Origin of the sequence: Sphaerochaeta halotolerans (genome assembly GCF_003429665.1) — a bacterium.
GTDB classification, from domain to species: Bacteria; Spirochaetota; Spirochaetia; order Sphaerochaetales; family Sphaerochaetaceae; genus Sphaerochaeta; species Sphaerochaeta halotolerans.
Window position 1 is genome coordinate 115,343 of sequence record NZ_QUWK01000008.1, and the last position, 57,671, is coordinate 173,013.

Genomic DNA, 57,671 nt, shown 5'->3' on the forward strand with positions numbered 1-57,671 from the left:
CTATGGTACGGAGAGAAGTGCAGGTGCTGATCTTTCAGCCTGCCTAGAGGAGGACTTTCTCCTAAAGGCAGGGTCCTATGCAAAGATTTCCACCGGGTTGAGCATTCAGGTCCCTCCTGGGTACGAGGCACAGGTCAGGCCAAGAAGCGGGCTTGCTGCCAAGCATGGGATTACGGTCCTCAACAGTCCAGGAACCATTGATAGTGATTATCGTGGTGAAGTGGCTGTCCTCTTGATAAATCATGGGGAAGAGGACTTTCTCATCCATTGTGGAGACCGTATCGCACAGATGGTTATCGCGCGGTGTGAACAAGCCTCCTTTTTGCCGACTATGGAGCTTGATGCTACAGAACGCGGAATTGGAGGCTTTGGTTCAACGGGAGTATAACGTTGAAGCAAGGTGCACGATTCAATTTAGTATATCGCCACATAGGAAGGGAGTACCTCCTTTCCTTTATTGTGGCATTCTTTTTTTTCTTTTTCATCTTTTTCATCAACCAGATCCTGCTTATCGCACAACGAATACTTCTCAAACAGGTGGATTATTTCTCTGTATTTCAACTGGTGTTGCTCTCTATCCCCCAATTTCTGTTATACACCTTTCCGTTTTCCAGCCTCACCGCATCAAGCATGGTAATCGGGGATCTATCGGACAACAATGAAATACTTGCTATTCGGAGTAGTGGAATATCACTCAAACATGTTTTCCTTCCTATTATTCTGATTTCACTCATCTTTTCACTCATGACCTTCCTCACTGCAGACAAGGCACTTCCTTGGAGCACCAAGAAGTATCGCGAACTGTATAGTGGTCTCATGAGAGAGCTTCCTACATTGGAACTTGCCAGCAACACAACGAATACAATTGGAAACAAGGTATTGGTCAATAAAGAAGTAGTAGGAAATACTGTACATGACATTGTGTTGTTTGAGACCTCCAACGATCGAAGCGGTCAAATTATTAGTGCACCAACAGCAGAAGTAACACTCTATGATCTGAATGCATTCATTTACCAGCTTGATCTGGAAAATCCATTGATGCTAAGAAATGATGGTGATAGTCAGTGGGCACTCTCCAAGGCAGACAGCGCAAGGTTCTTTCTCAATTTTTCAGGACAAATTGCCAGTCTTGCATCAGCACTCCCTTCCCAGCTGTCTATAAAAGAGTTGCAGGAAAATATCGCAATACATCGATCTGCCCTGGAAAAGGAAACGGCACGCTACGAAGAGAAACTCCAGAAAGCAAGACTGAATCTTGCTACACTCACACAACAAGAGATGGTCTCTCCTGAACGTGTGGAGGAGGCAGCACAAGAGGTAAGCAATCTTGAGAAGAAAAAACCGATCAACTTCTACTACCAGTATTATAGGGCGGAGCTCCACAAGAAATTTGCACTCAGTGCGGCTTGTTTTATGTTGGTGTTTCTGACCTTCTCGTTTTCATTCTTCAAGGTAAAGCATGGACGGCTTATTGGATTTGGAATGTCCATGCTGGTGGCAGTACTCTATTGGTATCTTCTGTTTTTTTCACAAATGCAGATTTTCAAGTTTCCTATTCATCCTGGTCTACTTATCTGGATTCCCAATGTTCTCATGTTCCTCAGTGGTGTCTTGATCATGCTGTTTGCGAGGCGTCTATGAAACTGCATGACCGATATGTCACTCGTTCTGTTACCATCGTAGCACTCCTCACCCTTGTACTGTGTACGCTTATGCTACTCAGTGTTGATTTATTCAGCAATCTTGATGCCTATCTCACCAATGAGGTCAGCCCCTTCACAATATTGAGTTTGACGTTGCTGTATATACCCCAGGCAGTGCTCTTCGCGCTCGGACCATCGCTCCTGTTCTCTGCTGCATATTTTCTCTCTCAACTACAGGCTAATAATGAATACATCTGTTTGTTGGGAAGTGGACTGAGTTATCGTCGCATTGTCACCCCAATCCTGATTTTGGGTATACTCTTCAGTCTTCTGGAATTTGGTTTTGGCGAATATGTGTTCATACCTGCTCAAAGGACTCGAGAGATAAAGCAAGATGAACTCTTCGGATTACGCAGTACCTATGATAATAGAAACATTACCTTACGAGATCCAGAAGGTGGATATGTGGTGCATGCAAAGCAGTATAGTGATGACCAGAAACGGCTTGCCCAAGTGCTCCTGGTCCTGCTTGATGAAGAAGGGGCAATGCGGGGAAGGGTCGATGCCGCCTGGGCGTACTGGGAAGATGACCGTGAAGATTGGAGAATGGAGCGGGTACGATTGCAGGAAATTGATAGAGATGGCTTGGTTGTCTCCTCCCGGGAAATACCGGAATTACGTTTGGATGAGTTTACACTTGCTCCTTCTTACTTTAGGAATCTGAGCAATGACATTACCACCATGGAGCTCGGGACAGCAACCGATTACCTCAGGCGGATGGAAGTGCTTGATCCTTCCCGGTATCCTGAGCTTGCCACTGATTTCACCAAACGTTTGCTTGATCACCTCAATCCACTCATCCTGTTATTCATTGCCTGCACCATCAGTTATAAGTACAAGAAAAATGTGCTGCTCTTTAGTATCATCACCAGCCTCTCCATCGCAGTGATCTACTATGTAGTACAAATGGTTACCACCATCATGGCAAAACAAGGGGTTATCGCCCCGATTTGGGGTATGGTAATCCCGATGATTGTGATAGTATGCATTGCACTGTCAGAAAGAGCAGTGTTACGGTAGGGGAATTGTATGGCACTATTTCGAACAATCCATCAGGATACCAGCAGCAATGCCCGACTGGGTATCCTTTCGCTTGGTCATGGGGAAGTGGAAACACCGGTATTCATGCCGGTAGGCACCAAGGGAACGGTAAAAGCAATGTTCCATGAGGATGTAAAAAAAATCGGGTACAAGCTTATCCTTGGAAACACCTATCATCTCTATCTAAAACCTGGGCTTGAGGTTCTCTCACAGTTTGGAGGATTGCATAATTTTTCACATTGGGATGGGAATTTACTGACAGACAGTGGTGGTTTCCAGGTATTCAGCCTCTCTGGTCTTCGCAAAATCGGAGAGAAGGGAGTGACCTTCCAGAGTCATATTGATGGGTCTAAGCATATATTCACCCCTGAGAATGTAGTGGATACCCAAAACGTGATAGGCAGTGATATTGCGATGTGCCTCGATGTATGTACCCCTCCTGATATCGATTACCGTGCTGCCACTGAGGCGATGCAGATTACCCACGCATGGGCACAACGGGCGATTGAACATCGACAACACCTGGGTGAATCGTTCAAAGGCAACTTGTTTGGTATAGTCCAGGGCAACTTCTATGAAGATCTCCGTAAACAGAGTGCTGAATTCTTCAATGAGATGGATTTCCCTGGGATTGCCATTGGGGGTCTTTCAGTAGGAGAGAGCAGGGAACAATTCTCTCATTTCCTTGGATATACTGCAGAATTGGTAACAAAGGAAAAACCCAGGTACGTCATGGGTATTGGAAGCCCTGACTACATCCTTGAAGCGGTAGAAAATGGTATTGATATGTTCGATTGCGTCCTAGCAACCCGTATGGGACGCAATGGTGGTATTTTTACTGATGACGGGATTATCACACTCAAGAAGGCAATCCATACATTTGATCATGGTCCGCTTGAAGAGGGTTGTACCTGCAGGGCTTGTACCCAGTACAGCCGTGCATATATGCATCATCTCATCAAGACGGGAGAAATGCTCGGAGGCATGTTGGCAACGGAACATAACCTGACCTATTTCTATCGACTGATGGAACGTGTCCGTCAGGCTATTAGGGAGAATCGCTTTGCCTCCTTTAAAAGGGAATACCTTGCAAGATTCTACGCAAAGTAGCAAGACAGCCAAAAGCAGTATCGCCATCATGCTCTCTACCATTGCAAGCAGATTGTTGGGGATTGTGAAAGCTCGGGTACTCTCATCTGTTTTTGGTGCGAGTGGGGTAGCGGATGTAATCAACTTCACATTCAATATTCCCAACAACTTCCGTAAGCTTTTTGCAGAAGGTGCTGTCAATTCAGCACTCATACCTGCTTTTTCCAGTCTCCTCGGGTTGGGAAAGAAGCGAAGCTCCCTCCATCTCTTCAGTCTGCTCTGCACGTATCAGGCAATCCTCTTGATACCCCTGGTACTGCTCTCCTATTTTTTCGGTGGGCAGTTCATCTCCCTGATCAGTGATTTTGACAGTGCCCAGGTTGCTTTGGGTGCCAAACTACTTCCTTTCTTCATGATCTACTTGGCAGCGATCAGCATGGGGGCCATCTTCAATGGTGTACTACAATCCCATCACAACTTTCTCCATGCCTATCTTTCCCCTCTGCTTTTTTCGCTTTCTGTGATTTTTGGGGTACAATACCTCACACCGTATCTTGGAGCCATGAGCATGGCCTGGGCGACATTGGTAGGAGGATTGCTGCAAGGTTCCTATTCCTACCTTATGCTTAGGCGATACGGATACCGATTGAAGCCTGCTTTTAAACAGGGTGATACTCCTCTGAAGCCAGTTATCGGAGCATGGTCATTGGTCGTCTTGGGTATGGGAATGCAGGTGGTCACGCAGTTGGTAACATATCATTTCGCATCCACCTTGAGTGAAGGAAGTGTAACAGCCTTCGCGAATGCGACTATTTTCTACCAGACTCCCTACGGAGTTTTCTTTAATGCCATCAGTGCTGTAAGCCTTCCCCTGCTCAGTCGTGCTTTCGCACTAGGGCAGTCGAAGGAAATGCAAAGGCATACCCGCTCTAGCATTATCCAACTGACGAGCTTGCTCCTCCCTAGTGGAATTATCCTCTTCTTTCTGAGCCAAGAGAGTGTCAGTGTTGTACTGCAGACTGGTAATTACACACTGGCAGATGCCCAGCTTACTGCATTGGCTCTCCGCCCATTTTTGCTGTTCATGGTAACCACCAGCTGGTATGCAATGCTGATTCGCCTTGGCTATAGTGCAAACCGCTATGCATTGATGACCAAGATTACCTTCATACAGAATGGAATAGACATACTTTTGATGTGGATCTTCATCAAGCTGGGGTGGGGGATCATCTCACTTCCTCTTGCCAATGGCATAAGCTATGTTGTACTGCTTGGATTCTTGTCATATACGCTGAGGGATCTCTACAATCCGCTGAAGGACAAACTGCTGAAGCGAGGATTGTTGCGAGTACTGGTTGCAAACATCCCTATTCTTGTCTGTTGCCTCTTCTATGCCTCATTCCATATGACATGGTATCAATCTGGATCAAATTTGAGAAACTTTCTGATACTTTGTCTAATTGCCCTCGGTTCTTTGGTGGTATGGCTGCTTTCATATACAGTGTTCAAGGTAGAACTACTCAACCCCTTCCGTTCCAAGAAGCATGACAGCAACTTGTAAGGCGATTCCTTTTCTCTCGCTCCGTTGGGGAATCAAATGAGTAGAGAAAGAAGCTGTGTTTTGCAGTATACACGATCTCAAACAGAACCGCTGGTTACTCATGTATCTCTTTATTATATCAACAGTGTTGGGTTATATCAGGGGTGAGGAAGAGTTTTTAATAGGTTCTGATTTCGAAGCGTATTGGATTGCTACCCACCGCCTGAGAATGGTAATAGTGTCGTATGAAATGCTTCCTGATATGTGGAGCACTGTCCATCTTGCCCAATAACAAAGTTTTGAGCCTCAAAACCATTTCAAACGAGGTATTTCGTGGAGACACCCCTGAATGCAGCAAGCAAGCCCTTCAAATTGCTATGCAGGTTGTACCGAACCCTGTCTCTGGAACAATGCTTGCAATTTTGGCATATCGACGGCTATTCCCATGTCTTCCGTTGAATGCTCAACCAAATTGATGGTCCGCTGATAATTCTCTTTGGAAAATTTCACAGTATGTCGGCTAATGCTTCGAGACTGATGGCTTCTTGTTTGTTGCTTGACATATATTACGTACATATCAAGCTTTCCGGCTCTTCAAAACATACTACTATAGAGAAAAAGAGCCCTCAGCAACTATCTGCCGAGGGCTTGGTGGTTTTTAGAAATCTACGACCGAAATCGATTTGACTGTAAAGTCATAATTCTGATCGTTGAGGGTGAAGGTGAACCGCTCCCCAACCTTATGGTTGAGCAACGCTCTCCCAAAAGGTGCTAGAAGATTGATGACATTCTCATTGGGATTGGATTCCCATGGTCCCATGATGGTGAACGTCACTTCTTCGGCATTGATATTGTCCATCATGACAACTTTGGTACCAAACCCAATCTTGGAAGAATCAACCTTATCCTTGGTGATGACCGTGGCACGGTCGACCTCTTCAGAAAGTCTGCGTAAGGTGTTGTTTAAGAGATTCTGCTTCTCCTTGCCATACTTGTACTCGCTGTTCTCTCGCAGATCACCAAGCTCTCTTGCCTCACCAATCTCCTTGGCAACCTCAGGCAGTTCCACATGTTGGATGTGATCAATTTCCTTCTTCTTTGCAGCAAGACTGCTAGGAGTACAGAACAGACCTGTAGGAAACACGCTCTGTTTGTTGATCGGCTCCACTTCATCGAAAAACTTGAATGAGGGGAACTTTTCACTGATGGCATGCTTAATCTCAATTTTCTTTCCGCCGGGAAGATTGAACACATTTGCAACTAGACTGTAAATCTTCTGTGCCCGTTCCTCCTGACCCTCTGCAATAAAGTTCAGAACAGCATGCTCATCAAAGAGAATTCCCATAAGAGTTTTTGCATTCTTGCGGTTTTCCTGCACTTCCTTTCGGTTGTCGATACAACGATTGGTGTAGTCAAGCAACTGCAACTCAGTATATAACAGCTGTTCAGCTGAAACACCGGCTTTCTCCCAGTACTTTTTTTCTCCATTCTTGAGCAGATAGATCAGTGTATTTCCTTTTTCCTTGAAGTTTTCCACTGCATCGTTGTAAATACCTGCAAGTGCACTGTACTTTTTTTTCTGCTTATAGATATCGGGGATGTACCCAGTAAGGTAGGAGTCAAACAGAACTGCAAGGATTTTCTCCCAACCAGGAATTTCTTCGACTACATGGTCAATGAATGCTTTCTTCAATTCTGGGTCCTTGATTGCCGCAAAAGTAGCCTCAACATTGTCACAACGCTCATAAAGCATGCTGAACGTCAATGCGTCAGGGTAGTTGATAAAGTTCATATGTTGATGTTTCACCAGATCTTCCAGCAGGAGGTAGCAGCTGAACGTAATATCGTTGGATACTACAATCGGCTTGAAAGCCCCATTCTCCTCGAAGAAAAGGTCACTGAAGTACCTTACCATTTCAAAGAAGAAGTCACTCTCAACATCACCCTTTGCTGCAATGAAATCCTTTAGGCTCTTGATCTTGTCATAGATATTCTTTTCATTCCTGAAGACCTGGAGTTGCTTCTCCTCGTAGCTCACAGGAGTGGAGCGCAAGATATAGGTATCCACATCATTGCCGGAAAGATCAAAGAGTGGATTGGTCATCAATTCCTTCTTGGCCTGGTTGAGCCAAGGAGTCCACTCCTTGACATCAAGGATGGAGGGTACCAATTCATTCTTTATCTCTTTCAGGTTGATTTTTCCCCCATTGCTGGCCATCAACGTCTTCAGTGTCCATGGTATATCTTCCTGGACTTTCTTGCTGAGTTTTTCTCTAGGAAGTGCACTCTTAAGTACCCAGATATGATTCTTGGGGAGTGCCTGCAAACTTTTGAAAGCCATCGATGTGGACATTCTGCTTCCATCTTTATTCGGTTGCCCTGCAAAATCCACGATGACGTCACTTTCATCGATTGATCGTATTCTTCCAATGCGGTTGGTACTGTTCTGGAAAACAAAGGTACCTTTGTCAAACGCAATGTTTGTTTCGAAATCTTCAATACTGTGGAGAATGTCACGATTGATATTGCTTGTCAGAGCACTGGACTCGAGGCAGCTCTTGAGTCTGGAATGATTCTTGTATTTGGTCTTGTAGCTCTTGATCAGATTTTCTCTGGCAAAGGTATCTTCTCGGTCAAGGGCAAGCATTTTCTTCTGGCACTCAATTTGATGATCGATATCATCCTTGCTTGCATTCTCCAGATCACGCAACAATGCGACAGCAGTACTTCTGCTTACAGCCGACACTTGGTCTGCTATGGATATAAAGTAACCGAAGTTATCCTCTTCCAATTCAAGAAGGGCAGTAAACATTGCTCTCACTGAAGAGACATCCTTTTTCTTGATGAGCCGATGAATGCCTTTTTTATAGAATGAGATAGCCTTGTCTTTGTTTCCTTTCTGCTTTGCATGTGTTGCCAGCTGGCGGATAATTTCAACTTCCTCATAGTCCACCTTAACCAAACGTTCCCAAAGCTGGAATTTCTCTTCTTCTTTCCCCATCTGCTCATATGAGTCGGCCAGTAGGCGAAGGGCATGCTTGTTCTCATTACGGCTGAGGATCTTCTGGGAGAGATATTCAACAATATTCCACTTTTTGGCTTCCATGAACATTTCGATGAGGTTGAGCAACTGCAGATAATCATCAGCTCCTCTGCGTTCCAGCTGGATGGACCCGCTGATGTACATGGCAATGATACTGTTTCGTTCCTTCTCATTAAGGTGCTTGTCGCACAAGCTCTTTACTTCAGTTTTCTGTTCCTCGTCCATCTCCGAGATGTGCTTGTCCAGTTTCTGGAAGCTGCTTGTTGTATAGGTAGTTACGGTGCTTCTAGTCCATTGCTCTTCTTTCAGCAAGTTTTCGATCTCTTGGAATCCCATGGTTTCCTCCAAACATATTTGTCCAAATCTAAGACGTAAAAGAAACCGGGCAGACCGGGACATAGCCTGCTCGGGTTTTGCATATATAGTTTCTTTTTAATAATATAGCACGATTTGGGAAAACTAGCAATTGATTTACAGAAAGTGCATTAATCATATTAACAAATATATAGTATTTCTGAGAACCAATCGTTGCAAAACCTTTCTCTACCTGTTATAAAAGGAGTATGGAAACAGCTTCACTACTAATCGCACCAAGCATGCTGTCTGCTGACTTTTCGCACACTGCTGAAGAAGTACAGAGCATCAATACAAGCAACGCAGATTGGGTACATTTGGATGTTATGGATGGTATGTTCGTCCCGAATATCACCTTTGGCCCCAAGTTCATCCATGATCTCAGGCCACACTCAGACTTGGTCTTCGATGTGCATCTCATGATTGATCAACCTGAGCGGTATATCTCTTTGTTCGCAGAGAGCGGATGTGACTATATTACAGTACATGGAGAAGCATCTGTGCATCTTCATCGTACCTTGCAGATGATCAAGAGTAGTGGTTGCAAGGCTGGGGTTTCCCTTATACCTTCCACTCCGGTTAGCGTGATTGAACCCATCCTCGATATGGTCGATTTGATGCTCATCATGACTGTGAATCCTGGTTTCGGTGGTCAGAGTCTTATTCCTGCCATGCTCCAGAAAGTTGAAAGGCTCGCTGAGCTGAGAGACAAACATGGTTACAACTACCTAATCAGTGTAGATGGTGGGGTGAATTTGGACACAGTAGGTGAGATTGCAAAGAAAAAAGCCGATGTGGCTGTATGTGGAAGCGCCTTCTTTGGAGCACCCGACAGGGCTGCATTCATACAGGCGATGAAGGAACGTGCACAGGTATGAAAGCAGTCATCCAACGTGTCCAGGATGCAACCGTTTCCGTAGAGGGAACAATTACAGGTCAGATCGACCATGGCTTGTTGGTCTATTTGGGAATCGGACATGATGACACAGAACAACAACTTACATGGTTATGCGAGAAGATTGTGAAGCTTCGTGTTTTTACAGATGAGCAGGGGAAGATGAACAGAAGCTTGGCTGATGTCAGTGGGTCCATTCTGGTTGTCAGCCAATTTACGTTGCTGGCGAATCTACGCAAGGGAAACAGGCCTTCCTACAATGATGCAGCACCACCTCAAAAGGCTGAGGCATTGTATGAACAATCCCTCAAGCAGTTTGCACAGTTGGGATTCCCTGTCGCTTCAGGTCAGTTTGGAGCACATATGAAGGTGTCTTATACCAATGACGGTCCGGTCACCCTCCTGCTTGAAGCAGAATGAATAGAGTTAGCACTTTTATAATAAGGTTTAAGAGGATTCAAGGAGCATAGCATGGCAAAGAACAGTAAAGATACGACATTTCCCACTGACCAGAAGCAGAAGCGGGAGGCATTGGAAGCAGCAAGGGTCCAGATTGACAAACAGTTTGGCAAAGGCTCCTTGATGAAGTTTGGCGACAACAAGGAAAATCGTAATATTGAAAGCATCTCTTCTGGGTCATTGCTTCTCGATGAAGCACTTGGCATTGGTGGATATCCGAAGGGCAGGGTCATTGAAATCTACGGACCTGAAAGCAGTGGTAAAACCACGCTTGCTCTGCACGCTATTGCTGAGAGCCAGAAAGCTGGAGGGATTGCAGCATTCATTGATGCTGAACATGCCATGGATCCCAGCTATGCAAAGAAGCTGGGTGTAAATATAGAAGAACTTTGGATCAGCCAACCGGATAGCGGAGAACAAGCGCTAGAAATCGTAGAGTCCTTGGTGCGGAGTGGGGCAGTGGACATTATTGTTGTGGACTCTGTTGCAGCCCTTACTCCCCAAGCTGAAATTGATGGTGATATGGGTGATAGCCACATGGGTCTTCAGGCACGCTTGATGAGCCAAGCTCTTCGAAAGCTCACCGGTCTACTTTCCAAAAGCCACACCACCATCATATTCATCAACCAGATCCGTATGAAGATTGGTATCATGTTTGGTAATCCTGAGACTACTACCGGCGGAAATGCCTTGAAGTTCTACTCCTCAGTACGTTTGGAAGTGCGAAAGATAGAATCTATCAGCAGAAGTGCTGACGATATCATCGGCAACCGTGTTCGCATCAAAGTGGTGAAGAACAAGGTTTCTCCTCCTTTCAAGAAAGTTGAACTGGATTTGTTGTTTGGAGAAGGTATCAGCTACATTGCGAGCATCCTTGATGCCGCACTCAAGTATGATATGCTGGAAAAGAGTGGTTCTTGGTATTCTTACAATGGAGAGAAGATTGGACAGGGAAGGGAACGTACCTTGGATTTCCTCAAGGACAACCCGGATATTGCCATGGATCTTGATAAACGCCTCAGGGCAAAGATGTTTCCCAAAGGTGACGCTAGTGAGGAAGTAGAAGCTACTTCTGAAACCACATAATTCCTATTGCACCACACGATGATTTAGAGGCGGACCTTCCGCCTCTGTGTTGTCATCGAAGCAGGTGTTGGGTATACTCGTTGGAGAGGGGAACACTGTGCAAGAACAAACTGTACAAGAGAAACAAGTACCGCAGGGGACTACTTTCCACACTCCCACATTCGACGGTCCTTTGGACCTGTTGTTGTTCCTAATCCAAAAGTCTGAGGTCAATATCTATGACATACCCATCTCGCTCATTACCGAACAGTTTTTGGGGTACCTCAAAGATGAGAAGGTGACTGAACTTGGTGATCTGACACAGTTCTACAAGATGGCAGCAGACCTCCTCTATATAAAAAGCAGGATGTTGCTTCCAGTTGAACTCGAATTTGATGAAGAATACCAGGACCCCAGGCAGGAGCTGGTAGATCGTCTCCTTGAGTACCAGAAATTTAGGAAATATACTGAATTGCTTACTGGTACCAATACCAGTGCAGAGTTGTTCATATCTCGAAAGAGTAGTCAGTTCCGCCTTCCCTTTGGAGATGAGGAACTTTTTCGGGATGTTTCCTTACAGGATTTGCTCAAGACCTTTTCCCGGCTGATGACTACCATCACACCGAACAAGGTGTTCAACGTCTATGAATCTGTAACTGTCAATGAGAAGATTGCCTTGATGCAAGAGTTATTTGAGACACAAGACTATATTACCCTGGAACAACTCATTGTCCATAATGACCAACTCCTGCATATCATTTGCAGCTTCATGGCAATTCTTGATGCCTGCAAACTGAGAATGATCACCTTGGTGCAGAGCGGACCATACGCTCCTATCCTCATCCGCAAGATTGATGAGGCTTTTGAACAGGATTTTGAAAATATGTATGATGATGACTTCGAGGAAATCGAGGAAGAAATCATCCCGTCTCCCATCTCAGAGATGGAGGAAGCACGTTTTTTTGAGGAAGATGCAGATAATCTCCGCACAATTGCTGACGATGGTCGCGTTTTTCTGTATGATGAGAAGTGTGAGGATGAACAGATCATTCTCGATGAGGACTGATAGGAGCATTAGTGGTGGATAGGAAGAGGCAAGTGGGCAAGGCTGAGATGCAGCAAAGCCCCCTCTTGAGTACCGAGGCCCGGTTGGTGGAAGTTATTCTCTTTTTGGAGAATGAACCGGTTAGTTTGGAACGATTGAGCAAGATGACCTCCCTTTCGGAGGAAACAACAAGAAATGCCATTACGGAACTGCAGGAACATTACCGTGAGAACCTGCATGGTCTGGACCTTGCTGAGAGCCAAGGTGCCTTCCAGTTCCTTCCTTCCTCGGACTTGCACGATAAGCTTCGTTCCTGCTACGGCAGACGTGTCGATAGACGACTCAGCCGTGCAGCTCTGGAAACACTATCCATTGTAGCATACAGCCAACCGATTACGCGTAGGGAGATTGACAACATCCGTGGGGTCAGCAGTGACACCATCATCCGTCTGTTGCGAGACCGTGAATATATCAAGGTGATAGGGAGAAAAGATGTTCCTGGGCATCCCTGTCTGTACGGCACCTCGAGGAAATTCCTTTTTGAGTTCAATCTTGCAAGTATCAGCGCACTACCCAAGCTCTCCGATATCGACCGACTTCGATTTGAAGCAGAACCAACACAGGAGAAAAAAGAAGAAGCATGAAATTAGAATATCCGCTTAGATTACAGGTTTATTTGGCAAAGAGTGGCTGTGGGTCGCGCAGATCCTGCGAGTCTCTCATTTCCAGTGGCCGGGTAACAGTCAATACCAAGCGAGTTACAGAACTCGGCACAAAGGTCAGCCAAGAAGATGTTGTCATGGTTGATGACCAGTTGGTGGAACCGAGTGAGAAAACCTACTACTTTGCCTTGCATAAGCCTAAAGGATTTGTTTGTACAAACTGGGATCCGAACGAGAAGAACTATGCACGTGATCTGATTGATATTCCTGACAAGAATCTTCTATTCCATATTGGACGCTTGGACAAGGATTCCAGTGGCTTGATCCTGTTTACCAATGATGGGGATGTAGCACAGAAGATCATGCATCCGTCTGAAGAGATTGAGAAAGAGTACTTGGTCAGTTGTAGTACGAGGGTGCGTAGGGAAGACTTGGAGGAAGCCCGTAAGGGAGTCCTGATTGATATGCCACAGCCCTATACGATCAAGCGTTTTGAAATTATCAGCAAGAAATGGACAAGGATTATTCTCACTGAGGGAAAGAATCGGGAAATTCGTAAGATTCTCAGTTACTTTGGGTATGAAGTGAATCAGTTGGTGAGGATGCGTATTGGTTGCATTGAACTAGGTGATCTCAAACCAGGACAATATCGTGCAGTGACCTCTTCCGAGATCAAGTCCTTGCTTCGTGGAGAGAATGATATTCTACGAAAGAGTTCGGGAAGTGGCTGGTAATGGTTGTTGCCATAGATGGACCGGCTGGAGTCGGGAAAAGCTCAATTGCTCAGATGATTGCAAAGACTTGCAATTTCTACTATCTCAATTCCGGTTCGTTCTACCGAGCCTACACCTACCTGCATGTACAGGAGGGTAGGGATCCCATGAATTATCCATCGGTTTTGGAAACAGCAAAACAGTATGTACTGTCCATTGAAGATGGCCATATTTGCGTTAATGGGAGTGATATTGAAGATAAGCTCCATACCCCTGAAGTTGACGCAGTAGTAGCACAGGTATCTTCCTATCCTCCGCTGAGGAATTATGTTAATGAACAACTCAGAAGGATTTCAAAAGATATGAATGTTGTCGTAGAGGGGAGAGATATTACTACTGTGGTCTTCCCAGACGCGGACTTAAAATGCTACTTTGATGCTAAGCCTGAAGTTCGTGCAGAACGTCGGCTTCAGCAGCACCCAGATGGTCAGGATTATGCGACCGTGTTACGACAAATAAAGATGCGGGACGAAATTGATAAGGGCAAGGAAGTTGGCGCACTACGTGTTGCTGAGGATGCCCTGTACATAGATACCTCGTACTTGACTATAGGACAAGTTTGTGAGAAAGTGTTATCTGCTATTTTTACGCTTAAGGGCGATGTAAATAGGTAAATTTAGGATCAGGAGAAATCAAGTGGCTGAAGAACAAGAAATGGAAGAAAAGAAGACCAGAATGCAGGATTTACTGCAGGAGGAGTATCTTAAATCTCTTGATGGAATCGAAGACGGTCAGCTCGTGACCGGTACTGTTGTCCAGGTAAACAACGAGTATGTATTCGTGGATGTCGGTTACAAGAGTGAGGGTCGTATCTCTCGTGAAGAATTCGCATCGGTTCCTGAGGTTGGTGACGAGGTAAAAGTTGTCATTATTGCAAAGGAAGGGAAGGGCGGTCAAATCGTCGTTTCCAAGAAGCGTGCCGACTTCAAAGAACGCACAGATGAACTGAAGGCTGCTTCCGAAAGCAGATCTCCCGTTTTGGGCAAATTTGAAAAAGTAATTAAGGGTGGATTCGAGGTTGACCTCGGAGGTGAGTATAAGGGTTTCTGTCCCCTCTCCAAGGCTGATGTCCAGAGAGTCGAGGATCCTGAAACCATGATCGGTATCACTGATTACTTCATTATTGACAAGTTCCACGGTGGCACGAAACTGAAGAGTGTCGTGAACAGACGTGAGTATCTTGATCAGAAAATCAAAGAGAATAAAGAGAAATTCTTCTCCACCGTCCAGATTGGCGATGTGGTTGAGGGTGTCGTGAAGTCATTCACCTCCTTTGGCGCATTCATCGATCTTGGTGGATTTGATGGACTTTTGCATATCAACGATATGAGCTGGGGCCATGTCACTCGTCCAAAGGATTTTGTAAAGAAAGGACAAGTGGTACAACTCAGACTCATTAACATCGACCCGGAGACCCAGAAGATCAACCTGAGCTTGAAGCACATGCAGGAAGATCCATGGACCACCTTCGAACAGAAATATAATGTCGGGGATACCATCAAGGCTCCGGTAACCAAGATTACCACCTTTGGTGCATTCATTGAGATTGAGCCTGGAATCGAGGGACTTGCACACATCAGTGAGCTGTCCTGGACCAAGCGCATCAACAACCCCAAGGAAGTCCTTGATGTAGGTGATGTTGTAGAAGCAAAGATTCTTGGCTATGACTTAGATAAGAAGCGCGTTTCTCTTGGACTCAAGCAGCTTGAGGAAAATCCTTGGGACACCATTTCTGAGCGCTATCCAATCGGTATGACTCTTTCCAAGCCAGTGGTTAAGATTACCAACAGTGGTGCATTTATCAACTTAGAAGAAGGTATTGATGGATTTCTCCATATTGATGACATTTCCTGGACCAAGAAAGTCAAGAACATGGCATCCTTCTGCAGTGAAGGTGATGTAATCGATGTTGTGGTCATTCGCGTTGAACCTGAAAATCGTCGTATTCGCCTTGGGGTCAAGCAACTCGAGGGCAATCCTTGGCAGACCTTGCGTCACGACTATCCTAAGTTCAGCACAATCAGTGGTGTCATTACCAATGTCACAGACTTCGGCGTATTCGTGAAAGTCATGGGAGACATCGAGGGATTGATCAGCAAGTATAACTTGGTTGGTCCAGATGAGGAGTTCACCGACGAAGTATTGAAGAAGTACAAAGTTGGCGAACCTATCACAGCGATGGTTGTAGAATGCAATCCTTCGACCCAGAAGCTCTCTCTCTCTGTTAAGGAGATGGTAAGGCGCTCTCAGCAGTCGGAAATTGCTAAATATATCCATAGTGATAATGAGAATGATACCTACTCTTTGGCTGAAATGATGCGTTACAAGGATGAGGACAAGGAGAAGGGAGACAACTAACGTTGTGTTCCAAATCACAGGTGGCAGACTTGCCGCCTGTGTCATATACCCTTGATAACGGAGATGAGCCATGAGTAAAAATTCTAAGGATACAGCTGGGCTAACCTTGGCTGAACGAATCGAAGGATCTTTGAACGGCTTCTTTGGTAGAAACAAGAAGACGTTAATTGTAGTTGCTTTAATTGTAGTAGTTGGACTGGCAACACTTGGCATTGTGCTTTCAGTGAGTCAGAATAATCTGCAGGAACAGTTTAACGAGATCGATCAGTTGGAAGCTTCATATGTTGAGCTTCAGGCAATGGGAAGTGATAATGAAGCGTACCAGGAAACGTATGATGAACTGGTTGCTAGCTTGACAGATCTTGCAGGCAAAGGTAGCAAATACCCGAGTCAGAAGGCGGAGTACTTGTTGGGCATGATAGCATTCCAGGATGAAGCGTACCAGAAGGCAATTGACAGCTTCCTTTCCGTTTACTCTAACGCAGATGGTAGTTATCTTGGCTCTCTGGCACTTGCCAATGCTGCAGCTGCAGCTGAAGAGCTTGGAAATGATTCTCTGGCACTCGAATACTACACCAAGATTATTGATGAGTTCGGGTTTACCGCAGCTGAGTCTCCGAAGGCTCTTTTCGGGCAGGCTCGTCTGCAAGAGAAATCAGGAAACACTGAGCTGGCAAAGGCAACGTTCCAGCAACTTGCTGACCAGTTTCCAACTTCCGAGTTCGCAAAGCTTGCAATAAACAGAGTTGCACTCCTGTGAGCAAACAGGGTAGGGTAGGCTAACGACCCACACCAAAGGAGGCAGATGCATGAAGAGAAGAACAACCATTCTTTCTACTGCATCTGTCTTTTTTATTGTCCTGACTCTATTCTCATCATGTGGTATAGGCATACCGTTTAATATAGAAAGCAGCATTGATGATATTACCAGCGAATCTGAAGATGCGGTATCAGCGAACTATAACGTTTCATCTGATAATAGTACAATCGAAAATCTGGAACTTATAAAAGATGGGACGGGGCCTTCTTTGATGCTGTTTTATACTATCACTGACTCAGAAGGTCGCATAGACTTTAAAACTGCATTTGACGCAAAATATAGAATAAATCATAATGGCATAAATATTTCATCTGATGAGGTATTAACTGTTGATGGCATAACGCTCTATCGCTTTTCTGATGATCAAAAAAACCATTTTCAGGCTCCGTATTATATTGCTACTGCAAATTCTCGAACATCTCCTGAATTTACCTGTACTATTACAAATACAAAGACTCCATCCATCGATAATGAAGAAGCTATGGTTGATATGATCCTTTCTTTTGTATCCGGATCTTATACGATTTATTATAGTCCTATTCTTAGAAGATTTACAGGTGACGCGTTTGAAACAAACCCTGCAAAAATAAGAGATAATTCTTCCTTTCCTGACTATCATATCGGCATTTATCAATTAGATATGTTCATCCACATCTACGCAGCAGTAAATGTATCTGAAGGAAATTTCTATAACACCTATTGGACTGAACTAGCATATCTCGGTCATATCAAACTCAATGTAGATAAAACTTGAAAGAGGGTTATCCAACAAGAATTCAAGAAGATTACAAAAAATGAATTCATATATTTTCGCGAATAATGTATATTCTGTTAACTAGAAACTATTTTCAAACTATTGTAATCCTATTTCATTATTTTCAACCAACATACATCTATATTATATAATGAGAGTGCCACGAACCATTCCATTCCATGTCCACATGGCACCGCTTTGTTTAGGCTTCTTTCGGTTTCTTCGGCATGACCAGTCCTACAGCAAACACCACAATACCCACAATGATCAGGACAATTGCACTCTTGTTCATCTGTGAGAACGTATACTTCACAATTCCTTCAAGCATAGAAGTCGGGACCGGAAGAGATCCAAAATCAATACCTGCAAGGCTCCCGATTCTCTCCAGACTCGAATATATAGATTTAACGATCAGGAATAAAGCTCCACTTAATGCGATAGTTATTCCTGCCCATTGCATGCCGCTGCTTCTCTGTAGAAGAAGTATTGCTAGAATCAAGAATACCAAGAGCACGAGTATCAGAATCAAGATACTAAGCCAGGTATTCATGAGAGAAAGATAACCACGGACCATGGAAATGGTTCCTGGAGCCATGACGTTCACCAAATCACCAATCACCAGAGATTCCGGTAACCCAAGCTGACCTACAATCTGTTCAGCAATTACCGGGATATACGCTTTGGGAGCCCCGAACATAGCCATCAATTCAGCATCAGAGTACTGTTCCAATCCCTTGGCAATATTCTGTTCAATTGCATCTAGCTTCGGTGTTATATCGATAACTGCAGTCAATTCTCCTGTTTCACCAGTCAGGCTGTTCACCACATCGTCAGTGACCATTACAGCCTGATCTCCAATCCATTCTTCATCCAGGGCATCGATGATTGCGCCACTGATAAGATCCACCTGTGCATCGAGTCCTGCTTTCTGTGCAGGATCAGTGATTGCTTTTCCACCGGTCAGACCATCTCGAACAATATCAGGAATCATTTTGGCAATCTCACCATGCACCAAGGCTGGTATTTCATTGTCACTCACAACCGTATGGTAATACGTCTGGTTGAGCACTGTATTGTGTATACCGCGATACATCATGAATGCCATACCGTATGCGATGACAACCACCGACAGCAGTACCAATACAATAATCTTAAGCGCTTTCACGTTTACCGCCTCCTTACTGGAATAGTTTGAACTTATTCCAGTTCATATAATCCATTACATGGTGAGGCATGAAAAAGTACAAGTCAAGAAACCCGTAGGACAATACCGTAATTCTTTGGAATTATCGCTTACTCCACCGTAACAGACTTTGCCAGATTCCTTGGTTTATCTGGGTCATTTCCCTTCTGAACCGAACAGTAATATGCATACAGTTGGCTCACCATTACCGTCAGGATTGGGCTGAACAGAGGATGCGTCTGCGGAATGCGGAAAATCATATCAGCGGTCTCATCGAAGGTATGAACTTGTTCAAAGGTAATAACAAGAGCTGTTGCTCCCCTCGCCTTCACTTCCTTGATATTTGAATCCATCTTTGCAAACAATGATGGTTGGGTACAGAGAGCCACCACCAAGGTGGACGTATCGACAAGAGCAATCGGCCCGTGTTTGAGTTCCCCGGCAGCAAATGCTTCACTATGGGTGTAGCTTATCTCTTTCAGTTTCAAGGCACTCTCCAGGCTGATGGCATAATCGACCAGCCTTCCCATGAAGAACACCTTGGTCTTGTTGAACTGGTTTGCAGCAAACCTCTGGATATCCTCCTGCCGGTCGAGCAAGCGTTGTGCTTGGCTGGGCAGTTGTTGAAGAGCTTCCAGCAATACCAACTGTTCCGCTTTCGCCAACAGGGTGGCCAAGGCAAACAGACTGAGCAACTGCGTTGTGAAGGCCTTGGTCGACGCAACGGCGATCTCGGGCCCAGCATTGGTATACATCACCTTATCAGCCTCACGGCTGAGAGTACAACCGACCACATTGGTAATGGCAAACGTCGGTATTCCAAGATTTTTCAGCATTCTAAGTGCTGCAATTGTATCGGCAGTCTCTCCACTTTGACTGATCAAGATACAAACTTCCCCTTCCTTACGGATGTGGTGTTTGTAGCGGAGTTCACTGGCAATCACCACCTCGACAGGAATGGAAGCTACCTGCTCAATGACATAGGAAGCCACCATTGCAGCGTGATAAGCAGTTCCACAACCAGTGATCAGAAGATGACTGGCTCCCTTGATCAGAGATTCTATATCAGGAGGGAATACCAGCTTCCCCTGCTTGTCCAGCTTTGGCCTGAGCGTATCGCCAAGTGCCTTGGGTTGCTCGCATATCTCCTTGAGCATGAAGTGTTCGTAGCCGCACTTCTCTGCTGCTTCCATATCCCAATCAATGGTTTCACATGGGCGGGAAAGTTCTTCGCCTTCAAGATTGTAGATATGTACCGAATCCTTGGAAAGAACGGCAACCTCCAAATCATTGAGATACTGTACTTCCCTGGTGTGGGAAAGAAGCGGAGGGACATCACTGGCGATCAATGTGGCACCCTCAGCTCTGCCGATAACCAGAGGACTGTCCTTTCTTGCAACTACCAAGATGTCCGGTTGGTCTTTACAGACCACAGCTATTGCATAGGAGCCTTCCAGACGTGCCACAGACTCCCTCACTGCAAGCAGGAGGTCTCCGTTGTAGTGGAAGTCAATCAAGTGGGCAATGACCTCGCTATCGGTCTGGCTTGCAAATGATACCTGGTGCTTTTCAAGCCAGGTACGCAGCTGACCATGGTTTTCAATGATCCCATTGTGCACCACGGCAATACTCTGGGAAACATCAGTATGGGGATGGCTGTTCAGATCACTTGGCTCGCCATGGGTTGCCCACCGGGTGTGGCCGATTCCACAACTTCCTTCTACAGGATTCTGCTCAACCAATAACTCAAGATTGGACAATCTTCCCTTGATCTTCCTGACTTGCAGGTTCTTTTCCTTGGAAATGACTGCAATACCTGCAGAATCATAGCCTCTGTATTCAAGTCTTCTCAAAGCATCAAGCAAGATTGGTGAAGAAACTTCATTACCGATATATCCAACAATTCCACACATGGCAGCCTTCCTTATGCTTTGTAGTACCATATGTCCTCTGGTTTCTTCTACCTTTTCATGGTCAAATTTCGATAAATTCTTTTCGTTTTAAAATACCGAGAGAGATAAAGTAACTGACAACCAGGAGAGCAACCACCAATATCACCATGAAAACAGAAACTAATGAATTGTTCTGGAACCCTGTTTGGGAAGCGATGCTGGAGAGTGCAGAACCTGCCCCCACGATGAGGAACGTGACCAAGATATACCACACCCTGCTCTTCTCAAATCCGAATTTAAGAATAAGGGGATAGTTCAATGAAAGGAAAAATATTCCGATCGAAATCTGTAGCTGTAGAGCATTCAGTAATACGTCAACCTGGAATCCTCTAAAAACCAATGAGAAAACCAACACCAGAACAACAGAAACGAGAACGGTGAGTAATCCAAACAGATACTTGCTCTGCACAACTGCTTTCCTTGAAACAGGGAGTGCTGACACATAGGCTTCCCAACCATCACTCTGGTCATATGCAAACGTGGTAATGGTGAGCATCACCATCATCATGGTACACATTGCTGTATAGAGGAATCCACCCTGCAATCCTGCAAACACTGCAAAGAATACAATCAGGAAAAGTGTGAGCCCAGACTTGCTTTTTAATACATACCAATCTTTCAACATCAATGTAATTATGGTATTCATGACCAGTCCCCTCCAACGGAAAGCATGATGATGATTTGCTCCAAGGTAACACGTTGAGCCTCCCCAAAAGGTGGAACTTCCTCCGTTCTCATCAAGAACTCACTTTGGAACTGACCATCACGCCTACCCTTTATCGTATTGGGTTCAACATCAGCAATCCTTGTGGAAGGAATCTGTATCAGGCGATAGCGCTCAAGAAGTTCATCCTTCTCACTTGAGAGTCGTATCTTCCCATCTTCCAGGAATGTCACATAATCACAAAGCTTTTCCAAATCACTAGTGATATGGCTACTGATGAGAATCGTATGATTCTCATCTTCACTGTAGCGGGAAAGCAATGTTATGATTTCATCCCTGCTCACCGGATCCAATCCACTCGTTGGCTCATCGAGAATTAACAGCTTTGCGTTATGGCTCAACGCGAGCGCAAGCTGTATCTTCACCTTCATACCTCTTGAACACTTCCTGTAAGGTTTCTTGGCATCGAGATGAAATTGCATCAGGAGTTGTTGGTAATAGGAAGCATCCCAATAGGTATAGAGACTCTGAAACAATCTGCCCAGCTCAATCGGGTTCAGCATGCTTGGAATACCTGCACCATCCACCATGAAACCGATGGAATTCCTCGCTTGGTCATCCACTCCAATATTCGTACTGCCAAGTACTGAAACATCTCCTGCATCCTGGCGTAATAATCCAAGCAGAAGCTTGAGCGTTGTGGTCTTGCCACTCCCATTTGCCCCTATGAGACCATGAACCGTCCCCTCTGCTACAGTGAATACAGGATAATCGAGCGTGAAATTTCCTAGTTGTTTTTTCAAACCCTTGCATATGATAGCCTGTCCCATCTTATTCATCTCCCCGCTTCAATAACTCATACATCATTCCGAGCTCCTCTTCCTTCAGCTCCAAGAAGTTCGCCAGCAACATGATTGCACGCATATGTTCCTCAATTTTCCTCAGGTACTCTTCCTTGATCTGTTCATGATTACGGGAAGCTACATAACTACCCTTAGCAGCAATGGTTTGAATGTACCCTTCCTTTTCCAACTCATCATATGCACGTTTTGTCGTGATGACACTGATGCGCAGTTCCTTTGCCAACACCCTAATTGAGGGAAGCAACGTACCTTCCTTCAATACTCCCCCAACAATCTGTGAACGTATTTGATCAGCAATTTGTGCATAGATAGGATCTGGATTTGCATTCGACAGAATGATGTCCAATGTCGTACCTCCTTACTGTTTATATACAGTATATACAGTATGTACTACATGTCAACCCTTTTTGGTCTATCGGTTCTCAAAATTGGCAGGAACCGTTATACTGATGTATATGATTGATTTCACCTTTGAAAAGAAAGCATCACTTCAAGATGCCTTGATGCAGTTGCATACCATAGTCACCTTACTCAGAAGCAAGAACGGTTGTCCCTGGGACAGGGAACAAACATCCAAAAGTGTTGCTGAGAATTTGCTTGATGAAACATATGAGTATATCGATGAGGTTATCAAACATGATCAATATGGACAGAGGGAAGAACTGGGTGATGTGCTGCTCAATACAATGATGTTGCTTGAAATTCATGAAGAGCAGGATGGCTTTTCAGTCGTTGAGTCGCTCAATGACGTATGCGAAAAGCTCATCAGAAGGCATCCCCATGTGTTCTCCACAGCTGAAGTTTCCTCCTCCGGTGAAGTCATAGATCTCTGGAACACCATCAAGACAAAAGTAGAAGGGAAACAGAACACCGATGATGATTTTTTCAGCAGGGTACCCACTTCTCTTCCCCCACTTGAAATGGCCAATGAGATCCAAAAGAAAATCCGCAAAGTAGGTTTCGACTGGCCGAATGTTGATGGTGTGGTAGAAAAAGTCGAGGAAGAACTCAGCGAAGTACTGCAGGCAAAAGATCATCAAAGTGATGAGACCGAAGACCTGGAAATGGAACTGGGAGATCTTCTCTTTGCAGTGGTCAACCTAACCAGGTTCCTCGGCTATAATCCGTCAGTTGCCTTGCATCGCTCAAATCAGAAAATGCGAAACCGGTTCAATGCACTGTACCAGATTGCAAAACAAAAGGACATATCATTGAATAAAGAACACCTTGAAGAGATGGATCAACTTTGGCAGGAGGTTAAAAGCGAGGAAACCCGCTCGAAGGAATAACGTATGGATAGTGCACCAGATAGAAGCACTCGTGCAAAACGAGAACAAAAAAAAGAAGGAGGAGCAATCTACGAGCGTATCGCCTATGATATAGCGAAAAGAATTGCCAACCACGAAATCGATGAGGGAACACGTCTCTCCGGCCGTTCATTGATGTCCAGTGAGTATGGGGTTTCCCCTGAGACCATCAGAAGAGCCTTCTCTCTCCTTGAGGAATTGGAAGTGGTCCATGTCATGCACAACAGTGGTGTACGTGTTTTAAGCACCGAGAAAGCAAAAACCTATATTAAGAAACATCAAAAACATGATGAAGGCCGTTCCCTGCTGCAAAGGATGAGAGAAATCCTGGACGAACAGGAAACACTGAACCGTGAACTGTATTCAACGGCAAAACAGCTTTTCACCATGAACAATCGATTCAAGGAATCCAACCCCTTTCCCTTATACGAGTATACGATAGCTGAAGAGAGCAACGCAATCGGGAAGAATCTGGGAGAGTTGCGCTTCTGGCAGGAGACCGGTGCCACCATCGTGGCTATCCGTCGAGACGGGGTTATCAATCTCTCCCCGGGACCGCTGGAACGGTTGGCTCACGGGGATATCCTGATGATGGTGGGACCGCATGACTGCCTGAGACGAACCGAGCAACTATTCGATTAAACGCAAATACTCTACATACCCAGTGTCCCAGTTCCCTGCAAAGAGTTTCTCCCGCTTGATCGTAAGTTTACTTGCAATCAAGAACTTGTCAACATCAGCTCCGAAGAGCAATTTGATCAAATTACGTTCTCCGGTAATGCGAACCAGATACTGGTTGGCCGTATCCGCTTTGGTTACTTCCAGGGATGCATCTGCTTCATGAACTCGTGCATCCAATATTTCCGTATAGGGTTCCTCCCCTTTTGTGTCGATACGGTACAGGCTGCCTTTCAGGTGTTTTGCAAGTGTCTGTTTCTTAGGCCCCCTTAGGAATACTACATCCAGGATCGTGTACCCTTCATTAAGCGTACGTTGCAACTCGCTTTTCACCTTCTCTTCATTTAGTGTACCATCATCAACTAATTCTGCGAGCATGACTTCTTGGTCACCGGCAATACCAATGGAAAGTGGGTTTACAAACTCAAGCTTAGGCTTGGGGTTGAAACCCTGGGTAAACTGCACCACAAGCGCTGAACGTTGGAAAGCCATCTCAAAGTTTCTCATCGCATTGATATGGCTGATATAGAGCGCAGAACCAGATCGTGAATAGACAATCACGGTCTGAACTGTACTATCTGGTAGAGGGAGCGCAACCGCTGCTGCTGTGGATTTTTCATTTTTCTTCTGCTCAAGGATGGAATCCTTGTTGGTTACATCAGTTACCGTATGGGAAGCGGAACATGAACCGCACTGATGTTCACACACTTCGTAGCAACGATCGGTGAGGAGCAGGTTTTTCGCCCTATCCCACTCCTCCTTTAGGAATTTCTTTCCTACCCGCAGGGAAACAGAATCCCAGGGCAAATCCCCCTCGATGTCGTAATCCTTGAAGATGGCTTCCTCTGGGTTGTAGGAAGCCTCAGCAATTGCTTCTTTCCAGAGATCATACTGGAGGTATTCATTCCAAGCATCAAGCCGGCACCCTTTCTGATAGGCTTTTTCAATTACGTCAGCGTATCGGGCATCTCCCCTGCTGATCAAACCCTCAAGATAACTGACACTCGGTTCATGGTAGCTTACCTTACACCCCTTGATCCTATCATTGATCATTTTCTTCAACTGGCTTAACTGCTGGTAGGATTGTTCAGGTGTTAGCTGTGCACACCACTGGAATGGAGTGTGTGGCTTGGGGATGAATGTACCGATATTGATATTCATCCGTATGTGTGTCTCATCCCAGATTGCACCAAGGTAGTCTACAATCGCCTGGTTCTCTTCTTCTCGATCAACCAAAGGAAGGCCGATCATGAAGTAGAATTTAGCAAGTTTCCAACCTCTACTCTTTGCTTCCTTGGCAATACCGATGACCTGTTCAAGTGGGACTGGCTTGTTCATCGCAAGCTGCCAGGACTCCTTCGGGGTCTCGATGGCGAAGGTCAGTCCGCTTTTACGTACTTCGCTCAATTGCTCAAGAATTCCCAGGGAGAACGAGTTAACCTTCAGGCTAGGCAGGGCAAACGAGATATGTTTTGGGGAAAACTCCGCATTGAGTGTCTCAATTATCTCCTTGATGTACGGATGGTCGCCACTAGAGAGGGAACTGAGCGTCACCTCCCGGTAACCTAATGTATCAACATAATGGCTTACCTCTTCCTTGATGGTCTCATAGAGTTTCTGCCGATACGGTTTGTAATATTGTCCCGCATGACAGAACCTACATCCATTGGGGCATCCCCTCATGATCTCCACAACGCCATTGTCCTGAGCAACCTTGAATGAGGGAACCACATAATACTGGTATCGTGCATCACGCTTGATGCCAAAGGAGTCGTCGATGAATCGGAGGGCTCGCTTCTTCTCTGGAGACCAAAGGAACGGTAATTCCTCGAGCTTCTTGATGATCTCCTTCCTCCCTTGGCCCAACGCTTTGGCTTTCCTGATTGCCTCAACAACCTGCTCAAAACCACCTTCTGCTTCGCCTATATAGACAAAATCCACAAATGGGGAGAACGGCAACGGATTGGTTACCGCAGGCCCTCCCATAAGGACAATAGGATGTTCATCCCCACGATCCTTACTCCTCAAGGGAATATGGCCAAGCTCAAGCACCTGAAGTACATTGGTAGCACAGAGTTCATACCCCAATGAAATACCCAGTAGATCCAGTTCATGCAATGGCTTATGTAGGTCTAAGGTGTACAAGGGAATCTGTTTCTTTTTCAGCAGTTCCTCAAAATCGGGAGCAACGGAAAATACCCTATCGCAATGTACGTGATCCATCCGGTTCAGAAGATCATAGAGAATTCTCACTGCATTGTTACTCATCCCTATCTCGTAGAGATCGGGGAAACAGATTGCTGCATGGAAATCCACAGCTTTCATGTCCTTGTTTCCATAGTGAAACTCTCCACCGGTGTATCGGCTTGGTTGCGCCACCAGTACCAGATCGTCGGCTAATACCTCAAGTATATTCATTCTCAATCCTTTCTATACGTATTCATTCTTGCGACAAGGTCTGGTACTTGTTCGCCAGAACCCTAAAATCGGCTTGTGTACAAAGTGTAGCCAAAGAAGCATACAGCACTTGTCTTTCTTGAGGAGTCAGCTCAACCTGTTCATACTCCTGGGCAAGGCTTACTAACGTCTGTGCCCACGTTGATGAAGGCTGTCTGGATGCAACGGTGGCAAAAAGTGACACTACCTCCCCATTTTCCAACTCACCAAGCGCATCTCTGACTTTCTCAAGAGGCGCTTCTGCTTCCAGAAGCAACAGTGCATATTCACTCCTATTCAGCTGTTCCCTGAGATGGGTTGCAAATACCAATCCTGCTTCCTTATCGTGACCTAAGGTCATAAGTGCCTGATAATATGCCTTAGCACCCTGAGTTCCAAGCACCCCCATCTCATCAAGAAGGACTGCTTGCTGTACGACCATCTCTGCATTCCCGGTACGTTCTGCAAGTATAAGCATCAGATTCCGGGCAGCTATGCTGGCCCCCGATTCTCCGGTCATCTCTTGGTAAAGCTCCAGGCTCCGCAAGGCTGATGCATCGTCTCCTCTCTCTGTTTGGGCAAGTGCTATATAATAGAGGCTTCCACTACGATAGGTTTCACTGAAGTCTTTTTTTGCAGCATGATATAAAGCATCCCATTCCCCGTGTTGTGCAAGCTCTTGTAATAATGGAGTGTCTTCAGCACAGGAGGAAAGCAGCAAAACAAGAAAAAAAGAGAACAGAAGGAGCTTCCACCATTGTGTTTTCTTCATCCTCTGTTCTCCTGTCTATCATAAAACAAGGCAAGCAATAAGCCGGGTTCTGTTTGTGATGATCATCTATCCAAGATCCTTGTTGCCAAGAATCTTTAGCAACCGACCCGCAGGATCAGGGCGGACCACCCACCTGCTGCTTGGTTTTGCTCCTGACGAGGCTTACCCTGCCACCCCTGTTACCAGTGGTGCGGTGGGCTCTTACCCCACCATTTCACCCTTACCGGAAAACCGGCGGTATTTTTTCTGTGGCGCTCTCTATAGCGTTACCGCTCCCGGGTGTTACCCGGCGTCATGTCCTATGGAGCCCGGACTTTCCTCAAGCGGCCATTGGCCACCCGCGATCATCTAGCTTACCTTGAAAAAACCTAGAGCAAATCGTCAAACTCGCTGCTATCGACAAAATCGGAAAGACCGCCTTCCTCGATATCGACATCTTCAACATGCTTTCGGAACTTCTCTTCTGCACCCTCTGTTTCCTCATAAAAGAGAATACGACTGCAATACGGGCAGAATTCAATTTCCTTTTCTTCCCTCACCTCATTGACAAACTGATTCGGAAGAACAATATGACAACCTTGGCATACCAGCCCATGGATTGGAACGATACCCTTGCCTTTCTTGTTCTTTACGATATTGCAGAACTTGTTGTAGAGGTCTTCATCAATATCTCCACTAATATAATTGAGGCATTTCTTCTCCAGTGCTTCAAGCTGTTTCCGCTTTTCATCGAGCAGGGCTTCAATCTTACTTGCCTCACTATCGACTTCCTGCTTTTGGAGTGACATCAGTTGCTCTTTTTCAGTAAGCCGTTCACTATACTCATTGACCTGCTTCTCTTTTACATGCAACTGCTTGAGCAAGCTCTGTTCTTTGGCTGCAGCATCCTTGATCTCTTTTTCCAACGCTTCAAATTCACGCTGCGTGCTGATCAACTCCATCTGCTTCTCAGAGTTTTCACGAGCCAATACTGCATCATCATACTGGATGTGAAGGCTTTTCAGATCACTCTTGGCAGCTTCACTTCTCGTATGTTCCTCAATATATTCAAGGTTGATTTTGTCCAGCAACTCCTGCTTGACCTTTAAATCCCTCGGCAACTTGACAATCTCATCCTCAAGCGCAAACCGGTCACTAAGGTCTTCCTGCAGCTGGTTGAGTCGTGCAAATACTTCTGCTTCTTCCATCATCTTCTCCCTGTATCTCTCAAATGAAATCTTTCAATTTCCTACTTCGCTTGGGGTGTCTAAGTCTTCTTAAAGCTTTGGCTTCAATCTGGCGGATACGTTCCCTTGTCACCTCAAAATACAACCCAACTTCCTCAAGTGTCAATGAATAACCATCATCAAGTCCGAATCGCATTTTCAGTACTTCCTGCTCTCGTGCCGGCAGTGTGGCTAAGACGTCCTTCAGCTGTTCCTGCAGAAGTGCATAGGCAGTCTGTGTGGCTGGATTCTCCACTTCCTTGTCTTCAATGAAATCGCTTAGCAAGGAGTCTTCTTCCTCACCTACTGGAGTCTCAAGGCTAATTGGCTCACGGGCAACATTCTTGACTGCCTTGACCTTGAGTTCGGTCCAACCAAGCTTCTCTGCCACTTCCTCATCAGTTGGTTCTCGACCCAGTGATTGCATGAGCATCCTCGACTCCCTTACCACCTTGTTGATCTGCTCTATCATGTGCACGGGAACCCTGATGGTTCGAGCTTGATCGCTGATCGAACGTGTGATTGCCTGACGGATCCACCAAGTGGCATACGTTGAGAATTTGAAACCCTTGCGGTACTCAAACTTCTCGACAGCTTTGATCAATCCGATGTTGCCTTCCTGGACCAAGTCAAAGAAATGCAAACCACGATTGGTATATTTTTTTGCAATGGAGACTACCAAACGCAAGTTTGCCCTGATCAGCCGGTCCTTCGCATCCTTCATCATCTTCTGCCCATATTTAATCTTGGTTGAATGAATCAGGATATTCTCGCACGTATCTTCAAACTGGTACTCTATCTGTTTCAGGTCTTTTTCAGTGAGTTGCAACTCCCTGATCAAGTCCTTGATTGTATCACTGCTAAGATGAAGTTCTTCTTCAATGATGACGCTCTTGCCTTGAGTCGCAAGATCACGACCTAGTTGACGAAGTTCCTTGGGATTGGTTATGTGCAACTTGTTTTCCAGTTGCTGCTTTTTCTCTTTGTACGAACGAATTCTATTCTCTGCATCAATGAAGTCATGGGTAAAAGAAGTAATCTCCTCAGGCTGCAAATCTATCTTTCCAAGCTTCTTGAGTAAAACATTTCTCGATTTCAGAAGCCCCTCATCGCGCAAGACATCTTCGCCCGTGCTGATCATCTGCTCCTTCTTGCCCATATAGTTCTTCAATCCAGCCTGAACTTCCTTCAAAGGCTCCTTGTAGAACTGATTGAAGCGTTTCTGTACGGTAACAAGTTCCTTATAATCCTTCGCGTTGTATTCTTCTTCCTGTCCCTCAATCTTTAAATTCAATGTCTTGAAGATTTCATAGAAACGGGTGATCATGACACCACTTTCCTGGATGACTTCCTTGATGATCAAGGCACCATCTTCCATCTTCTTGCTCAGCTCGACCTCTTGTTCAGCAGTCAGAAGGTTTTCCCTTCCAATCTCCCTAAGATACAAGCGTATGGGGTCATCCCCACTGGTATCGCTCTTGTCGGTACCGAGGATGGTATTGTGTCTGCTATGATCACTCTCTCCATCGCGCTCTTCCAGGCTGGATATGTCTACAAACCGCTCACCGCTCCCAACCGAGTCATCATCGGTACTTACGGCGGTCCAGTCACTCTTTATAGAATCTTCTTCATCTTCATCTTCATCAAGCGAATCATCGTCATCGTCAACATCAGAGTCTGATTCATGCTTTGCTTTCTTCTTGGATTTCTCATCATCGTCCTTGGTGTGTTCATCAGGGAAACGTTCAATCAAATCATCAACGGTGATGCTCTCATCATCGTCAAGAAGATCATCTTGATCTTCATCAAGATCATCAGCATCGATTTCGTCGGGACTCGGACCATCTGGGAAGACACCGGCAACATGGGTATCCTCGCTCTCTGTAACGTCAATTTCCAGTTCACTGAGCGTTTGCATGATTTCATCAACAGCCTCATCCGTGGCATATTTCGGCCCGAGTGCATTGCGTATCTCGTCCTTGGTTACCTGTCCGGTCTCTGCTGAGCGCGCTACCATGTCTTTGAGAATGGTCTGCGAAATGGTTTCATCAAGCATCTGTATTTCTTACCTACCCTGTTTACATCTCCTGTCCAAGAGTACGCTTAAGTTGTGCTATCTTAGCATCAATCTCAGTTTTCTCCCGAAGCAGTTCTTCTATCCCTTCATCCTCAGTACCATCCTGAAGACTAATATCCAAAAGTCGTTTATTGCTCAAACGACGCTTCTCGTAATTACGCAGTTGAATACGATTCACTGCTTCACTCAGAACCTCCACCGGTGCCAAGCGAAACTCCTCCATGGCAAAGGATGATGCCACGTCACTACGTAGCTGCGGGTCCTCAATCATCTGCAGGATGTACTCATCATGCTTTCCAACATCTTCCCGAGCGGCTTCCTCCAGTACATCGTACAGGGCTTCAGCCTCACGGTCCTCCAAATCCTCAACAGCCAATTTGTATCGAGTTTGTACGTACAAATCCCTATTATTGACCAGAGTCAGCATTGCATACAAGTCAACAGAAATGGTCGCTGGATTCAGCGCCCGGATTTGCCCCTCCTCATTTCTGTCAGCCGGTTTCTCTATAACCCGCTCCCTACGTGAATAATCGTCAAGAATTGACGACTCGTCAACATTCAATATTGAAGCCAGGGTTTTTATCAGATCCTGTTTCTCAATAGACGACTGTGTGACGTCCAAGTATGGCCGAACCGCATGAAATACAGAGGTTTTGCCCTTTGGCGTCAGTGTATCATACTGGTTTACCGCATTGTTTACAAGATAATGAAACCCTTGAACTGCATGTTGCAGCTCATTTTGCAAAGCTTCTTCCCCTTTTTCCTGCACCAACTCTGAGGCATCCTTTGCACCTTTGAGTGTAAGCACCGAATTCTCCATACCGAAATCCTGGGCAATGACCAACGCTTTCTGTGTTGCACTCTGTCCTGCTCGGTCATTATCGAAGAGAATTTGTACTGAAGTACAGTATCTTCTGAGCAACTTACCCTGATCCTCGGTAAAGGAAGTACCCAAGGGGGCCATCGCATTGGTAAACCCGCTCTGATGCAGAGCAACCACATCAAAATTTCCTTCACATAGTATTGCTTTCTGACTTTTCTTGATGGTATCAAGCGCTTCATACAAGCCAAAAAGGTTGTGCTTCTTGCTGTATATTACCGTCTCTGGAGTGTTGATGTACTTGGCTTTGGATGTATTGGAAAGGTCCCTGCCACCAAAAGCTACTGTCTTTCCCTGCCAGTTGCGAATGGGAAACATCAATCGGTCTCGGAAAAGCGGAAACTTGGGATTGTTCTGGCCGAAAAGACCGCTTTGCTTGAGCAGGTCATCGCTGTAATGATGCTTACGAAGAAAGGCATAAAGCCAATACCCATCGGAGGGTGCATAGCCGAGATTGAAGCGTTCCCACATTGCTTCGCTGACGTTGCGTTCTTTCAGATACATTCGTGCATGTTCAGCCTGCTTGGAGTTGACCAGAAGGTAATGGAATGAACCAGCAATCTTGTCGTACAACTCATACAGTGTCTCTTTCAAACTCCGTTTACTACGGTCCTCTTCAGTCTCATCAGCCAGCTCAATGTTTGCCCTTCTTGCCAGCATCTTTACCGACTCGACAAAACTCACCTTCTCCATCTCCATGAGGAAGTCGAACATCGATCCGCCTTTCTTACAACTGAAACAATAGTAGAAACCTTGTTCATCAACTACGGAAAAGGACGGAGTTTTCTCTTGATGGAATGGACAGAGGCCCCAAAGCCTTCCTCCCCTGGCACTCAAGGTAACATAATCGGATACAACTTCACTGAGTTGGATTCGTGCCTTGATCTGTTCAAGTACCGATTCCGAAATCTTTGCCATCGCGTTTCCTAATCCCGTATGATCGGGGTCTGTTTGAGATCTATCTCCAAAAGCCCATCAATCTCCTCTTTGGTATAGAGTCTCCCCTTTCCGATTCCCGGACATGACTTCTTTTCCTCTTCCCAGCGTTCCTCACTCTCCAGTATACTCATCCAGAACGGATAGGTTCTGCACTGCCTGGGGCGTCCTTCATACACTGAACAACCCCTTTCGTTCAGAAACACACAATCGTAGTTCTGTTTTTCTTTCAAGCTAATCATGGAGAAAGCACCCATAGCAACAATCCGACAATAGGTTTCTATACATGCTTGCTCATCCATTCCTGTATGGGCACAAAGTCGATCCAAATCTGGTTGCGAGAGAAACACATACCCCGGTTCACAGCTGCAACAATAACGGCAACCATCTACACAAGAAAACCGTAAGCCATCCTCATAGAAACAACTCATCAATACCCCTTTTTCACGGTACAGACAGGAAAAGGGCCTTCCTCAAAGAAGAAGGCCTCCAAGTGGAGAGAGAAGGATTCGAACCTTCGAAGGTATAACCAACAGATTTACAGTCTGCCCCCTTTGGCCACTCGGGAACCTCTCCATGCCAAAAAGACATTGGTACATTACAAACTCTGCATTGTTTTGTCAACCTGCTTCGGCAAAATTCATTGCCTAATAGTGATGAAGTACTTTGCTAAAGCAGATGGTTGAGTAATTGCGAGGTGGTTTCAGTGGAGAACTACCAACTGCTTAACCAGTGCTTCAATACATAGTCCGGATTCATCAAGAACGACATCCAGGACTATCTGAATCTTTTCGCTTTCATAATGAACTTACCCGAAGGCAAGCAGATGTTCGTGAATCGGGCATTACCCGTCGATATAGCTTCTAGAACCGCATTTCACATGGTATCTTGAAGCTTCAATCAACACGGTGCAGCTTAGGTTTGATATGTATGCATGAGCTACTATATTTTGAGCAACTATAAAGGCTGACCATTTCTGATCAGCCTTTGTGTTTTGAGAAGTATCTTCCCGGAACCAGTTTTCTTTATATCTCTTGTACTAACCCACCATCTAACGATTTCCTGTGAATTCTGTAGACGTTGTACCTAGAACAGTACATCAGTTCTAGCCTATACCGTGAGCCCAATCGTAATCGTAGCACTGTAGTCACCAGAAGGAGCAAGTGCTGCAGCACCAGGTATAGTCTCAACTAATGTGATAGAAGTATTCTTCAAAGTACCAAATGCGCTGGATGCGGCAGCAAGAATGCTTTCACTTTCAGGACTTACTGTGAGTCCAATACTATTACTACCAGACACAAAATCAGTTGTCGTGATAGTCAAACTTACTGGTGTTGCAAGGCTGTTAATGCCGGAAAGTTTGCCTACTTCAACAGCAGAAGCTAACGTAAGCATATCAAAGTTTTCTTTAGTAATAGTAGTGTTGACCGCACCACTAAAAAGAGCCTGTGACGCAAAATTAGCATCTACAACAGTATCAGCAGTAACACCAAATAATGCAAATTGTGTAACAGTCGAAGTTACATCAATAGTGCTCGTTTCTGTACTTAAAGGTAACCCACTGCTAGCAGCAGCAAACACTCCAACCATCCCGATTACCAAGACCAGCAAAATAGCAATTGTCTTTTTCATTCGTTTTCCTTTTTTGAGGAGCTTTTTGCCCCTGTGCAAGTTTTATTCTTTTGCTTATTCACTATAAGCCAATCTAGCTATGCTATGAGCAAAAGGTTTTTATGTCAATAGATATTCATATCAATTGTAAAAATAGTTTCGCACATAAGACAAACACATCAAAAAAGGATGTCCTGCCATTTCGCTGGAGTTCTTGACAGATCGTTTCTCTCTCGATATAGTGCACAGAGTCAAAGCCGACTTAGCTCAGCGGTAGAGCACGTGACTTGTAATCTCGGGGTCGTCAGTTCAATCCTGACAGTCGGCTCAAAGAGGGGCATACCATAATGGTGTGCCTCATTTGTTTGTCTTGCGGCCTGCCGTATTAGCTATGCCTACCCTGCTAATCATTCTCAGTTGTGCGCTGATATCTTGCATTACATAGAAATATTTGTTATAGATAGTATTTGTTAGCATTGGCTAATAATATACTATAATTAGGTGGTACTAATACACTATGGCAATATCGAGAACTCCTGTTTTCAAGCGATGCGATTATCTCGGAATCAATCCCCTGGTTTTGGGATATTCCCATAAACCCAGCATTAGGAGAACAAAAACAACCCGGCGACGCAAACAAAGCGTGTATGCACGACAACTCATAGAGAAACAAAAACTTCGTTTCATCTATGGTGTACTCGAAAAGCAATTTAAGCTCATCTATGCAAGAGCTGAGAAAATCGGTGGAATAACCGGAGAAAATTTGCTCACCTTGCTTGAGCTTCGATTTGATAATGTGATATTCCGGCTAGGGCTCTCAACTACCCGAAGGGAAGGCAGGCAACTGATCAACCATGGCCATCTTATGCTGAATGGGAGACGAGTGGGTATCCCTTCCGTCACCCTGAAAGTAGGGGATGTGATTTCAGTCCATGAAAAAAGCAAGCAGGCGTTGAGATCACATAACCTTGCGCAGAACAGGAAAATCCCTGCATGGCTGGAGTTTGATGAAGAGAAACTGGAAGGAAAAGTTGTCACCTTACCGAAGAGAAGTGACATCGATTACGATGTCACAGAATCAGCGGTTGTCGAACTTTATTCCAAATAGATTTGTCAGGGAAGCCGGCTGGTATAGATAGGCCGGCTTTCACTTTGGTTCATGCCTATTGGCCTGTTTTGCCATCGTATGATGGCCTTTGTTCCTTGTTTTCACATTGTCCTGTTGAACTCTTTATAACGAGATTTGGCTTAAGGATGACATCAGCTTTCCCCTCTCCACTCCGTCTTGCTTGCAGCTGATCGAATGCAGTACGGCCCAATACCTTCGGATCCTGATGGACACTGCTCAAGGAAGGACGGGTGATGTCGCTGAGGAAGGATGCATCGTACCCTATCACAGACACTTGCCTGGGAACCTCTATGTTCTGTTCCCTGAGTGCTTGCAATACCCCAGCGGCTACTGAATCATTGCAACAGATGATTGCAGTGAAATCACATAATGAAGAGAGAAAATGCCTGGTCATGGCATACCCGCTCTCATAGGTATACCCTGTACTGCAAAGCAGCTCCCTGTGAACCGTCACCCCATACTCTTCCAATGCATTCTGATACCCTTTCAGACGGTCGAGGGAGGAATAACTACCCATGAGTCTCCTATCATGAAAATTGAGTAGATCAGAGGGTTTATCACCCCAGAAACTCGCAAAAAAGGCAATCTGACGATGACCTGCCTTCAGCAGGTACTTAGTTGCAAGGTACCCTCCCATCTCATTGTCATAGTAGATATGACTTGCGAAATCACAGTAATCGTGCCGATAGATGATCACAACCGGAGTGGAAATTGCAAACAAGGCAGGCAGCAATGAAGCAGAAGTGTCACTGAGCGGACAGAACAAGAGCCCATCCACCCCAAGCTTGGCAGCCCAATGAAGATTCTTTTTTTCCTGGACAGCGCTTCCTTCTGAAGAGAATACCAGGAGTGTTTCCCCCTCGATGTTGGCCCTGGAAAGGATTCCTTCAACAACCAAGGAGAAGAACGGATTTTCCAGACTGGGAACTACCAGCGCTATCACAGCATTGGGATGATTGGGTTTTTTGGGGACATACCCCAACGTATACATTGCCTCACGTACCCGTTTGGCTACAGATGGTTCCACACGATTGACATGGTTCACAACCCTTGACACGGTAGCAATGGAAACCCCTGCAGCCTTGGCGACATCAGTAATTGTTATCTTCTTCCTATGCATCCATCCATCTCCCTTATTTCTGCTCCACAGTTGCGAAAGGCATCGAAAAAGCCCGGGAAAGAGACAGAAACGCACGCTGCATCCTCAACAACCAATCCTTCCTCTGTAGACAGGCCAAGAGCCACCATTGCCATCGCAATACGATGGTCATGGGAGGAGGAAACCACTCCCCCTCTCACCTTAATAGGGCCCCTCACGACAAGAGAGTCCTCACCTACCTCCAGATTGCAACCCAATGCGTTCAGCTTTGTTGCCATCTCAGCAACCCTGTCAGTCTCTTTCTGTCGGACATGACGTAGATTGGTGAAGGTAGTGACTCCATGTGCCTGAGTAGCGGCAACAGCGAGGGCTGGCAATGCATCAGGGATATCACCAAGATCAATCGTTACGCCACCGTGCAAGGTTGCACCTCCCTGTACAGAGAGAGTCCCCTCTTCCTCATGTTTTACCACATTGGCACCCATGGCTCTTAGAATCTCAATTACTCGCTTATCCCCCTGGCTGTCCTGGAAATCAAGTGACGTCAGGAGTAAGTCAGAGTCACTGAGAACAGCTGCAACCAAGGGAAACGCTACTGCAGAGAAATCTGCGGGAACAGTAAACCTCCCTGGACGATAGTGTTGGCCTCCCTTGATGTAAAACCTGGTGTAATCATCTCGCTTCTCGACCGAAATCCCATACCGATGCATCCAGTCAAGGGTAATCTGTACATAGGGAGTCTCCAAAGGGTCCTCAACAAGGATTTCTGTATCTCCCTCTGCCAATGGGCAAGAGAGCAAAAGGCTCGAAACATATTGGCTGTTATTTCCATTGATTGTAACCTTCCCCCCCCTCATGATTCCCTTTATTACTACAGGAGGAGCCTCCTGACCCCCACGAGTGAGGAAAGCAGTCGCTCCAAGAGTGTTCAGCGAATCAACCAAGCGTTTGATCGGGCGTCTGCGAATCTGTTCATCACCTGTGATCACAGTCCATCCATCAACCAAGGCAGCAACGGAAGAAAAGAAACAGGTGGTGGTACCTGAGTTTCCTGTATTGATACAATCCTCAGGAACAGCCAAAGCGCTCCCTTTCCCCTGAATAACCCAATACCCTTCTTGCTCTTCAACCATTGCACCAAAAGCCTTTGCAGCAGAGAGGGCACTCAAGCCATCCCCACTGCAAAGGGGGTTGTAAATAATCGACTGTCCTTCAGAGAGCAAGCTCAACAGTACAGCACGGATAGTGTGGCTCTTGGAACCTGGGACCTGGAGACTTCCATGCAAGGAACCAGGCTTAACAAGTACATGCATATATCACATCCTTCTCTTACGTATGAATCGCTTCAAAGCCCTGCTGTTGGAGAGCAAGGTCAAGATAACCAAGGAGAGCAAGACCAATGTAATGGGTCTTCCCAGCAGTGCCACTAAAAAGGCATCTTCGCTGGAAGCCAAGGAAATAGCTCTTCTGAAGTTGGAATCCATCATTCCTCCTAACACGATGGCAAGCGTCATGGGAGCAACCGAGTAGGAACGACGCCGCATAAAGAAGCCCAAGACTCCGAAAAAGAGCATCAGATATACATCAAACATCCTGTTGTTCGTAGCGAAGGAACCAATTATGCAGAGGACGATAACCAAGGGGAGAAGAATCCGCTTGGGTACTGTAATGATTTTACTGATCCTCGGGGCGACCAGCAATCCCAGAACCAAGAGGAAAATACTACCAATGAAACCACCAGCAAGAATTGCATGGAACATTGGTGCACTGGTCTTGATGAACATTGGGCCAGGCCGCAGTCCATGGACATAGAAAACCGAAAGGATGATTGCGGTAACGGCATCCCCTGGAATTGCAAGAGTCAGCATAGGGATCATAGCCCCGCCAATACAGGCATTGTTGGCTGATTCACTGGCAACAATGCCCTCAATTGCGCCCTCTCCAAAGGGAACCGAAGGGTTTTTTACTAATTTTTTTGCCTGACTGTAGGCAAGGAAAGCTGCAACAGGTCCTCCCGCTCCAGGCAAGGCACCAATGACAACCCCGATGGTTGCATACCAGAGAGAGATTGGAGTATGGCGCAGCAGTTCCCTGGTCTTCAGCTTCTTATGCGAAAGGGAGGGAACATTCCCCCCTTCAAGACTGGTAGAAATGACCATCAACACCTCTGAGAAGCCGAAGAGACCAACCAAGGCGGGGACGATATTAATTCCTGCCTGCAGATTCTCGATACCAAAAGTCAGCCTGGCGGTCCCCATTACCGAGTCGATACCGACCATGCTGAAGAAGAGGCCAAGACAGGCACTGATGAGCCCCTTTGCAAAATGCTTTGTGGTAAGGGAACCGACAGTGGTCAGGCCGAAGGTAGCTAGAAGGAAATAATCCATTGGGGTGAATTTCAATGCTACAGAGGATATTGGCTTGGCTAAAACAGCCAATGCGAGGAATCCAAAAAGCGTCCCTATGAAGGAGTAGAGCACTGCATAGATTAAAGCCTTGTAAGCCTCTCCTTTTTCTGCAAGGGGGAATCCGTCTAGGGTGGTCACTACTGATGATGGTGCCCCAGGGATATTGATCAGGATAGCCGAGAGTGCTCCACTGAACACACCAACCACATAGACACCCATGATGGTGGCAATAGCATTGGTGGTCTGCCATGAATAGGTAATTGACACCAAGAGTGCTGTTGCCATGGAAACTGACAAACCAGGGATGGAACCTACAAAAAGGCCGGCAAGCGAACCAGATAAGACGAGCAATACAAATTGCATATTGATTGCATAGGAAAAAATTCCAAGAAACATATCCATTTTCCCCTCCTCCTATGGAAGCATTACATGCAATAGCTTTCCAAACAGGAGATACATCAGAGAGGTAAACCCTACAGAGAGCAAGCTGATCAAGAGATACCTTCGCTCTCCAAGGTAGAAGAACAAAGCGAAGAGGAACAAGACCGTAGAGACAAGGAATGTGAGGTGGGGCATCACTATGACATAGACCACCGTTCCTAGCGCTACCACAACAGTGTCACGCACCAAGAACAACAGAGGTGCGCCGTCTTTGTTCTCTTTGCCTGCCGAACGAAGCAGTGAAAGCGACAAGGGAAGCAGAAACACTGCAACAAGAAGGGGGAACAGATAGGGAGACTGTTGCCATACTACCTTTGCCCGTTGATGCTCCACCAGCGAATAGACGATGGCACAGAGGGATACCAGGAGAAATATGAATCCTTCGATTCGCGAATATGCTCCACTTCTTGATTGCTGTGTTTCTTCCATGATGACTCCTTGCAATAAGCCTCAATGTCATTAGTATTGTGATTTCTCAATCCCAAACTTTGCAGGACTGAATTTGGCTACCCCACTATCGTAGAGCATCCAGGAAACCAGGGACTCCCAATCCTTGTAGAACTTCCGCATCGACGATTCATCAGGATACTTCTCATAGAGTTTGTCCAGGGAGTTCTTGACGACAAACTCCTTCCAAGCAGGTTCCTGTACTGCTTTCTTGGCTGCATCGCGTAGAATGGTCACCACTTCGGGGGGAACATCCTTGTCCACCAAGAGAGAAAGCGGGGTGAACGGATTGGAGAGATAACGTTCTGAACCAGGGAGAATCTCTCCAAGGGTAGGAACATCTGGGTGTGCTTCCAGCCGGTCGAGAGCAGAAATACCCAGCAGCTTCAAGTCCCCACTTTCCAAATATCCGGTAACTGTTGAGTAGTTCGAGTTGGTGAAATCCACTTGATCTCCCAATACAGCAAGGATGCAGTCTGCACCACCGGGGTATGCGGTAAGAGCCATTTCCATCCCGAACTTGCCATATATCATTGCCTGTACGTGCCCTGATCCACCTGGTCCGGTGTAACTCATCTTCACCTTCCCGGGGCGATTCTTGATGTCATCAACCAGGTCTTGGAGCGTTTCATATGCTGAGTCTTTCCCCACAACAATTACCTTTGGGTCATTGACCGCAACCATGATTGGGGTGAAATCATCATAACTCATCTCACTCAGTCCCATTACCCTCTGGGTTCCCAATGATTCAGCTGTGAAGAGGACAGTATATCCATCACTCTTGGCATCTAGAACGGTACGAGCACCAATGGAACCGCTTGCACCACCTTGATTTATGACCGTTATGCTCTTTCCGAGGTGCTTTTCCAGTTGGACAGCCAGTTGTCTGCCACTAATATCAGTGGTTCCTCCTGCTCCATAGGGAACAATCATGGTAATCGGTTTTGTAGGATACGAAGCATCTACCGATTCTGAGTTTCCAGCGCCCCAGAGCATGGAGATGGACAAAAGCAAGAGAAAGAGAACAAGCAACTTGTGTTTCATAAAGCCTCCTAACGTACAAGTGTAAATTATCATAGATTATGCAGTATATTGGTGTTTTATGCAATATTTATACAATCTATTATATATAAATGTTTCTATCTTCATATATTTTATAGCATTGCTATTTACATATTTCATATATTTAATTGTAAATTTACATTTTGATGCCAAAAAATAATTGCCCTCTCCTCTTACAAGGAGGGGTGGGCAAACTCAGGGCGGAGCATTTCTGCACCATGCATAAATACAGGTACTGTTTTTTCCATCGGATGGTGTACTACAACCATCATCCTAATGACTTTTTCCAACATTCCTTCAATCTCAAGTTCCTGCATGCAAAACAAAGGAGTGAGGGCACAATATCCAGCCTTTCTTAATCCTGTGGCTGGATTCCGGCTCTTCAGGTCACTGGTTTGGGTAATCAGTAGAAAGGCTACCTCATTTTCCTGCAATGCATTGAGTGCAAGTATTTCGCGGTAGAGTGTTGCAGCTGCGGTTTCGATTTGCTCAGGCACATCATCCTGTACACAGATGGCTCCCCTGATAGCACTGATGGTAGATGGCAATTCCATGGTCACTCCTAATACTAGTGTTTTGAAAAATCATCCTATCGTAATTCCCCTCGTAATCACATGCTCAAGCAATCCTACAATAAGGCTCAATGCAAATATGGCCAGCATTCTGAGAATAGTGAGCAACATAGCAGAAGTAGGAAACATTCGATCCCCGACCCAAACCAAGAGAGAGAAAACCAGAATCCAGAAGCCAAATAACAAACTGGTCCAGCTGATCAGATAGAGGGAAAAATGCAACAGATTTACAAAATCCTGACTTACGGCGAAAAAACTACTTGCTATATATATGAAGAAAAAGAAGAGATAGAGCAAGAGTGTATACGTATGTACCCGGCTGGAAAATGCCAGCAAGCGCCGTGTCTGCAACATACGTTGATGGTATCACCTATGATAGCTTGTCTGCAACCGGGAAACATACGAAGAGCTTTCCTTCCCCAGAGGTAAACACGTCCAGTACAGGTGATTCCGCTCGGTTGGACAAAGAAATAGTTGCCATAGAAAGTGCATAGTGACTAAGCGGCCATTGCAACTGCTTCGCAGTAACCCGTACTTCTTTGGTGAAACTTGCAGGAATAAAACTCACTGTCTGTGGTGGATTCAAAATCTCAAATCGATGAAACGTGCCTACCAGGAACAGGCTTTCATAGGTGGTATACCAGGCAGAAGGGGGACCATACTGGTCAAAAAGACTATAGGTAGAAAAGAGGTGGTCCATCCGGAACCCTCCCCCGCCAACCAATATATAGTTGGAAAAACCAAGGGAGGAAGCTTTTCGTAGCGCAAGCTCAGTATCACTCTCATCTTTATCGGAAAGACTCTTCTCATGGTTAAGATGGCGTATTTCGGAGAACAGACGAGTAGAGTCGAAATCCCCAAGACAAAGAGAAACAGGAATTCCCAAGGCTTTTGCAGCCTCATATCCACTATCCGCCGCAATTACCATGTCACCGGTCTCTAGGAGATCATCAGGGAGCCTGGAAGGGGCTCCACCACCGGTAAATATTATAGCTTTACTCATAATCGCTCACTTTATGTTGCGGATTTGTCAATATTATCATAGTATATTACCACATTCATAAATAAAAGAGGAATGAATATGTCCAACGTAAATCAGCATCTCGAGAAGGTTGCGCTCAAACGCGCAGACATCATGATACCAAAAGCAACAGTAGATCTCTCAAAATGGGCAGTAGTTGCTTGTGACCAGTATACTTCAGAACCTGAATATTGGGAACAGGTGAAACAACTGGTAGGAGATAATCCATCCACACTCAATCTCATTTACCCTGAAGTATACCTTGGGGAAGCACATCCCGAGAAAAGGATTGAAACAATCAATGCTACCATGAAGCAATACATGCAACAGAATCTCTTCACCGTCTATAAAGATGCCTTCTTCCTGGTACACCGCACCACTCCATCTAGCAAGATCGGTCGTTGGGGACTGCTTGTAGCCCTGGACCTAGACCAATATGACTATGCTCCAGATTCTCGTAGCCTGATCAGGGCAACCGAGGGAACCATTCTCTCCAGAATCCCGCCCAGAAAAGAAATCAGGAAAAACGCTCCACTTGAGCTTCCCCATATCATGGTATTGATCAATGATGAGAAGCGTTCCGTCATTGAACCACTTGCGAGAAAAAGAGAACAGCTCCCGCTTGCGTATGAAACCGATCTGATGGCTGGTGGTGGTACTTTGAAAGCTTGGGTTGTCGATACTGATGAAGCTATGCTGAAGATTGCTGAGGCATTGGAAGGGATGCTTGAAGCCCTCCCCCAAGACAATCCCCTACTCTACGCCATGGGTGACGGCAACCATAGCCTGGCAACGGCAAAGAGCTGTTGGATGGATATACAAAAAACACTCTCACCAGAAGAGCGAGAACACCATCCTGCACGCTATGCACTGGTTGAACTGGAAAATATTTTTGATGAGGGATTGAAGTTCGAACCAATTCACCGTGTGCTTTTCGGACTTGACCAACATACCTTTGAAAAGGAACTCTCCAAAGTCTGTTCACACTATGAAACAGAAAAAGCCTCCGACCTAAATTCCCTTGACTCGGCAATCAACAAAGCAGATGGAATTCAGAAGTTCGGATTCTGTAACAAGCAAGGCTATCATCTTTACAAACTTACCGAGCCAAAGGCCTCTATCGCTGCAGGCACGCTGCAATTGATCATCGACTCGTTGCTTGAACAGAAACTAGCCAGTGTGGACTATATCCACGGCAAGGAAGTTACCGCTACCTTGGGTAGCAAGGAAGGCAACATAGGACTCATCCTACCAGAAGTCTCCAAGGCCACCTTCTTTGATTCAATCATCAGGGATAACGCTCTGCCAAGAAAAACCTTCTCCATGGGAGAGGCAAATGAGAAGCGTTATTACATGGAAGCAAGGAAAATACAGCTTTAAAGAAGCAGCGAGGACGCATCATAGTCCCCACAGCGCAACAAGGTGTAGGGAGTTGTCGTGCAATCGATCAAGGTGGAGGGAGTATTTCGCTGTCGCTTTGGATCCACGACAATGGCCTGCACTTTTTCTTTATATGTGAAGATGATGTCAGTGATATTGGTTATGAAATACTCATTGGGATTTACTGCAGTTGAGTAGATTGGAGAACCAAGGCGTGTAAGCAACTCTTGTATGAATGGATCGTCAGGGACCCGGACAGCACTGCTCCCTTCTCCCTTTCTATTGGGGAGTATGCAGGTAAGGGCGCAAGGCCAATGATCTTGGAGCACCTCCGGAACAATACACAGCTGATGCGCTTGCTCAAGGGTAGAGAGGATGGCGAACTGCTGTTGCCCTATATGCTCTTTCAGTGCACGCAGTTTTTGCAGTGTTGTATCAACTTTTCCACTCAGACCATAGATTGTGTCACAGGGAAGGATCATGAGGTTATCCTCCTGAAGATGGATCACACATCGATCCAAGGTATCTGGTTCTGATTTATAGAGGAGTTCTGCTTCCTCACTTGTCCTACTCATAGATCCGCCTCCGCCGTTTTTTCATCCATGTATAGCATAGCGTAATCAACGATGCCATGCATAGGGAGGCAAGTGCTAGATAAATGGTAGGAATTCCTGTAAAAGCCGGCGATTGTGCAGATTCAACAATCAACATATCCCTATTTTCATGGGAGAGAGAACCCTCTTCCTCGTCAATGAAGTAATATACCTGTTCTCCCTCACTCTGATACCCATATTTGAAAGCAGCATCCCTCAGTGCATCCTCACTGGTTGCTTCATTCCTCTGGCGCTCGAGGGAGTCAACCTGCAAGGAAAGAATAGTCTCTTCATAAGAAAGTCGCGCTATCTCATCCTGCAAAGCACGATTATGCAGATATCCACCAGTGCCGAATACTGCCATGAGCAAGGAAAAGATAAAAACTAGGCTGAAAGTGAATAGTAGCGGTATTTTTCTTGTCATGCTATCCTTCAATCACTATACTAACTATGGTACTATAGTATTATTACTAGTGTAAAGTTTGCATGGAGGTGGCGATGTCTGAAAATAAACACTATGGACGGCAAATATTCTTGAGCCTGTTCCTTACCGTATTCCTTCTCTTGGCCGGCCTCTATGTTGCCTCACGGTATCTTTTGCCGCTCTATGATGTCAACCAACAACAAATCTACGACATTTTGGTAAAGTTGTTTCCCATTCTCATCGGTTTGGTCATGATAGAGATTGGTGTTATGATAGCTCGTAGAAGAGATGAAGAGTACGCCGACCAAGTCGACAAATTACCACCCAATGCATATGATAAACCCTTCTACACCCTTCCTGGTGACGACCCAAGCCATCTTCATAGTGATGAGCTGTTGCACAGCCAACAGAAAGTGGAACCACAGAGTACCCAGGGGCAGGAAGCCATTGAGGAAGAAGAGCTCAAGATACAAGCAGTAGCTTCAGTTAACCCCATGGTTCCCAGAGAAGAAGAAGCAATTTTTGAACGCTTTGAAAAAGCCGAACCTGAGCAGGAATCATCGCAACGTGAAGCAGAGATTGCTGAACCGGTGGCTGAAAACATTATGTACAATACTGACTTCGACACTATCCTGGAGATGGAATTGGCCAACTCCAGGGAGATGGATTATGATCTCACGCTGGTAATGATTGAAGTTACAGAAGGTCCTGCTTCCCTTATAGCAAACAAATTGATGATGCTCAGTGGTGAACTTGCCTACAGCTTTACGCTTGAAGATGGGAAAATAGCTATGGTACTTCCTTTCTACAATGGAGATGAAGCACGTTCATTCACGCTCTCAATCATAGAGAGTTGCCAGAAAGAGTTCTCTGGTTCTTCATTGCAACTTGGCTTTGCTTCACGAAACGGAAGGATTGTAGACAAGGAACAATTGTTGCACGAAGCACAGAGTGCATGCAGTAGCAACTGGGAAGAGCGTTAATCTTTCAAAGGAATCTCAAAACTCATCCGGTCCTTGGTCAGAATCGTATTGGGAAAGATGTTTCTGGCATCTTTCAGCAAGAAGCGTAGTTCCCTGTCCCCGTATCGTGGGCTGTAATGAAGAAGACCAAGCTTTGCTACTTCCGCATCTTTGGCAATCTGGGCGGCTTGGCCGGCTGTCATGTGCTTCTTCTCAGATGCTGTCTCTTCCATATCGGAAGTAAACATTCCCTCACAGAGCAATAGATCACTATGCTGCACTTCCTTGGCAATCGAAGGAAGGTAGAGAGAATCAGTGACATAAGCGAACTTCCTTCCCCCTCGCTTCTCCCCCATCACATCCGAGCTCACAATCTCCCTGCCATCGCTTAGGGTGACAGTTCCTCCTCTCTGCAGTTTTCCCCAAAGGGGACCTGCCGGTATTCCGAGTTCCTGGGCTTTTTCTGGATGAAATTCTCCTGGACGGTCCTTTTCCTGCATGACATACCCCAGGCAGGGTTTGGTATGGCTGAGTCTAAAAGCACGTACGACGAAATCCTCAGTTTCCAGAATCACACCTGGCTCCACAGTCTTCACAATGATTTCATAGTTGATGTACATATCAAGAATTCTGCGGTTGGTATCCACATACTCCTTGAGTTTGGGAGGTCCATAGAGCGTCAATGGCTCTTCCCTGTCTACTTGACTGGAAAGCATAAGAATGCCCGGCAGTCCTGTGACATGGTCTGCATGCATATGGCTTATAAAGATGGAGTGGATCTTTTTCCACTTCAAATTCAGCATTTTCAGGGTAACCTGTGTACCTTCCCCGCAATCGAAGAGAAAGAGCTCTCCATTCCGACGAACCATGGCACTCGTAAGAAACCTATTGGGAAGGGGCATCATGCCACTGGTCCCGAGTACAAACACTTCAAAATTCATAAAGCAAGTATACCGAAAAACATCGGCTAATCAAAGTGTGTACAGCTCAAAGGTTCAATTCGTTTTACCCGTCTGAGACTGAATTGTACTGAAAACACGCTTACCAACAGTAAAACCAATACAATAGTAAGAATGTCTCCCAATGGATAGACCACAGTAAACTCAAGAAGATAGTAGGAAAGGGAAGGAATTGATCGGTCGGCGACCGCACTGAGCAATGGGGAAAGATTACTCGACAAGAGAACACCCAGCAGGGTTCCCCCAAGTATGGAGAGGATGGTCACAATCATGACAGTGTTGAAATAGACATTGCGGATCAAGGAATGGCGTGCCCCCAGTAGGGTGAGCATGGCAATCTGATGTTTGTCATCCTCAACCAATTCCCTACTCAATTCACTAATGAAATATCCACAGAGCATCGCTACAGCAACCATGACACCCAGTACAGCCTGTCTGCTCGTATTGAGGTTCGTAGCAACTGTAAAATTTTCCTCATCCCATGAGGTAACAGCATACCCTTCCGCCTTGAAATCCTGCTTCAAGGATTCAATACTCCCTTGTGCAACCAACAACTCGTAGTAGGTTTCTTCACTACCCTTGAAGAGCCGATGGATTAGGTCATAATCACAAAAGGCAAGATTTGCATCAAGTTCCTGATATCCTGAATCATAGAGATTGCCCACTACACAGAATTGAGGACGTATCCCATCATCACTGACCAGCATCAGGGCAACCCGGTCACCAATCCCTACTTGGAGCTCACGAGCCAGGGTGGTACTCAGAAGTACCTGTTCCAGTGTAGTGCTCTCCTTGGGAACTCCATCCAACAATGTAATCTGGGAAGTCCTTTCATTGTTGAAATACCCTTCCTCAACACCCTTAAGTCTCACCATCTTGTTGCCTTCGGGACTATAGATCAGGGCATAGCTTTGGGCTACCAGCTGCACATCGAGCACGCCTTCCTTTTCGCTCAAGGACCCCAAGGAAGCCTCATGAATCTGTAAATGGCCATTCCCCAGTAGTGCATATTTATCTGCAATCCCCCTGCTCATGGATACCACAAAAATCTGGGCAAATATTAAAGCACTGACTACCAAGGTGATCAATATGAGATTGAAGATAATTCTTTTTTTTGCTGCTCTGCTCCCTTTGTATCCGAGTTTTCTCAGTACCAGAAGGTGAAGAAGGGTTTGCTTCAAGAGCGTACCTCCACGTTACGGTTATGGAGTTGATACACGGTATTACAGCGACTGGCAAAGGCAAGATTGTGTGTTATCAACATCAATGCCACTTCTCGTTCGGCTACCAATGAGAAAAGCAAGTCTTCCACCAGCGCGGCATTCCGCTCATCAAGGGAGCCTGTCGGTTCATCTGCAAAGATGAGTGATGGTTCATTTACCAGAGCTCTGGCAATGGCCACCCGTTGCCGTTCTCCACCGGAGAGCTGATCACTGGTGTGGCCAAGACGGTCCTGCATCCCAACCAGTTCAAGCATCGCCAAAGACTTACGGGAAGCCTCCTTCTCGCTAGAGCCTGCGATCATGGCAGAAATCTGCACATTCTCCAAAGCAGTAAAATCATCCAGAAGCAGACTGCTCTGGAAAATGAATCCCATCGAGCGACTTCTCAATCGACTGAGATGTTCATCATCAAGTTTTGTAATTTCCTTACCCTCGAATCGGATACTTCCACTATCTGCTGAGAGCAATCCTGCACTAATTTGTAACAACGTCGATTTTCCACTCCCACTTCGCCCAGTTATTGCAATACTCGTTGAACGATTCAAAGAAAGCGAAACACCCTCCAGTATCTGGATGGGCTCCCCTCCCCTGAGGGTTGCAGGAAAACTCTTCGAGACTGCTTCGAGGGTGAGTACTTCAGTTGATTTCATCATGTGTAAACATCTCCATGATATCAGCCTTCAGAATTCTGTGGGTCCCTTGGTAGGACGCCAGAAGGCTGAAGACCACAATTACGATACACAAAACCAGAAGTTCTCCGCTCCTGATTGCGGGTTCCAGATGGACACCCATCGAACGATACACATACGCCGAAAGTGTTGGATAGATGGCAAGCGCCCCATAGGAGAGGAATATTCCAACCAGGCTTCCAATGATAGCCACCACTGCTGCCTGCAATACAAAAATCGTCTGTACCTTGGCTTTTGTAAGGCCAATGGTACGAAGCATGGCAATCTCAGTTTGCTTTGCAAGCAACAACCTCCGTGCGCTGTTCCTGATATGTACCAGGATGACCAACACCATTAGGAAGAGCATGAGAGCCATCATTTTCTGTTCAAGCTCCATTGCACTATACAGAGAGGCATTTATCTCCATCCAGGTGCTCGTTCGCTCATATCCCAATTGTACCAGCTCACCCTTCACATCCTTGACATCCTCCAGAGTAAAGACCCCGATTTTCAAGGGAGCATCCGCTTGCATTGCGAGCAATGTATCCACATTACAGAGGAATGTTGAGATGTCAAAGTCATAGCTACTCGTATAGAAAATTGCTCCCACCTCTAGCTCCCTTCTGGAAGGTACCACTGTCGCCTGTCTTCCTTTCTTGAGAAATGTAAGGGTAAGGGATTCCCCCATATCGATAGAGTGTGTATTCGAGTAGGAAGAAGCAACCTGCCCATCCTGAAACAGGAACCCGCGGTAACTGTTTAGATTGGAGAGGAATCGGCCCTCTCCCTCTATCCCTCTGAGACGACCTGCAACAGTTGACCCATTTATGCCTTGGGCGATGACAGGAATATCCGCATACACGAATGCATGCTGGACAGAATCCATTTTCTCAATTTGGTTCGCAGCTTCTTTTGCTGCACTATAGTCATTACTCTGGAGGTCTATCTGGAGGTCAAAAGACTCAAATGTCCTGATATCTTCAAACTGGTTGCGTTGGAGTGCCTGCATAAATGAGAGAACTGCTATGATTGCAAAAAGACAGAGAGCCAATCCAAGTGCGATACGCACACTTGTCCCACGATGACGATTCTGCCGGGAGAAGGCATATCGAGTGGCAAGGTGCAACAACAACCGCATACTTATCGGTACGAGATGGAAAGGATTCGCTTCCCACCTGCAGCATAGGTGATATCACAATACGGACGTCCCTCACTATAGAGCGTCTGGATCCGTTTCCCATCATCAAGAAAATGTAAGATACTGGTAGTGCGACCTGCTTCCCGCTCTTCAACCATTGTTAGTGCTCCCTTTTCATATTGGCTTACAACTTCACTTCCATCGCTACGGACAGTATGTTCGCTGATCAGTACGTTCTCTTCATTATACCGGTATTCAGTCTCACTGGAAGGACTTTTCTTTACAACCAACAAACCCTGTTCATTGTAGGCCTCTTGTACAACGCTACCGTCAGATAGAGTACGGTTGACTGTGAAGGATCCTGTGTCCTCTACAATCACATTCAATTGCTCATCCTGTTTTTCTGAGGAGAAGGGCTTGGTAATGGTAGCATCTCCCTTTATGGTAAGAAATGTTTGTCCTCCTTGGGTATCTGCATAGGTGAATGAGTGTTGCTCACCTTTCTCATTGAAATAACGGATTGAACTTTCTTTACCCTTCACCGTAACAACTGCAAGGAGAGCCCCAGTCGATGCTGAGTAGGCAAAGAGCTGTGTCTCTTGGAAGGAGCCATCCTGAAAGGTAGTAACCCTCTCAAGCTTCCCATCCTCCCCATAGTAGTATGAGAGGGAGATGGGCCCAGTGTGTTCCTCGCGCAAAGCACCCTCCCTGAAGATGTGTGAAGCCAAGGACTCTCCATCAGGAGAGAAGCGGGATACAATTTGCGTACCATCCTCACCATCAGAAACAGTCTCCTTCCACAGCAGTCCCTCTGGTCCCCAGAGCTCCCTGCTTTCATCGGTAAGGGCAAGATGATAGGGAGTGTCTCCTGACCACAAGCCTTGATTCTGGGCGATGCTGTTTGATTGCACCAAGGTTGCAGCAAACAACAAGGGAATACAGAGAAGCATGGCTGCACTCATCAGAAACTGTTTCATCTTAATCAGTCAGACCTACCAACGTATTAAGGAATTCTTCCTTGTCGAAGGCTTTTATATCCTGGTAGGTTTCACCTGTTCCCACAAATGAAACAGGAATACCAAACTTTTCACCGATTTGGATCAAGGCTCCACCTTTTGCCAGACTGTCATATTTGGAGAGGATCAGACCATCAAGCTTGACAGCCTGGTTGAAAAGTTCAGCTTGGCTGATCCCATTTTGCCCTGTGGTACTATCGATGACAAGAAACTTCTTGTAATGTACCTCGTCTATACCCCTTCCCTTCACTATCTTGTCTATCTTGGACAATTCCCTGAGCAAGTTCTCCTTGTTGTGCATTCTCCCGGCAGTATCAACCAAGACCAGATCTTCCCCTCTTGCCTGAGCGGAAGTGATTGCATCAAAGACAACTGAACCGGGGTCACTACCGCTTTTCTGTTTCACAATCCTGCAACCCAAGCGATTTGCGTGCACTTCCAGTTGGTCTATTGCTGCCGCTCGAAAGGTATCGGCAGCCGCAAGCAATACGTTTTTTCCTTGTTGCTTGTACATGCTTGCAAGCTTTGCAATTGTCGTGGTCTTTCCCACCCCATTGACTCCGAGAATTAGGAAAACAGTCAATTTTCCCGATTCAACCGTAGGCTGGAATGCTTCAATTTTTCCATGAAGGTGGCTCTTTACCAACAACTGCAAATCTTGTGCTGTTTTGGATTTTTCGCTTTTTGCCCGTTTTCTGACATCATCACTGATTGTAAAAGCCAGTTTGGCTCCCAAATCACCTTCTATGAGAAAATCCTCAAGTTGCTCAAAATATGACTCATCAAACGTATTGATTCCAAACAGGGCTTTCAACTTGGCCCCAAAACCTTTCAACATATAATGCTCCTCATCAAAATCAGATACCTGCTGCAGCCATGGATTCATAAGAAAGAAAGTCCACGGCCATCGCCATCGAGCTTACCAGCGCCAACGAACTGGTACCTACCAAGCCTACCTGCCAAAGCGGATTGTCAGGTGCATACATTCGGCTAAGGACAGTACACCCAATATAGGTTCCGAACCACAGGATAGTATTTCTCAGCCCTTTATAGAAGTCCTTCTGTGCATCATCACGCAAAGATGGATAGGCTAATTCCTTTGCATTGAGCGTAATCGACAACGCTTTGGGAGGGGGACTGTTGAGATGCACAACCTTTTGGGAAAACCCATCCCCATGCAAACTAAGTACCATTGGATAGGTTGGATCAGAGAGAGAAATGGAAAGATGCTCCCCCAAGGGTTTTCCCTCAAGGAACCAGTGTATTTTTGCATTTTCACTATGCAGCACCATAGGGGGATAGCTTACTTCCTCAAATGAGAAATGGATTGGCTGAATAACGTCAGCCTTACTCTCTACCTCCACTTCCACCGGTTGGTATCCCGGGGCATGCAGAGCCAGGGAATGGGGTCCTGGAGTAAGGATAAGGTTTGTATCAACAAGGTCCTTGGGTTTGCCATCTATGGAAATGGACAGGCCAGGAGGAATATTCGTGAGCGACAAGACCCCAAGATTACCTTTGCTGGAAAGTGCAAATAGTGCCTTCCCAAAGGGTTCCTCCAATACTTGATAGTAGGCGTTTTGAACCAGGGAGTCTATGAGCGTCCTCTTCTCTGCCAACAAAGGGTGGTAGTAATGAATCCTAACCCGCTGAAAACCAGCAAGTTCTTCAGAATCCAGAAGCAGTAATGCATCATACCCATTTTTTGAACAAAACCAAGCAAGTGCATCATCACTCGCTTGCAAGGCTTTTGCCAGGTCACTATTGAATTGCTCACCTTGGTATGTTACAGAAAGAGCCCGAGGGATAATCGGGCGCTCAGGTAGTCCTTCATCAAGAATCTGTTGTATTTTCTCTTGATCATGAGAATTATACGCTTTTGAAAGCTTTTTGTTTTGCTGAATCTGAGCTTGCTTTTCCCATTCAGTAGCAAGCAGAGCCTGTTCTGATTCATCAAGAAACATTTGATTTCCGTAGCGCTCTGCTACAGTACCTACCATCTCGGTAAGTGTATCCAGCCTCGCATCAAGGGGAACGATGCCAATAGAGAAAGACAACGTTCCCTCTTGTGCAGGCAAAGGGGAAACGCAAAGGAGAAACAGCACAATACATACTGTAGTAAGGGCCATGTTTTTGCCCATGCCCTACTCCTCCTTTTGCCCCCACTGCAAATAACTTTCAATGAGGGGTCCGATCTCCCCATCCATGACAGCCTGGATGTTCCCGATGGTTGCCCCCGTGCGATGGTCCTTGACCATGGTATAGGGTTGGAACACATAGGAACGAATCTGGCTTCCCCAGGTAATTTCTTTCTTTTCTATCGCATCTTTTTGATGTTCTTTCTCTTTCTCTGCACGATAATACTCGTAGAGTCGGCTCTTGAGCATCTTGAATGCAACATCTTTGTTCATCACCTGGCTTCGTTCATTCTGACACTGTACGACGATTCCCGATGCATAGTGGGTAATTCTCACTGCACTGTCTGTCTTATTGACGTGCTGGCCACCAGCTCCACCGGCTCGATAGGTATCAAGACGGTAATCTTCAGGCTTCAAATCAATTTCTATGGTGTCGTCAATGACGGGAGACGCATACACACTGGTAAAGGATGTATGGCGACGTTTCTGGGAGTCAAAAGGACTGATTCGAACCAACCGATGGACGCCAGCTTCCCCTTTCAGATACCCAAAAGCATAAGCCCCGGAAACTTTGATGGTGGCACTCTTGATACCACCCTCATCCTCCTGGAGATCGAGGATCTGGCTCTTGAATCCATTCCGTTCGCAATACCTGAGATACATACGCATCAACATATTTGCCCAGTCACTGGCTTCAGTGCCCCCTGCGCCTGCATGAATGGTGAGAAAGCAATCGTTCTTGTCGAACTTACCATCAAGCAAGGTCTTCACCCGGAGTTTCTGATAGGTTGCGAGTATTGCTTCTATCTGTTCATCAATCTGGGCTTCTTCCTCAGCATTATCTGGTTCATCTGCATAGATTTCCATGAGCTCGCTCATTTCATCCATTTTGTCGATCAAATCTTTCCAGGTGTTGTAGGTATCCTTCAAACTGTTGAGTTCAGTAAACAGCGCTTGAGCATTGTTGGGGTCATCCCAAAACCCTGGCACTAGTGTTTTTGACTCAAGTTCCGCTATGTGTGTTTCCATCCCTTGCGGGTCAAAGACGCCTCCATACGGTATAGGCTTCTTCTTTTACTGTTTCAAACTGTGACTTATTCTGGAAAAACATGTGTACACTCCTATTTTCGTTCAATACGAAGACCCATAGTAACTTTCTTTTCTCCACCACTAGCCAATACAAGCGGCCATGAGGCCATGAACAGGGTGTGTTGGTAGAGGGTTTCAGTTCCAAGGACCGTTTCAATCTCAATGCTATAATCTTCCTTAAGCAAGGTAAAGCGGGTATCGCCCACCAAGGTCAGGGAAGTACTGTTTGGTTCATCATACATTCGTAATGACTTTACTTGCTCTAGGACCACTTCCTTCTCATCCCAGGTGAGGTTTTTCTTGTTCTCCAACTGGATGAAGGAGAGAGGAAAAGAATGTGAGTCAATCGAGAGCGGTATCTCACAACCATAGATACAGCTGATTGCCTCCTCTCCGATATTGGTCAGCGTAATATCAACCATAATCGTATTCTGACGAAGCTTGAAATGCTTGGTGACCTGCAAAATTCCTCCTATGATCGGACTGTATCCTGTAGTGCAGGTCGCCACGTATTCAGTATTCCTTCGGTCAACCCCCTCCAGGGTGTAGACTTGGTCTCCCAAAGACAAGCAATGCTGCTCATCACGCTTTGTATACTCGTCCATGATACATTGTTCACTCAAGAATACATCACTAAACAATCGCTGCTTTTGTCCTGGTGGAAGCTGGTGATGGTTGCCACTTGTACTCCCGAAATGAGAGAGAGGGCTAAAGGTGTCTCCATAATTATACAGAGATGGCAAATAGGTGAGCTCCGAGAGGGAACCTCCTTTCGAATCAACCACACAACTCAAGTACTTTCCGATAAAAAGATACTCCATAAGGGAATCATGATCAAAGTCGTTGTTGACTGGATAACTGTAATCCTTGAGAGAAGCAAGCACACTGTCTGCTTCACTGATGTATCGCCAGAATACTTTTCTCACCGATGAGCGTAGCATCGGTGCATTGGCATCACAAACATACATAGTTCCACAGGACATTTTCTGGATTAACGCTTCCAAGCGTTTTCTTACATCCTTGTCCTTCTTGTACAAACGGGCTGTCTCCACCATCGTAGTATAGCGTCCATAGAGATAGGCAAGGCTTTCATCCTTAACAAACAATTCATTGATACAGCTTAGGTCTCCCTTATCAGCATCATTGCCATACCATCCTGCTTGCAGATATCCTTTCTTCGGAGGGTCATTGTGTAGATACGCCTCTTCTATGGAACATGTCTCATACCCAAATAAAAGATTGAAGAGTTGAACAGTCTGTTGCGCGGATATTCCTCCTTGTACCAGATAGTCAAGATTGATCATCGCCATGACAAATGGCGGTTTGCTCTCCAGGTAGACTCGAATTTGTTCGACCAGATTCCCAAACCCAATCTTGTTTCTTGCAAAAGAGCCAATCAAGGTGCTTATTGCATCATCAGTGGGAATAATGGAAACTGACTTGCCCATCTCTTGCATGATGAACGGCTCTGCAAACTGTTGTATGCCTGCTTCACTTGAAGTGGAGATGACAATGGAATCAATAAAACAGAGATTTGCCGTATTGATGTACAGTGGGTTGAAAACCTGCCCGTAGCTGAAAAGGGTCTTGGAACGCTGTCCAAACCGTTTTCTCAGATATGTGGTCGTCATCTCGATCTGATTGGATCGATCTTTTGGAGAGAGCAAACTCAAGATACTCTGATTGAATGAACCGGTCAGCATCTCAAGCTTTCCGTTCTTGGCAAGATCGGATATCAAGAGATTGATCGAGCCATGATTTGCATCAAGCCAATCGAGCAGGGGAATGCTCAAAGAAAGTTGCATGATTGCATCTTCACAAGCATGAAGATGTGTTAGCAAAGGTTTGCATACAGTCTCCAATGCCTGTTCATACACAGGCATCGGCTCAGCATTCGTGATTTGACTGTACGCACCTACTAATACTTTCATGCATTACCTTTTGATGATACACTTGGTCGGACACGCCTCAGCAGCATCAGCTATCTGGCTATGTGGGCTTGTCTGATCGAAGGTAGCTAGGAATTTGTCAACGCTACACCCGGATTCAGGATACTTGTTCTCACAGATTTTACAACCAATACAACCAACAGTACATACTTTTCGTACCTTTCCGCCTGGTTCATGGCTGTTGCATTCAATAGCGTATTCACTATCTTCATAGATCATGTGCATTACCCCAGTTGGACAGATCTGTACACACTTTTCGCAGCTGATACACTTCTGCTCATCAACGATGATGTATCCCTCAGCATCCCTGCTGATGGCATCGGTAGGGCAAACCTTGATACAGGAACCAAGATGCAGGCAAGCTGTCTTGCAGCTGTAATCCCCGCCAAAAAGCAGGAACGCTGCATTGCAGTCTTCAAGACCCTCGTACTCATAGCCTTTCGAACTCACCTCGACATTTCCGCGGCACATGACGTGAGCAACTTTCCGTCTTGTTTCACCCGAGGCATCCACTTTTTCTCCCATGATCTCAGCCATTTTCGCCACCAGATCAGGACCTCCAGGACTACAAAGTCCGATTGGAGCCTCCCCAAGAGCAACAGCGGCAGCATAGGCTGCACACCCTGCATACCCACAAACACCACAGTTTATTCCGGGCATGATTGGTTCCAAAGCCAAGACTTTTGGATCTTTCTTGACTGCCAACCTTTTTTCTGCAAAGGAGAGACCGAATCCGAAGATTCCACCTAAAACGGCGACTACAATGATTGCCATTACAATATTCACAACGATCCCCCTTATACCAGATGTAGATTGGTAATCAATGACTTGTCAAAAGCCATGAAGGCCAAAGACATCAATCCAGCAGAAATGAAGGCAATGGGAACGCCGCGATATGCTTTTCTTACCGGCTGTAGATCTAGTTTTTCGCGAATATTACTCATAAGAACGATAGCCAAGGTGAAGCCCAAACCAGCAGCAAGCCCTCCCGTAAAGGCTTCCATTACATTGTATCCATTCGTGATATTGATGATGGCAATACCCAAGACAGCACAGTTGGTGGTAATCAGGGGAAGATAGATACCCAAGGCCTTGTACAAGGCAGGGCTAATCTTCTGGATTACCATTTCCAACAATTGCACCAAACTTGCTATTACGAGGATGAAGGTGACCGTTTGAAGGTACTCAAGACTGAAAGGGACCAATAGAAAATAATAAATCGCCCAAGTGATCACTGATGCAACAGTAGTTACAAAAGTTACCGAAGCCCCCATACCAATTGCATTCTCACTGTTCTTCGAGACACCTATGAAGGGACACATGCCCAAGAACTGTGAGAAAATGAAGTTATTAATAAAAATAAAGGTTAATAGTATTGCGATATAACTCATTTTATTTGTCCTTCTTACGTGAGGAGTTCCAATCGAAGAACGCCTTCAAGAAACCCATGATCAACAACGCACCAGGAGCTAAAGAAAACACCCTAATCGGATTGTCGTAAAACCAAGGAATATTGATTACACCACTGAAGTTGCCCATGGGAAACAGGGTGATGGTACCAGAACCAAACAATTCACGAATCAAGGCGATCAGCGTCAAACCCAAGGCAAAGCCAATGGACATGCCAATGGCATCCAACATGCTATCAACGACGGTGTTCTTGCTCGCAAACGCTTCAGCTCTTCCCAAAATGATACAATTTACGACAATCAAAGGAAGGTACACTCCCAATGCATTGTAAACAGAAGGCACATACGCATGCATCACCATCTGTATAAATGACACCAA

The 57,671-nt window shown here is 45.7% G+C and carries 55 protein-coding genes, 2 tRNA genes and 1 other RNA gene (2 of these 58 running past the window's edge); 21 read left to right on the forward strand and 37 right to left on the reverse strand.

From position 1 onward, the window contains the following. The 5 genes in view from dut to murJ are tightly spaced (at most 9 nt apart) and all read left to right on the forward strand, a layout consistent with a single transcriptional unit that may run on beyond the window. Positions 1–388, forward strand: the 3' portion of a protein-coding gene (gene dut, locus DYP60_RS08860) for a dUTP diphosphatase (RefSeq protein WP_160525890.1). 62 nt of this gene lie to the left of the window's left edge; the window shows 388 of its 450 coding nt (coding positions 63–450); the start codon falls outside the window, past its left edge; the stop codon is at positions 386–388. A gap of 2 nt (positions 389–390) precedes the next feature. After that, the gene (locus DYP60_RS08865) at positions 391–1,641 is read left to right on the forward strand and encodes an LptF/LptG family permease (RefSeq protein WP_117330651.1); all 1,251 of its coding nucleotides are present in this window, start codon (positions 391–393) and stop codon (positions 1,639–1,641) included. After that, positions 1,638–2,723 (forward strand): LptF/LptG family permease, encoded by a 1,086-nt coding sequence (locus DYP60_RS08870; protein WP_117330652.1) that lies wholly within the window; start codon positions 1,638–1,640, stop codon positions 2,721–2,723. Before DYP60_RS08865 ends, DYP60_RS08870 begins: the two co-directional genes overlap by 4 nt. Before the next feature lie 9 nt (positions 2,724–2,732). Continuing rightward, on the forward strand, positions 2,733–3,854 hold the full coding sequence (tgt, locus tag DYP60_RS08875; RefSeq protein ID WP_117330653.1) for a tRNA guanosine(34) transglycosylase Tgt: 1,122 nt from the start codon (positions 2,733–2,735) through the stop codon (positions 3,852–3,854). Beyond that, a complete protein-coding gene (murJ, locus tag DYP60_RS08880) occupies positions 3,832–5,394 on the forward strand; it encodes a murein biosynthesis integral membrane protein MurJ (RefSeq protein WP_117330713.1) in 1,563 nt (520 codons plus the stop codon). The genes tgt and murJ overlap by 23 nt, the downstream gene beginning before the upstream one ends. A gap of 637 nt (positions 5,395–6,031) precedes the next feature. Here the strand turns inward: murJ and greA are convergent. Beyond that, positions 6,032–8,752, reverse strand: a complete 2,721-nt coding sequence (gene greA / locus DYP60_RS08890) for a transcription elongation factor GreA (RefSeq protein ID WP_117330655.1) — start codon at positions 8,750–8,752, stop codon at positions 6,032–6,034. Between the two features lie 227 nt (positions 8,753–8,979). On the opposite strand from greA, the gene rpe reads away from it, so the two are divergent. From rpe to DYP60_RS08940, 10 genes are all read left to right on the forward strand, one after another. Then, positions 8,980–9,648: a ribulose-phosphate 3-epimerase gene (gene rpe / locus DYP60_RS08895; RefSeq protein ID WP_117330656.1), complete on the forward strand. Its 669-nt coding sequence runs from the start codon at positions 8,980–8,982 to the stop codon at positions 9,646–9,648. Then, entirely contained in the window at positions 9,645–10,085 is a 441-nt protein-coding gene (gene dtd / locus DYP60_RS08900; protein ID WP_117330657.1) for a D-aminoacyl-tRNA deacylase, read from the forward strand. Before rpe ends, dtd begins: the two co-directional genes overlap by 4 nt. Positions 10,086–10,136: 51 nt before the next feature. Next, positions 10,137–11,210, forward strand: a complete 1,074-nt coding sequence (recA, locus tag DYP60_RS08905; RefSeq protein ID WP_117330658.1) for a recombinase RecA — start codon at positions 10,137–10,139, stop codon at positions 11,208–11,210. A gap of 97 nt (positions 11,211–11,307) precedes the next feature. Then, positions 11,308–12,255 carry a segregation and condensation protein A gene (locus DYP60_RS08910; RefSeq protein ID WP_240622851.1) on the forward strand — a complete coding sequence of 316 codons (948 nt, stop codon included), beginning with the start codon at positions 11,308–11,310 and terminating at the stop codon, positions 12,253–12,255. A gap of 47 nt (positions 12,256–12,302) precedes the next feature. Then, on the forward strand, positions 12,303–12,878 hold the full coding sequence (gene scpB, locus DYP60_RS08915) for an SMC-Scp complex subunit ScpB (RefSeq protein WP_160525969.1): 576 nt from the start codon (positions 12,303–12,305) through the stop codon (positions 12,876–12,878). Further along, positions 12,875–13,630, forward strand: a complete 756-nt coding sequence (locus tag DYP60_RS08920) for a pseudouridine synthase (protein ID WP_117330660.1) — start codon at positions 12,875–12,877, stop codon at positions 13,628–13,630. The genes scpB and DYP60_RS08920 overlap by 4 nt, the downstream gene beginning before the upstream one ends. Further along, positions 13,630–14,283, forward strand: a complete 654-nt coding sequence (gene cmk / locus DYP60_RS08925; protein ID WP_117330661.1) for a (d)CMP kinase — start codon at positions 13,630–13,632, stop codon at positions 14,281–14,283. Before DYP60_RS08920 ends, cmk begins: the two co-directional genes overlap by 1 nt. 22 nt (positions 14,284–14,305) lie before the next feature. Then, entirely contained in the window at positions 14,306–16,027 is a 1,722-nt protein-coding gene (locus DYP60_RS08930; protein ID WP_117330662.1) for a S1 RNA-binding domain-containing protein, read from the forward strand. A 70-nt stretch (positions 16,028–16,097) separates the two neighbouring features. After that, positions 16,098–16,787 (forward strand): tetratricopeptide repeat protein, encoded by a 690-nt coding sequence (locus DYP60_RS08935; protein WP_117330663.1) that lies wholly within the window; start codon positions 16,098–16,100, stop codon positions 16,785–16,787. Positions 16,788–16,836: 49 nt separating this feature from the next. Continuing rightward, on the forward strand, positions 16,837–17,601 hold the full coding sequence (locus DYP60_RS08940; RefSeq protein ID WP_117330664.1) for a hypothetical protein: 765 nt from the start codon (positions 16,837–16,839) through the stop codon (positions 17,599–17,601). Positions 17,602–17,803: 202 nt separating this feature from the next. Here DYP60_RS08940 and DYP60_RS08945 read toward each other — a convergent pair whose 3' ends face one another. The 5 genes from DYP60_RS08945 to DYP60_RS08965 form a co-directional block, all read right to left on the reverse strand. Further along, a complete protein-coding gene (locus tag DYP60_RS08945; RefSeq protein ID WP_117330665.1) occupies positions 17,804–18,766 on the reverse strand; it encodes a hypothetical protein in 963 nt (320 codons plus the stop codon). Positions 18,767–18,894: 128 nt separating this feature from the next. Beyond that, positions 18,895–20,697: a glutamine--fructose-6-phosphate transaminase (isomerizing) gene (gene glmS / locus DYP60_RS08950; RefSeq protein WP_117330666.1), complete on the reverse strand. Its 1,803-nt coding sequence runs from the start codon at positions 20,695–20,697 to the stop codon at positions 18,895–18,897. A gap of 61 nt (positions 20,698–20,758) precedes the next feature. Beyond that, positions 20,759–21,382, reverse strand: a complete 624-nt coding sequence (locus tag DYP60_RS08955) for an ABC-2 transporter permease (RefSeq protein WP_117330667.1) — start codon at positions 21,380–21,382, stop codon at positions 20,759–20,761. Continuing rightward, complete coding sequence (locus DYP60_RS08960) at positions 21,379–22,239, reverse strand: ATP-binding cassette domain-containing protein (protein ID WP_117330668.1); 861 nt, start codon at positions 22,237–22,239, stop codon at positions 21,379–21,381. The genes DYP60_RS08955 and DYP60_RS08960 overlap by 4 nt, the downstream gene beginning before the upstream one ends. Then, positions 22,232–22,609 (reverse strand): GntR family transcriptional regulator, encoded by a 378-nt coding sequence (locus DYP60_RS08965; RefSeq protein WP_117330669.1) that lies wholly within the window; start codon positions 22,607–22,609, stop codon positions 22,232–22,234. Before DYP60_RS08965 ends, DYP60_RS08960 begins: the two co-directional genes overlap by 8 nt. A 109-nt stretch (positions 22,610–22,718) precedes the next feature. Here DYP60_RS08965 and mazG point away from each other — a divergent pair, with 109 nt between their 5' ends. Together mazG and DYP60_RS08975 are read left to right on the forward strand one after the other, a co-directional pair. Next, on the forward strand, positions 22,719–23,552 hold the full coding sequence (gene mazG, locus DYP60_RS08970) for a nucleoside triphosphate pyrophosphohydrolase (RefSeq protein WP_117330715.1): 834 nt from the start codon (positions 22,719–22,721) through the stop codon (positions 23,550–23,552). 3 nt (positions 23,553–23,555) lie between these two features. Continuing rightward, positions 23,556–24,212, forward strand: coding sequence for a GntR family transcriptional regulator (locus DYP60_RS08975; protein ID WP_117330670.1), 657 nt, complete (start codon positions 23,556–23,558; stop codon positions 24,210–24,212). Here the strand turns inward: DYP60_RS08975 and DYP60_RS08980 are convergent. From DYP60_RS08980 to DYP60_RS09020, 9 genes are all read right to left on the reverse strand, one after another. Then, a complete protein-coding gene (locus tag DYP60_RS08980) occupies positions 24,201–26,666 on the reverse strand; it encodes a TIGR03936 family radical SAM-associated protein (RefSeq protein ID WP_117330671.1) in 2,466 nt (821 codons plus the stop codon). The genes DYP60_RS08975 and DYP60_RS08980 overlap by 12 nt on opposite strands. Positions 26,667–26,688: 22 nt before the next feature. After that, entirely contained in the window at positions 26,689–27,456 is a 768-nt protein-coding gene (locus DYP60_RS08985; RefSeq protein ID WP_117330672.1) for a hypothetical protein, read from the reverse strand. Between the two features lie 22 nt (positions 27,457–27,478). After that, positions 27,479–27,817, reverse strand: an RNA gene (gene rnpB / locus DYP60_RS08990) — RNase P RNA component class A. A gap of 7 nt (positions 27,818–27,824) precedes the next feature. Continuing rightward, entirely contained in the window at positions 27,825–28,643 is an 819-nt protein-coding gene (locus DYP60_RS08995; RefSeq protein ID WP_117330673.1) for a zinc ribbon domain-containing protein, read from the reverse strand. 19 nt (positions 28,644–28,662) lie between these two features. Next, positions 28,663–30,717: an RNA polymerase sigma factor RpoD gene (gene rpoD, locus DYP60_RS09000; RefSeq protein WP_117330674.1), complete on the reverse strand. Its 2,055-nt coding sequence runs from the start codon at positions 30,715–30,717 to the stop codon at positions 28,663–28,665. Positions 30,718–30,739: 22 nt separating this feature from the next. Beyond that, positions 30,740–32,536: a DNA primase gene (dnaG, locus tag DYP60_RS09005; RefSeq protein ID WP_117330675.1), complete on the reverse strand. Its 1,797-nt coding sequence runs from the start codon at positions 32,534–32,536 to the stop codon at positions 30,740–30,742. An 8-nt stretch (positions 32,537–32,544) separates the two neighbouring features. Next, positions 32,545–32,985, reverse strand: a complete 441-nt coding sequence (locus DYP60_RS09010) for a YkgJ family cysteine cluster protein (protein WP_202384390.1) — start codon at positions 32,983–32,985, stop codon at positions 32,545–32,547. A 63-nt stretch (positions 32,986–33,048) separates the two neighbouring features. Continuing rightward, positions 33,049–33,130 (reverse strand) — tRNA-Tyr (locus DYP60_RS09015). Between the two features lie 534 nt (positions 33,131–33,664). Beyond that, entirely contained in the window at positions 33,665–34,186 is a 522-nt protein-coding gene (locus DYP60_RS09020; RefSeq protein WP_117330677.1) for a hypothetical protein, read from the reverse strand. Between the two features lie 235 nt (positions 34,187–34,421). Here DYP60_RS09020 and DYP60_RS09025 point away from each other — a divergent pair. Beyond that, a tRNA-Thr gene (locus tag DYP60_RS09025) sits at positions 34,422–34,493 on the forward strand. A 189-nt stretch (positions 34,494–34,682) separates the two neighbouring features. Continuing rightward, on the forward strand, positions 34,683–35,273 hold the full coding sequence (gene rpsD, locus DYP60_RS09030) for a 30S ribosomal protein S4 (protein ID WP_117330678.1): 591 nt from the start codon (positions 34,683–34,685) through the stop codon (positions 35,271–35,273). 55 nt (positions 35,274–35,328) lie between these two features. Here the strand turns inward: rpsD and DYP60_RS09035 are convergent, their stop codons facing one another. The 8 genes from DYP60_RS09035 to DYP60_RS09070 form a co-directional block, all read right to left on the reverse strand. Continuing rightward, positions 35,329–36,414 carry a LacI family DNA-binding transcriptional regulator gene (locus tag DYP60_RS09035; protein ID WP_117330679.1) on the reverse strand — a complete coding sequence of 362 codons (1,086 nt, stop codon included), beginning with the start codon at positions 36,412–36,414 and terminating at the stop codon, positions 35,329–35,331. Then, entirely contained in the window at positions 36,396–37,706 is a 1,311-nt protein-coding gene (aroA, locus tag DYP60_RS09040) for a 3-phosphoshikimate 1-carboxyvinyltransferase (RefSeq protein ID WP_117330680.1), read from the reverse strand. The genes DYP60_RS09035 and aroA overlap by 19 nt, the downstream gene beginning before the upstream one ends. A gap of 3 nt (positions 37,707–37,709) precedes the next feature. Next, positions 37,710–39,203, reverse strand: coding sequence for a tripartite tricarboxylate transporter permease (locus DYP60_RS09045; RefSeq protein ID WP_117330681.1), 1,494 nt, complete (start codon positions 39,201–39,203; stop codon positions 37,710–37,712). Between the two features lie 12 nt (positions 39,204–39,215). After that, positions 39,216–39,671 (reverse strand): tripartite tricarboxylate transporter TctB family protein, encoded by a 456-nt coding sequence (locus DYP60_RS09050; protein ID WP_117330682.1) that lies wholly within the window; start codon positions 39,669–39,671, stop codon positions 39,216–39,218. Between the two features lie 30 nt (positions 39,672–39,701). Then, positions 39,702–40,733: a tripartite tricarboxylate transporter substrate binding protein gene (locus tag DYP60_RS09055; RefSeq protein ID WP_117330683.1), complete on the reverse strand. Its 1,032-nt coding sequence runs from the start codon at positions 40,731–40,733 to the stop codon at positions 39,702–39,704. 191 nt (positions 40,734–40,924) lie between these two features. Then, positions 40,925–41,305, reverse strand: coding sequence for a chorismate mutase (gene aroH, locus DYP60_RS09060; protein ID WP_117330684.1), 381 nt, complete (start codon positions 41,303–41,305; stop codon positions 40,925–40,927). Between the two features lie 30 nt (positions 41,306–41,335). After that, positions 41,336–41,677 carry a hypothetical protein gene (locus DYP60_RS09065; RefSeq protein WP_117330685.1) on the reverse strand — a complete coding sequence of 114 codons (342 nt, stop codon included), beginning with the start codon at positions 41,675–41,677 and terminating at the stop codon, positions 41,336–41,338. Between the two features lie 16 nt (positions 41,678–41,693). Continuing rightward, positions 41,694–42,326, reverse strand: coding sequence for a thiamine diphosphokinase (locus DYP60_RS09070; protein WP_117330686.1), 633 nt, complete (start codon positions 42,324–42,326; stop codon positions 41,694–41,696). Between the two features lie 78 nt (positions 42,327–42,404). On the opposite strand from DYP60_RS09070, the gene DYP60_RS09075 reads away from it, so the two are divergent. Next, a complete protein-coding gene (locus tag DYP60_RS09075) occupies positions 42,405–43,724 on the forward strand; it encodes a DUF1015 domain-containing protein (protein ID WP_117330687.1) in 1,320 nt (439 codons plus the stop codon). Here the strand turns inward: DYP60_RS09075 and DYP60_RS09080 are convergent. After that, entirely contained in the window at positions 43,721–44,299 is a 579-nt protein-coding gene (locus DYP60_RS09080; RefSeq protein WP_117330688.1) for an L-threonylcarbamoyladenylate synthase, read from the reverse strand. The genes DYP60_RS09075 and DYP60_RS09080 overlap by 4 nt on opposite strands. Further along, complete coding sequence (locus DYP60_RS09085; protein WP_117330689.1) at positions 44,292–44,741, reverse strand: FtsB family cell division protein; 450 nt, start codon at positions 44,739–44,741, stop codon at positions 44,292–44,294. Before DYP60_RS09085 ends, DYP60_RS09080 begins: the two co-directional genes overlap by 8 nt. 74 nt (positions 44,742–44,815) lie before the next feature. Between DYP60_RS09085 and DYP60_RS09090 the strand changes: the two genes are divergently transcribed. Beyond that, entirely contained in the window at positions 44,816–45,724 is a 909-nt protein-coding gene (locus tag DYP60_RS09090) for a hypothetical protein (protein ID WP_117330690.1), read from the forward strand. Here the strand turns inward: DYP60_RS09090 and DYP60_RS09095 are convergent. From DYP60_RS09095 to rsxE, 12 genes are all read right to left on the reverse strand, one after another. Further along, positions 45,721–46,644 carry a ribonuclease Z gene (locus DYP60_RS09095; RefSeq protein WP_117330691.1) on the reverse strand — a complete coding sequence of 308 codons (924 nt, stop codon included), beginning with the start codon at positions 46,642–46,644 and terminating at the stop codon, positions 45,721–45,723. The two genes, DYP60_RS09090 and DYP60_RS09095, sit on opposite strands and share 4 nt — an antisense overlap. A gap of 26 nt (positions 46,645–46,670) precedes the next feature. Next, complete coding sequence (locus DYP60_RS09100) at positions 46,671–47,843, reverse strand: FtsX-like permease family protein (protein ID WP_117330692.1); 1,173 nt, start codon at positions 47,841–47,843, stop codon at positions 46,671–46,673. Next, positions 47,840–48,538, reverse strand: a complete 699-nt coding sequence (locus tag DYP60_RS09105) for an ABC transporter ATP-binding protein (protein WP_117330693.1) — start codon at positions 48,536–48,538, stop codon at positions 47,840–47,842. Before DYP60_RS09105 ends, DYP60_RS09100 begins: the two co-directional genes overlap by 4 nt. After that, positions 48,522–49,691: an ABC transporter permease gene (locus tag DYP60_RS09110; RefSeq protein WP_117330694.1), complete on the reverse strand. Its 1,170-nt coding sequence runs from the start codon at positions 49,689–49,691 to the stop codon at positions 48,522–48,524. Before DYP60_RS09110 ends, DYP60_RS09105 begins: the two co-directional genes overlap by 17 nt. A gap of 2 nt (positions 49,692–49,693) precedes the next feature. Continuing rightward, positions 49,694–50,668, reverse strand: coding sequence for a hypothetical protein (locus tag DYP60_RS09115; RefSeq protein ID WP_117330695.1), 975 nt, complete (start codon positions 50,666–50,668; stop codon positions 49,694–49,696). 1 nt (position 50,669) lies between these two features. Further along, positions 50,670–51,545, reverse strand: a complete 876-nt coding sequence (gene ftsY, locus DYP60_RS09120) for a signal recognition particle-docking protein FtsY (protein WP_117330696.1) — start codon at positions 51,543–51,545, stop codon at positions 50,670–50,672. Positions 51,546–51,564: 19 nt separating this feature from the next. Next, positions 51,565–52,848: a PEGA domain-containing protein gene (locus tag DYP60_RS09125; protein ID WP_117330697.1), complete on the reverse strand. Its 1,284-nt coding sequence runs from the start codon at positions 52,846–52,848 to the stop codon at positions 51,565–51,567. A 3-nt stretch (positions 52,849–52,851) separates the two neighbouring features. Then, positions 52,852–53,956, reverse strand: a protein-coding gene (prfB, locus tag DYP60_RS09130) for a peptide chain release factor 2 (RefSeq protein WP_117330698.1) whose coding sequence is annotated in 2 segments (ribosomal slippage) — positions 52,852–53,886 and positions 53,888–53,956 — 1,104 coding nt in all. Because the reading frame shifts where the segments join, the coding sequence is not laid out codon by codon here. Between the two features lie 10 nt (positions 53,957–53,966). Next, positions 53,967–55,865, reverse strand: coding sequence for a polysaccharide deacetylase family protein (locus DYP60_RS09135; RefSeq protein ID WP_117330699.1), 1,899 nt, complete (start codon positions 55,863–55,865; stop codon positions 53,967–53,969). A gap of 3 nt (positions 55,866–55,868) precedes the next feature. Continuing rightward, the gene (locus tag DYP60_RS09140) at positions 55,869–56,669 is read right to left on the reverse strand and encodes an RnfABCDGE type electron transport complex subunit B (RefSeq protein WP_206363122.1); all 801 of its coding nucleotides are present in this window, start codon (positions 56,667–56,669) and stop codon (positions 55,869–55,871) included. A gap of 11 nt (positions 56,670–56,680) precedes the next feature. After that, positions 56,681–57,274, reverse strand: coding sequence for an electron transport complex protein RnfA (locus tag DYP60_RS09145; protein ID WP_117330700.1), 594 nt, complete (start codon positions 57,272–57,274; stop codon positions 56,681–56,683). A 1-nt stretch (position 57,275) separates the two neighbouring features. Beyond that, a protein-coding gene (gene rsxE, locus DYP60_RS09150) for an electron transport complex subunit RsxE (RefSeq protein WP_117330701.1) crosses the window boundary here: on the reverse strand, positions 57,276–57,671 show its 3' portion. Its footprint extends 231 nt past the window's final position; the window shows 396 of its 627 coding nt (coding positions 232–627); its start codon lies beyond the right edge, outside the window; it ends in the stop codon at positions 57,276–57,278.

Excerpts from the sequence above, each read along its gene's own strand:
- recA (WP_117330658.1), top strand. The coding sequence starts at position 10,137 with ATGGCAAAGAACAGTAAAGATACGACATTTCCCACTGACCAGAAGCAG.
- DYP60_RS08995 (WP_117330673.1), bottom strand. The coding sequence starts at position 28,643 with ATGGAAGAAGCAGAAGTATTTGCACGACTCAACCAGCTGCAGGAAGAC.
- DYP60_RS09020 (WP_117330677.1), bottom strand. The coding sequence starts at position 34,186 with ATGAAAAAGACAATTGCTATTTTGCTGGTCTTGGTAATCGGGATGGTT.
- DYP60_RS09095 (WP_117330691.1), bottom strand. The coding sequence starts at position 46,644 with ATGAATTTTGAAGTGTTTGTACTCGGGACCAGTGGCATGATGCCCCTT.
- dnaG (WP_117330675.1), bottom strand. The coding sequence starts at position 32,536 with ATGGCAAAGATTTCGGAATCGGTACTTGAACAGATCAAGGCACGAATC.
- DYP60_RS09045 (WP_117330681.1), bottom strand. The coding sequence starts at position 39,203 with ATGGATATGTTTCTTGGAATTTTTTCCTATGCAATCAATATGCAATTT.
- DYP60_RS09105 (WP_117330693.1), bottom strand. The coding sequence starts at position 48,538 with ATGATGAAATCAACTGAAGTACTCACCCTCGAAGCAGTCTCGAAGAGT.
- DYP60_RS08980 (WP_117330671.1), bottom strand. The coding sequence starts at position 26,666 with ATGAATATACTTGAGGTATTAGCCGACGATCTGGTACTGGTGGCGCAA.
- mazG (WP_117330715.1), top strand. The coding sequence starts at position 22,719 with ATGATTGATTTCACCTTTGAAAAGAAAGCATCACTTCAAGATGCCTTG.
- DYP60_RS09010 (WP_202384390.1), bottom strand. The coding sequence starts at position 32,985 with ATGAGTTGTTTCTATGAGGATGGCTTACGGTTTTCTTGTGTAGATGGT.
- aroH (WP_117330684.1), bottom strand. The coding sequence starts at position 41,305 with ATGGAATTGCCATCTACCATCAGTGCTATCAGGGGAGCCATCTGTGTA.
- DYP60_RS08975 (WP_117330670.1), top strand. The coding sequence starts at position 23,556 with ATGGATAGTGCACCAGATAGAAGCACTCGTGCAAAACGAGAACAAAAA.
- dtd (WP_117330657.1), top strand. The coding sequence starts at position 9,645 with ATGAAAGCAGTCATCCAACGTGTCCAGGATGCAACCGTTTCCGTAGAG.
- DYP60_RS09070 (WP_117330686.1), bottom strand. The coding sequence starts at position 42,326 with ATGAGTAAAGCTATAATATTTACCGGTGGTGGAGCCCCTTCCAGGCTC.
- rpoD (WP_117330674.1), bottom strand. The coding sequence starts at position 30,717 with ATGCTTGATGAAACCATTTCGCAGACCATTCTCAAAGACATGGTAGCG.
- greA (WP_117330655.1), bottom strand. The coding sequence starts at position 8,752 with ATGGGATTCCAAGAGATCGAAAACTTGCTGAAAGAAGAGCAATGGACT.
- DYP60_RS08985 (WP_117330672.1), bottom strand. The coding sequence starts at position 27,456 with ATGAAGAAAACACAATGGTGGAAGCTCCTTCTGTTCTCTTTTTTTCTT.
- DYP60_RS08955 (WP_117330667.1), bottom strand. The coding sequence starts at position 21,382 with ATGAATACCATAATTACATTGATGTTGAAAGATTGGTATGTATTAAAA.
- DYP60_RS09080 (WP_117330688.1), bottom strand. The coding sequence starts at position 44,299 with ATGAGTAGGACAAGTGAGGAAGCAGAACTCCTCTATAAATCAGAACCA.
- glmS (WP_117330666.1), bottom strand. The coding sequence starts at position 20,697 with ATGTGTGGAATTGTTGGATATATCGGTAATGAAGTTTCTTCACCAATC.
- DYP60_RS09115 (WP_117330695.1), bottom strand. The coding sequence starts at position 50,668 with ATGAAACAGTTTCTGATGAGTGCAGCCATGCTTCTCTGTATTCCCTTG.
- DYP60_RS09090 (WP_117330690.1), top strand. The coding sequence starts at position 44,816 with ATGTCTGAAAATAAACACTATGGACGGCAAATATTCTTGAGCCTGTTC.
- rpe (WP_117330656.1), top strand. The coding sequence starts at position 8,980 with ATGGAAACAGCTTCACTACTAATCGCACCAAGCATGCTGTCTGCTGAC.
- DYP60_RS09075 (WP_117330687.1), top strand. The coding sequence starts at position 42,405 with ATGTCCAACGTAAATCAGCATCTCGAGAAGGTTGCGCTCAAACGCGCA.
- aroA (WP_117330680.1), bottom strand. The coding sequence starts at position 37,706 with ATGCATGTACTTGTTAAGCCTGGTTCCTTGCATGGAAGTCTCCAGGTC.
- scpB (WP_160525969.1), top strand. The coding sequence starts at position 12,303 with ATGCAGCAAAGCCCCCTCTTGAGTACCGAGGCCCGGTTGGTGGAAGTT.
- DYP60_RS09050 (WP_117330682.1), bottom strand. The coding sequence starts at position 39,671 with ATGGAAGAAACACAGCAATCAAGAAGTGGAGCATATTCGCGAATCGAA.
- rpsD (WP_117330678.1), top strand. The coding sequence starts at position 34,683 with ATGGCAATATCGAGAACTCCTGTTTTCAAGCGATGCGATTATCTCGGA.
- DYP60_RS08935 (WP_117330663.1), top strand. The coding sequence starts at position 16,098 with ATGAGTAAAAATTCTAAGGATACAGCTGGGCTAACCTTGGCTGAACGA.
- DYP60_RS08940 (WP_117330664.1), top strand. The coding sequence starts at position 16,837 with ATGAAGAGAAGAACAACCATTCTTTCTACTGCATCTGTCTTTTTTATT.
- DYP60_RS09065 (WP_117330685.1), bottom strand. The coding sequence starts at position 41,677 with ATGTTGCAGACACGGCGCTTGCTGGCATTTTCCAGCCGGGTACATACG.
- DYP60_RS09055 (WP_117330683.1), bottom strand. The coding sequence starts at position 40,733 with ATGAAACACAAGTTGCTTGTTCTCTTTCTCTTGCTTTTGTCCATCTCC.
- DYP60_RS09110 (WP_117330694.1), bottom strand. The coding sequence starts at position 49,691 with ATGCGGTTGTTGTTGCACCTTGCCACTCGATATGCCTTCTCCCGGCAG.
- DYP60_RS09085 (WP_117330689.1), bottom strand. The coding sequence starts at position 44,741 with ATGACAAGAAAAATACCGCTACTATTCACTTTCAGCCTAGTTTTTATC.
- DYP60_RS08960 (WP_117330668.1), bottom strand. The coding sequence starts at position 22,239 with ATGAATAAGATGGGACAGGCTATCATATGCAAGGGTTTGAAAAAACAA.
- DYP60_RS09035 (WP_117330679.1), bottom strand. The coding sequence starts at position 36,414 with ATGCATAGGAAGAAGATAACAATTACTGATGTCGCCAAGGCTGCAGGG.
- ftsY (WP_117330696.1), bottom strand. The coding sequence starts at position 51,545 with ATGTTGAAAGGTTTTGGGGCCAAGTTGAAAGCCCTGTTTGGAATCAAT.
- DYP60_RS08870 (WP_117330652.1), top strand. The coding sequence starts at position 1,638 with ATGAAACTGCATGACCGATATGTCACTCGTTCTGTTACCATCGTAGCA.
- tgt (WP_117330653.1), top strand. The coding sequence starts at position 2,733 with ATGGCACTATTTCGAACAATCCATCAGGATACCAGCAGCAATGCCCGA.
- DYP60_RS09145 (WP_117330700.1), bottom strand. The coding sequence starts at position 57,274 with ATGAGTTATATCGCAATACTATTAACCTTTATTTTTATTAATAACTTC.
- DYP60_RS09135 (WP_117330699.1), bottom strand. The coding sequence starts at position 55,865 with ATGAAAGTATTAGTAGGTGCGTACAGTCAAATCACGAATGCTGAGCCG.
- DYP60_RS08920 (WP_117330660.1), top strand. The coding sequence starts at position 12,875 with ATGAAATTAGAATATCCGCTTAGATTACAGGTTTATTTGGCAAAGAGT.
- DYP60_RS09125 (WP_117330697.1), bottom strand. The coding sequence starts at position 52,848 with ATGGGCAAAAACATGGCCCTTACTACAGTATGTATTGTGCTGTTTCTC.
- cmk (WP_117330661.1), top strand. The coding sequence starts at position 13,630 with ATGGTTGTTGCCATAGATGGACCGGCTGGAGTCGGGAAAAGCTCAATT.